This is a genomic window from Micromonospora sp. WMMD964, from assembly GCF_029581455.1.
In the GTDB taxonomy this organism is placed as follows: Bacteria; Actinomycetota; Actinomycetes; order Mycobacteriales; family Micromonosporaceae; genus Micromonospora.
The window spans coordinates 6,691,286-6,748,611 of record NZ_CP120860.1 but is presented as its reverse complement, the minus strand read 5'-3'; the positions used below and the strand labels follow the sequence as shown (position 1 = coordinate 6,748,611).

The 57,326-nt window shown below is 70.6% G+C and carries 52 protein-coding genes (2 of these 52 running past the window's edge); 34 read left to right on the top strand and 18 right to left on the bottom strand.

Features of this window, described 5'->3' with window-relative positions:
- From glyA to O7616_RS30715, 13 genes are all read left to right on the top strand, one after another.
- Positions 1–395 carry the 3' portion of a serine hydroxymethyltransferase gene (gene glyA / locus O7616_RS30775; RefSeq protein ID WP_282305092.1) on the top strand. 895 nt of this gene lie to the left of the window's left edge, so 395 of the gene's 1,290 nt are visible here — the last part of the coding sequence; its start codon lies beyond the left edge, outside the window; it ends in the stop codon at positions 393–395.
- Positions 388–813 (top strand): hypothetical protein, encoded by a 426-nt coding sequence (locus tag O7616_RS30770; protein WP_282305091.1) that lies wholly within the window; start codon positions 388–390, stop codon positions 811–813. Before glyA ends, O7616_RS30770 begins: the two co-directional genes overlap by 8 nt.
- A gap of 182 nt (positions 814–995) precedes the next feature.
- Positions 996–1,232, top strand: a complete 237-nt coding sequence (locus O7616_RS30765; protein ID WP_282256918.1) for an AtpZ/AtpI family protein — start codon at positions 996–998, stop codon at positions 1,230–1,232.
- Between the two features lie 11 nt (positions 1,233–1,243).
- A complete protein-coding gene (atpB, locus tag O7616_RS30760; protein ID WP_282305090.1) occupies positions 1,244–2,041 on the top strand; it encodes a F0F1 ATP synthase subunit A in 798 nt (265 codons plus the stop codon).
- 66 nt (positions 2,042–2,107) lie between these two features.
- Complete coding sequence (locus O7616_RS30755) at positions 2,108–2,341, top strand: ATP synthase F0 subunit C (RefSeq protein WP_030488047.1); 234 nt, start codon at positions 2,108–2,110, stop codon at positions 2,339–2,341.
- A gap of 26 nt (positions 2,342–2,367) precedes the next feature.
- Entirely contained in the window at positions 2,368–2,907 is a 540-nt protein-coding gene (locus O7616_RS30750; RefSeq protein ID WP_139582689.1) for a F0F1 ATP synthase subunit B, read from the top strand.
- The gene (locus O7616_RS30745) at positions 2,907–3,728 is read left to right on the top strand and encodes a F0F1 ATP synthase subunit delta (RefSeq protein WP_282305089.1); all 822 of its coding nucleotides are present in this window, start codon (positions 2,907–2,909) and stop codon (positions 3,726–3,728) included. The genes O7616_RS30750 and O7616_RS30745 overlap by 1 nt, the downstream gene beginning before the upstream one ends.
- A gap of 167 nt (positions 3,729–3,895) precedes the next feature.
- Positions 3,896–5,548 carry a F0F1 ATP synthase subunit alpha gene (atpA, locus tag O7616_RS30740; RefSeq protein WP_282305088.1) on the top strand — a complete coding sequence of 551 codons (1,653 nt, stop codon included), beginning with the start codon at positions 3,896–3,898 and terminating at the stop codon, positions 5,546–5,548.
- Positions 5,549–5,552: 4 nt separating this feature from the next.
- On the top strand, positions 5,553–6,482 hold the full coding sequence (locus tag O7616_RS30735) for a F0F1 ATP synthase subunit gamma (protein WP_282305086.1): 930 nt from the start codon (positions 5,553–5,555) through the stop codon (positions 6,480–6,482).
- A complete protein-coding gene (atpD, locus tag O7616_RS30730; protein ID WP_282256924.1) occupies positions 6,482–7,918 on the top strand; it encodes a F0F1 ATP synthase subunit beta in 1,437 nt (478 codons plus the stop codon). The genes O7616_RS30735 and atpD overlap by 1 nt, the downstream gene beginning before the upstream one ends.
- A gap of 221 nt (positions 7,919–8,139) precedes the next feature.
- Entirely contained in the window at positions 8,140–9,282 is a 1,143-nt protein-coding gene (locus O7616_RS30725) for an LCP family protein (RefSeq protein WP_282305085.1), read from the top strand.
- A gap of 88 nt (positions 9,283–9,370) precedes the next feature.
- Positions 9,371–9,652 carry a F0F1 ATP synthase subunit epsilon gene (locus O7616_RS30720; RefSeq protein WP_278141402.1) on the top strand — a complete coding sequence of 94 codons (282 nt, stop codon included), beginning with the start codon at positions 9,371–9,373 and terminating at the stop codon, positions 9,650–9,652.
- Between the two features lie 12 nt (positions 9,653–9,664).
- Positions 9,665–10,120: a DUF2550 domain-containing protein gene (locus O7616_RS30715; RefSeq protein WP_282256926.1), complete on the top strand. Its 456-nt coding sequence runs from the start codon at positions 9,665–9,667 to the stop codon at positions 10,118–10,120.
- 247 nt (positions 10,121–10,367) lie between these two features.
- Here the strand turns inward: O7616_RS30715 and O7616_RS30710 are convergent, their stop codons facing one another.
- Positions 10,368–10,940, bottom strand: coding sequence for a cob(I)yrinic acid a,c-diamide adenosyltransferase (locus tag O7616_RS30710; protein WP_282256927.1), 573 nt, complete (start codon positions 10,938–10,940; stop codon positions 10,368–10,370).
- Here O7616_RS30710 and murA point away from each other — a divergent pair.
- Together murA and O7616_RS30700 are read left to right on the top strand one after the other, a co-directional pair.
- A complete protein-coding gene (murA, locus tag O7616_RS30705; RefSeq protein ID WP_282305083.1) occupies positions 10,939–12,381 on the top strand; it encodes a UDP-N-acetylglucosamine 1-carboxyvinyltransferase in 1,443 nt (480 codons plus the stop codon). The two genes, O7616_RS30710 and murA, sit on opposite strands and share 2 nt — an antisense overlap.
- A 115-nt stretch (positions 12,382–12,496) precedes the next feature.
- Entirely contained in the window at positions 12,497–13,345 is an 849-nt protein-coding gene (locus tag O7616_RS30700; RefSeq protein ID WP_282305081.1) for a 3-hydroxyacyl-CoA dehydrogenase family protein, read from the top strand.
- Positions 13,346–13,385: 40 nt separating this feature from the next.
- Here O7616_RS30700 and O7616_RS30695 read toward each other — a convergent pair whose 3' ends face one another.
- On the bottom strand, positions 13,386–14,231 hold the full coding sequence (locus tag O7616_RS30695; protein WP_282305080.1) for an ABC transporter permease: 846 nt from the start codon (positions 14,229–14,231) through the stop codon (positions 13,386–13,388).
- Positions 14,228–15,079: an ABC transporter ATP-binding protein gene (locus tag O7616_RS30690; protein ID WP_282305078.1), complete on the bottom strand. Its 852-nt coding sequence runs from the start codon at positions 15,077–15,079 to the stop codon at positions 14,228–14,230. Before O7616_RS30690 ends, O7616_RS30695 begins: the two co-directional genes overlap by 4 nt.
- 151 nt (positions 15,080–15,230) lie before the next feature.
- Between O7616_RS30690 and O7616_RS30685 the strand changes: the two genes are divergently transcribed.
- Complete coding sequence (locus O7616_RS30685) at positions 15,231–17,237, top strand: protein meaA (RefSeq protein ID WP_282305077.1); 2,007 nt, start codon at positions 15,231–15,233, stop codon at positions 17,235–17,237.
- 98 nt (positions 17,238–17,335) lie between these two features.
- Here the strand turns inward: O7616_RS30685 and O7616_RS30680 are convergent, their stop codons facing one another.
- Positions 17,336–17,953 (bottom strand): DUF4126 domain-containing protein, encoded by a 618-nt coding sequence (locus O7616_RS30680; RefSeq protein ID WP_282305076.1) that lies wholly within the window; start codon positions 17,951–17,953, stop codon positions 17,336–17,338.
- A gap of 71 nt (positions 17,954–18,024) precedes the next feature.
- Between O7616_RS30680 and nucS the strand changes: the two genes are divergently transcribed.
- Complete coding sequence (gene nucS, locus O7616_RS30675) at positions 18,025–18,684, top strand: endonuclease NucS (protein ID WP_282256934.1); 660 nt, start codon at positions 18,025–18,027, stop codon at positions 18,682–18,684.
- A gap of 8 nt (positions 18,685–18,692) precedes the next feature.
- Here the strand turns inward: nucS and O7616_RS30670 are convergent, their stop codons facing one another.
- Both O7616_RS30670 and O7616_RS30665 read right to left on the bottom strand, forming a co-directional pair.
- Entirely contained in the window at positions 18,693–19,352 is a 660-nt protein-coding gene (locus O7616_RS30670) for a class I SAM-dependent methyltransferase (RefSeq protein ID WP_282256935.1), read from the bottom strand.
- Positions 19,353–19,432: 80 nt separating this feature from the next.
- Positions 19,433–20,929, bottom strand: a complete 1,497-nt coding sequence (locus tag O7616_RS30665) for an aldehyde dehydrogenase family protein (protein WP_282305075.1) — start codon at positions 20,927–20,929, stop codon at positions 19,433–19,435.
- Between the two features lie 255 nt (positions 20,930–21,184).
- Between O7616_RS30665 and O7616_RS30660 the strand changes: the two genes are divergently transcribed.
- From O7616_RS30660 to O7616_RS30630, 7 genes are all read left to right on the top strand, one after another.
- Positions 21,185–21,601: an FHA domain-containing protein gene (locus O7616_RS30660; RefSeq protein WP_282305074.1), complete on the top strand. Its 417-nt coding sequence runs from the start codon at positions 21,185–21,187 to the stop codon at positions 21,599–21,601.
- Positions 21,602–21,682: 81 nt separating this feature from the next.
- Positions 21,683–22,744: an alpha/beta hydrolase gene (locus O7616_RS30655; RefSeq protein ID WP_282305073.1), complete on the top strand. Its 1,062-nt coding sequence runs from the start codon at positions 21,683–21,685 to the stop codon at positions 22,742–22,744.
- A 147-nt stretch (positions 22,745–22,891) separates the two neighbouring features.
- Positions 22,892–24,739: a 3-hydroxybutyryl-CoA dehydrogenase gene (locus O7616_RS30650; RefSeq protein ID WP_282305072.1), complete on the top strand. Its 1,848-nt coding sequence runs from the start codon at positions 22,892–22,894 to the stop codon at positions 24,737–24,739.
- Positions 24,740–24,778: 39 nt separating this feature from the next.
- Positions 24,779–25,273 carry a SigE family RNA polymerase sigma factor gene (locus tag O7616_RS30645; RefSeq protein ID WP_282305071.1) on the top strand — a complete coding sequence of 165 codons (495 nt, stop codon included), beginning with the start codon at positions 24,779–24,781 and terminating at the stop codon, positions 25,271–25,273.
- Positions 25,270–26,322 carry a hypothetical protein gene (locus O7616_RS30640; RefSeq protein WP_282305070.1) on the top strand — a complete coding sequence of 351 codons (1,053 nt, stop codon included), beginning with the start codon at positions 25,270–25,272 and terminating at the stop codon, positions 26,320–26,322. Before O7616_RS30645 ends, O7616_RS30640 begins: the two co-directional genes overlap by 4 nt.
- Before the next feature lie 38 nt (positions 26,323–26,360).
- Positions 26,361–26,690, top strand: coding sequence for a hypothetical protein (locus O7616_RS30635; RefSeq protein ID WP_282256941.1), 330 nt, complete (start codon positions 26,361–26,363; stop codon positions 26,688–26,690).
- Between the two features lie 78 nt (positions 26,691–26,768).
- Complete coding sequence (locus tag O7616_RS30630; RefSeq protein ID WP_282305069.1) at positions 26,769–27,566, top strand: alpha/beta hydrolase; 798 nt, start codon at positions 26,769–26,771, stop codon at positions 27,564–27,566.
- A gap of 4 nt (positions 27,567–27,570) precedes the next feature.
- Here the strand turns inward: O7616_RS30630 and O7616_RS30625 are convergent, their stop codons facing one another.
- The 3 genes from O7616_RS30625 to O7616_RS30615 all read right to left on the bottom strand — a co-directional run bounded on the left by O7616_RS30625 (position 27,571) and on the right by O7616_RS30615 (position 29,773).
- Positions 27,571–28,650, bottom strand: a complete 1,080-nt coding sequence (locus O7616_RS30625) for an AI-2E family transporter (protein WP_282307787.1) — start codon at positions 28,648–28,650, stop codon at positions 27,571–27,573.
- A 134-nt stretch (positions 28,651–28,784) separates the two neighbouring features.
- Positions 28,785–28,973: a DUF397 domain-containing protein gene (locus O7616_RS30620; protein WP_282305068.1), complete on the bottom strand. Its 189-nt coding sequence runs from the start codon at positions 28,971–28,973 to the stop codon at positions 28,785–28,787.
- Positions 28,964–29,773, bottom strand: a complete 810-nt coding sequence (locus tag O7616_RS30615; RefSeq protein WP_282305067.1) for a helix-turn-helix transcriptional regulator — start codon at positions 29,771–29,773, stop codon at positions 28,964–28,966. Before O7616_RS30615 ends, O7616_RS30620 begins: the two co-directional genes overlap by 10 nt.
- A gap of 406 nt (positions 29,774–30,179) precedes the next feature.
- Here O7616_RS30615 and O7616_RS30610 point away from each other — a divergent pair, with 406 nt between their 5' ends.
- Complete coding sequence (locus O7616_RS30610) at positions 30,180–30,521, top strand: hypothetical protein (RefSeq protein WP_282307786.1); 342 nt, start codon at positions 30,180–30,182, stop codon at positions 30,519–30,521.
- A gap of 96 nt (positions 30,522–30,617) precedes the next feature.
- Here O7616_RS30610 and O7616_RS30605 read toward each other — a convergent pair whose 3' ends face one another.
- From O7616_RS30605 to mce, 4 genes are all read right to left on the bottom strand, one after another.
- Positions 30,618–32,735, bottom strand: coding sequence for a hypothetical protein (locus tag O7616_RS30605; RefSeq protein WP_282305065.1), 2,118 nt, complete (start codon positions 32,733–32,735; stop codon positions 30,618–30,620).
- Between the two features lie 176 nt (positions 32,736–32,911).
- Entirely contained in the window at positions 32,912–34,177 is a 1,266-nt protein-coding gene (locus O7616_RS30600; protein WP_282256945.1) for a DivIVA domain-containing protein, read from the bottom strand.
- 337 nt (positions 34,178–34,514) lie between these two features.
- Positions 34,515–35,870, bottom strand: coding sequence for a crotonyl-CoA carboxylase/reductase (gene ccrA, locus O7616_RS30595; RefSeq protein ID WP_282307785.1), 1,356 nt, complete (start codon positions 35,868–35,870; stop codon positions 34,515–34,517).
- 471 nt (positions 35,871–36,341) lie between these two features.
- The gene (gene mce / locus O7616_RS30590) at positions 36,342–36,818 is read right to left on the bottom strand and encodes a methylmalonyl-CoA epimerase (RefSeq protein WP_282256946.1); all 477 of its coding nucleotides are present in this window, start codon (positions 36,816–36,818) and stop codon (positions 36,342–36,344) included.
- A 62-nt stretch (positions 36,819–36,880) separates the two neighbouring features.
- Here mce and O7616_RS30585 point away from each other — a divergent pair, with 62 nt between their 5' ends.
- Both O7616_RS30585 and meaB read left to right on the top strand, forming a co-directional pair.
- Positions 36,881–38,065, top strand: coding sequence for an acetyl-CoA C-acetyltransferase (locus O7616_RS30585; RefSeq protein ID WP_282256947.1), 1,185 nt, complete (start codon positions 36,881–36,883; stop codon positions 38,063–38,065).
- Positions 38,062–39,063 (top strand): methylmalonyl Co-A mutase-associated GTPase MeaB, encoded by a 1,002-nt coding sequence (gene meaB, locus O7616_RS30580; RefSeq protein ID WP_282305064.1) that lies wholly within the window; start codon positions 38,062–38,064, stop codon positions 39,061–39,063. Before O7616_RS30585 ends, meaB begins: the two co-directional genes overlap by 4 nt.
- Before the next feature lie 103 nt (positions 39,064–39,166).
- Here meaB and O7616_RS30575 read toward each other — a convergent pair whose 3' ends face one another.
- Positions 39,167–39,565 carry a hypothetical protein gene (locus O7616_RS30575; protein WP_282256949.1) on the bottom strand — a complete coding sequence of 133 codons (399 nt, stop codon included), beginning with the start codon at positions 39,563–39,565 and terminating at the stop codon, positions 39,167–39,169.
- A 231-nt stretch (positions 39,566–39,796) separates the two neighbouring features.
- Between O7616_RS30575 and O7616_RS30570 the strand changes: the two genes are divergently transcribed.
- The 5 genes from O7616_RS30570 to O7616_RS30550 all read left to right on the top strand — a co-directional run bounded on the left by O7616_RS30570 (position 39,797) and on the right by O7616_RS30550 (position 45,042).
- On the top strand, positions 39,797–40,213 hold the full coding sequence (locus tag O7616_RS30570) for an Asp23/Gls24 family envelope stress response protein (protein ID WP_282256950.1): 417 nt from the start codon (positions 39,797–39,799) through the stop codon (positions 40,211–40,213).
- Between the two features lie 149 nt (positions 40,214–40,362).
- Positions 40,363–40,764 carry an Asp23/Gls24 family envelope stress response protein gene (locus O7616_RS30565; protein ID WP_282305063.1) on the top strand — a complete coding sequence of 134 codons (402 nt, stop codon included), beginning with the start codon at positions 40,363–40,365 and terminating at the stop codon, positions 40,762–40,764.
- A gap of 101 nt (positions 40,765–40,865) precedes the next feature.
- Positions 40,866–42,554, top strand: a complete 1,689-nt coding sequence (locus tag O7616_RS30560; protein ID WP_282305062.1) for a methylmalonyl-CoA mutase family protein — start codon at positions 40,866–40,868, stop codon at positions 42,552–42,554.
- Positions 42,555–42,723: 169 nt separating this feature from the next.
- Positions 42,724–43,638 (top strand): tetratricopeptide repeat protein, encoded by a 915-nt coding sequence (locus tag O7616_RS30555; RefSeq protein WP_282305061.1) that lies wholly within the window; start codon positions 42,724–42,726, stop codon positions 43,636–43,638.
- A 66-nt stretch (positions 43,639–43,704) separates the two neighbouring features.
- The gene (locus tag O7616_RS30550; RefSeq protein WP_282305060.1) at positions 43,705–45,042 is read left to right on the top strand and encodes an arginase family protein; all 1,338 of its coding nucleotides are present in this window, start codon (positions 43,705–43,707) and stop codon (positions 45,040–45,042) included.
- A 142-nt stretch (positions 45,043–45,184) separates the two neighbouring features.
- Here O7616_RS30550 and O7616_RS30545 read toward each other — a convergent pair whose 3' ends face one another.
- Entirely contained in the window at positions 45,185–47,149 is a 1,965-nt protein-coding gene (locus tag O7616_RS30545; RefSeq protein WP_282305059.1) for a penicillin-binding transpeptidase domain-containing protein, read from the bottom strand.
- 289 nt (positions 47,150–47,438) lie between these two features.
- On the opposite strand from O7616_RS30545, the gene O7616_RS30540 reads away from it, so the two are divergent.
- Positions 47,439–52,520 (top strand): NAD-glutamate dehydrogenase, encoded by a 5,082-nt coding sequence (locus O7616_RS30540; protein ID WP_282305058.1) that lies wholly within the window; start codon positions 47,439–47,441, stop codon positions 52,518–52,520.
- Positions 52,521–52,593: 73 nt separating this feature from the next.
- Here O7616_RS30540 and O7616_RS30535 read toward each other — a convergent pair whose 3' ends face one another.
- Both O7616_RS30535 and O7616_RS30530 read right to left on the bottom strand, forming a co-directional pair.
- Entirely contained in the window at positions 52,594–53,283 is a 690-nt protein-coding gene (locus O7616_RS30535) for a class F sortase (RefSeq protein WP_282305057.1), read from the bottom strand.
- A gap of 1 nt (position 53,284) precedes the next feature.
- Entirely contained in the window at positions 53,285–54,559 is a 1,275-nt protein-coding gene (locus O7616_RS30530; RefSeq protein WP_282305056.1) for a hypothetical protein, read from the bottom strand.
- A gap of 619 nt (positions 54,560–55,178) precedes the next feature.
- Between O7616_RS30530 and O7616_RS30525 the strand changes: the two genes are divergently transcribed.
- Positions 55,179–56,960 carry a glycoside hydrolase family 6 protein gene (locus tag O7616_RS30525; RefSeq protein ID WP_282256958.1) on the top strand — a complete coding sequence of 594 codons (1,782 nt, stop codon included), beginning with the start codon at positions 55,179–55,181 and terminating at the stop codon, positions 56,958–56,960.
- Positions 56,961–57,109: 149 nt separating this feature from the next.
- Here O7616_RS30525 and O7616_RS30520 read toward each other — a convergent pair whose 3' ends face one another.
- Positions 57,110–57,326 carry the 3' portion of a hypothetical protein gene (locus tag O7616_RS30520; protein ID WP_282305055.1) on the bottom strand. It continues 170 nt past the right edge of the window, so only the last 217 of its 387 coding nucleotides appear in the window; its start codon lies off the right edge, out of view; the stop codon is at positions 57,110–57,112.

Here is a 57,326-nt window from a genome sequence, read left to right as displayed (position 1 = left end):
GCAACGCCCAGGCGCTCGCCGCCGGGCTGGCCGACGAGGGGATGCGCCCCGTGTCCGGTGGCACCGACACCCATCTCGCGCTCATCGACCTGCGGGAGCTGGGCGTGACCGGCGCGGACGCCGAGCGACGCTGCGACGCCGCGTCGATCACCCTGAACAAGAACGCCGTCCCGTACGATCCGCAGCCGCCGATGGTGGCCTCCGGCATCCGGGTGGGCACGCCGAGCGTCACCACCCAGGGGATGCGCGAGGGGGAGCTGCGGCAGGTGGCCACGTTGATCGCCCGTGCGGTACGCACCGATCCCGGTGCGCCCGGTGGCACCGACGAGTTGACTCGGCTGGGCGCCGAGGTGGCCGACCTGGTCGCGGCGTTTCCGGCGTACCCCCGTGGCTGAGCCCGGGGTGGTCGAGCCGGACAGCGACCGGCGCTGGCGGCTGCGGCACCTGCCGGTGTTGTTGGCCGCGTCGGTGGCGCTCGCCGTGGTCGCGGCCGTCGTCGGCGCGGTGACCGGCGGCCCGACGGCGGCGGTCGGCGCGGCGGCCGGGGTGGGCGTCACGGTGCTCAGCTACACGCTGACCACGGTGGTGCTGGCCCGGGCCGACCAGGTCAACCCTCAGCTGCTGCTCCCGCTCGGCGTGGGCCTGTATGTGCTGAAGTTCAGCCTGCTGGGTGGGGTGCTGGTGGCGGTGGCGTCCACCGGTTGGGCGGGGTTGATCCCGCTCTGCCTCGGCATCGTCGCCGGGGTGGCAGTGTGGACGGCGGTGCACATCTGGTGGCTGACCACGGTGCACGCTCGCCGGGCGCACCGCTGACCCGGCGGGTCGTCCCACTTTCTGGACGCGCGGCAATGTGTCGGCCTCCGGTCATTTTCCGACGGGCGGAAGGGGAGTAGCGTGCCCACAGACGACGGCGCCCACGAGAAGCCCACACAACGACGGTTGTGCGGGGGGTGAGGCACAGCCTCGTCTTCCCGGCTGATATCGTTCGCCCCGTCATGGCTGGTGACCAAACCCCCCGTCCCGCCGGTGAACCGGACGACCTTCCGTCCGGTGCCGGTCAGGGTTGGACCGCGCTCAGCTACCTCATCGGAGGCATGCTCGTGTGGGGTTTCATCGGTTGGCTGATTGACCAGTGGCTCGACACCGGCGGCGTCGCCACCGGGATCGGCGTCGTGCTCGGTATGGCCGGGGGCATCATCCTGGTCGTCCGCCGACTCGGCACGCCTACTTAGGAAGGGACGCGGTGTTCGGACAGGCGAACGTTCTGGCAGCGGGCCAGGCGGGATTCCCCCCCACGGTGGACGACTTCTACCTGCCCGCCATCCTGCCCTGGGGTGCGGAGAACTCGTACTGGTTCACCAAGATCACGGCGATGGTCTGGATCGCGGTCGGCGTCCTGATCATCTTCTTCCTGGCGACCTACCGGAACCCGCAGCTGGTGCCGACGAAGAAGCAGTGGTTCGCCGAGTCGATCTACGGCTTCGTGCGCAACAACATCGCCGTCGACATGATCGGCCACGCGGGCGTGCGGTTCGCGCCCTACTTCACCACGCTGTTCTGCTTCGTGCTGCTGACGAACGCGTTCGCGATCATCCCGTTCTTCCAGATCTCGCCGAACTCGCACATCGCCTTCCCGGCGATCCTCGCGGTGATCAGCTACGTGCTGTTCAACTACGTCGGCATCAAGAAGCACGGCTTCGTCAAGTACTTCAAGAACTCGCTGATCCCGCCGGCACCGTGGTACATCCTGCCGCTGCTGATCCCGATCGAGCTCTTCTCGACCTTCATCGTCCGGCCGTTCTCGCTCGCGGTTCGTCTCTTCGCGAACATGTTCGCCGGTCACATGCTCCTGCTGGTCTTCACGCTCGGCGGTTTCGCGATGCTGAGCGCCAACGCCTGGCTGGCCCCGGTCTCGGTGCTCTCCTGGGTGATGACCATCGCGCTCACCTTCCTCGAGTTCCTGGTGATCTGCCTGCAGGCATACGTCTTCACCGTCCTCACCGCCAGCTACGTGCAGGGCGCGCTCGCCGACGAGCACTGATCCACCGCACCAACCGTTGTCGTCCCGCGTGAGAGTCACGCGTGATAACCAGGAGGAACCACACCAATGGACGCTAGCGTTCTCGCCGCGGTAGAGGGCAGCACCGCCGCCATCGGCTACGGCCTCGCGGCCATCGGCCCGGGCATCGGCGTCGGCCTGGTCTTCGCCGCCTACATCCAGTCGACCGCCCGCCAGCCGGAGTCGTCCCGGATGACCCTGCCGTACGTCTGGATCGGCTTCGCCGTCATCGAGGCGCTGGCGCTGCTGGGCATCGCCTTCGGCTTCATCTGGGCCGGCTGATCCCGCCCCTAGACCGGGAGGTAACCATGTACTTCCTCGCCGCTGAGGGTGGTGAGTCCACCCACAACCCGATCATCCCGCTCTGGCAGGAGATCGTCGTCGGGTCGGTGGCCTTCGCCGTGCTCTGCTTCGTGCTGATGAAGTTCGTCTTCCCGCGCATGGAGCAGACGTTCCAGGCTCGGGTCGACGCGATCGAGGGCGGCATCAAGCGCGCCGAGGCCGCCCAGGCCGAGGCGAACCAGCTGCTCGAGCAGTACCGTGCCCAGCTCGCCGAGGCCCGGACCGACGCCGCCAAGATCCGTGACGACGCTCGGGCCGACGCCGAGGGCATCCGGCAGGACATCCTCGCCAAGGCGCGGGAGGAGTCCGACCGGGTCATCCAGGCCGGCAAGGACGCGCTCGCCGCCGAGCGGGCCACCATCGTGCGCGAGCTGCGCGCCGAGGTCGGCACCATCGCGGTGGACCTGGCCAGCAAGATCGTCGGCGAGTCGCTGGCCGACGAGGCACGGCGCAAGGGCACCGTCGACCGGTTCCTGAGCGGTCTCGAGAGCACGGGGGCCCGCTGATGCAGGCCGCCAGCCGGGAGTCGTACAAGGTCGCGGCCGAGCGCCTCGACGCGTACGTCCGCGGCGCGGAGCCGTCGGCGGTGACCTCCACCGCCGACGCCATCCTCTCCGTGGCGGGGCTGCTGCGGCGTGAGCCGCGGCTGCGCCGGGCGCTGTCCGAGCCGGCCCGGTCCGGCGAGGATCGCGGGGCGCTGCTCGGCGACATGCTGGGTGGGCGGATCGGCGCGGACGCGCTCGACCTGCTCGTCTCGCTGGTCTCCGGCCGCTGGTCGGCACCGTCGGAGTTGCTCGACGGCGCCGAGCGCCTCGGCGTGGAGGCGCTGCTGGCCAGCGCCGACAAGGCCGGCGAGCTGGGCGAGGTCGAGGACGAGCTGTTCCGCTTCGGCCAGGTGGTGACCGGTCAGCCGGCGCTCAGCAACGCGCTCGCCGACCCGGTGGCTCCGGTCGAGCAGCGGGCCACCCTGGCCCGCGAGCTGCTCGCCGACAAGGCCCGCCCGGTCACCGTCCGCCTCGTCGAGGCGGCGATCGGCGGGTTCGGGGGACGCTCCTTCAGCGGGGCGCTCACCCGGCTGGTCGAGCTGGCCGCCGACCGGCGCGACCGGCAGGTGGCGTACGTGACCGTCGCGGCCCCGTTGAGTGACGAGGACGAGCGTCGGCTGGGTGCGAGCCTCACCGCGATATACGGTCGAGAGGTGTCCGTCAAGCAGACGGTCGACCCCGCCGTTCTCGGTGGCGTGAGCGTCCGGGTCGGTTCCGACCTGTACGACGGCACCATCCTGCGCCGCCTCAACGAGACCCGCAACGCGCTCGCGAAGCGCTGAGCGGCTCCGCCGCCCAGCGGCTGAGCGGTTCAGCCGCCCAGTGTCGGGGCGGTTGTGCCGCCCAGCGCATCCGGGCGGCACCGCCGCCCAGCGCCCGGATTGACAGACGCCATTCGGACCGGTTGGTACTAGGTATCCCGGGCCCCTGAATTTTAAGGAAGCAGAGGATGGCCGAGCTGACCATCTCGACGGAGGAGATCCGCGGCGCCCTGGAGCGCTACGTCTCCTCCTACTCGTCCGACGTCTCCCGCGAGGAGGTCGGCACCGTCGCCGACACCGGTGACGGTATCGCCCACGTCGAGGGCCTGCCCTCGACCAAGACCAACGAGCTCCTGGAGTTCGAGGACGGCACGCTCGGCGTGGCGTTGAACCTCGACGTGCGGGAGATCGGCGTCGTCGTCCTCGGTGACTCCGCCAAGCTGGAGGAGGGGCAGCGGGTCAAGCGCACCGACCGGGTGCTCTCGGTTCCGGTTGGTGACGCCTTCCTCGGCCGCGTGGTCAACGCGCTCGGCCAGCCGATCGACGGCCTCGGCGACATCGCCGAAGAGGGGTACCGCGAGCTGGAGCTGCAGGCTCCGAACGTGATGGCCCGGCAGTCGGTGTTCGAGCCGCTGCAGACCGGCATCAAGGCCATCGACGCGATGACCCCGATCGGTCGGGGCCAGCGGCAGCTGATCATCGGTGACCGGAAGACCGGCAAGACCACGGTCGCCCTGGACGCCATCCTCAACCAGCGGGACAACTGGCGCACCGGCGACCCGAAGAAGCAGGTTCGCTGCATCTACGTCGCCATCGGCCAGAAGGCCTCCACCATCGCCTCGATCAAGGGGCAGCTGGAGGAGGCGGGCGCGATGGAGTACACGACCATCGTCGCCTCGCCGGCGTCCGACCCGGCCGGCTTCAAGTACCTGGCCCCGTACACCGGCTCGTCCATCGGGCAGCACTGGATGTACGGCGGCAAGCACGTCCTGATCGTCTTCGACGACCTGAGCAAGCAGGCCGAGGCGTACCGGGCCGTGTCGCTCCTGCTGCGTCGCCCGCCGGGCCGTGAGGCGTACCCGGGTGACGTCTTCTACCTGCACTCGCGTCTGCTGGAGCGCTGCGCGAAGCTCTCCGACGAGCTGGGTGGCGGCTCGATGACCGGTCTGCCGATCATCGAGACGAAGGCCAACGACATCTCGGCCTTCATCCCGACCAACGTCATCTCGATCACCGACGGTCAGATCTTCCTGGAGACCGACCTGTTCAACCAGGGCGTTCGTCCGGCGATCAACGTCGGCACCTCGGTCTCCCGGGTCGGCGGCGCCGCTCAGGTGAAGCCGATGAAGAAGGTCTCCGGGTCGCTGCGGCTCAACCTGGCCCAGTACCGCGAGCTGGAGGCGTTCGCCGCCTTCGCCTCCGACCTGGACAAGGCGTCGCAGAACCAGCTCAACCGTGGCGTCCGGCTGGTCGAGCTGCTCAAGCAGGCTAACTACTCGCCGTTCCCGGTGCAGGAGGAGGTCGTCTCGGTCTGGGCCGGCACCGAGGGCAAGCTGGACGACGTCCCGGTGGGTGACATCCGGCGCTTCGAGGCGGAGTTCCTCCAGTACCTGCGGCACAAGCACGAGGGTGTGCTGGCCGGCATCGCCGACAACCAGTGGAACGACGACATCACCAACTCGCTCGACTCGGCGATCGCCGAGTTCAAGCAGGTCTTCCTCAACAAGGAGGACGAGCGCACTGTCAACGACGCGCCCGCCGCTCCGCTCGAGGGCGACGAGAACCGCGAGACGGTGACCCGCTTCCGCGACGGCGCGACCGACCGCCCGGCCGAGAGCTGATCTGATGGCGGCCCAGGTACGCGTTCTTCGTCAACGGATCCGCTCGGCGAAGTCGATGAAGAAGATCACCAAGGCGATGGAGCTCGTGGCGACGAGCCGGATCGCCAAGGCTCAGGCCCGGGTGCAGGCGTCCCTGCCGTACGCCCAGGCCATCACCGGTGTGCTCACGGCGCTGGCGTCCAACGCCCGGATCGACCACCCGCTGCTCACCCCGCGCGAGCGGGTGCGGCGGGCCGGCGTCCTGTTGGTCACCAGCGACCGTGGCCTGGCCGGCGGCTACAGCTCCAACGCGATCAGGATGGCCGAGTCGCTGATCGCGCGGCTCAAGGCGGACGGCAAGGAGCCGGTGCTCTACGTCATCGGGCGTAAGGGCGTCGGGTTCTACCGGTTCCGCAACCGGCCGATCGAGGCGAACTGGACCGGCTTCAGCGAGCAGCCGTCGTTCGAGGACGCCCGCGCCGTGGGGGAGACGCTGATCAAGGCGTTCACCGCCGGTGCGGACGACGTCGACGGCGGTGCCGGCGCGGACGGCGTGCTGGGCGTGGACGAGTTGCACATCGTCTACACCGAGTTCCACTCGCTGATGACGCAGAACCCGGTCACCAAGGTCATCGGTCCGATGCAGGTGGAGGACCGGCCGCGCTCCGAGGGGCTGCTGCCGGCGTACGAGTTCGAGCCGGAGGCGGAGGCGCTGCTCGACGCGCTCCTGCCGAGGTACATCAACACGCGGATCTACGCGGCGTTGATCGAGTCGGCGGCGAGTGAGTCGGCGGCGAGGCGGCGGGCGATGAAGAGCGCCACCGACAACGCCGAAGAGATGATCGAGAAGTACACGCGTGAGATGAACTCGGCCCGCCAGGCCGGGATCACCCAGGAGATCAGCGAGATCGTCGGCGGCGCCAACGCGCTGGCCGCGTCGGGAAGTGAAGTGTGATGACTGCACCAGTGGAGACCAAGACGGCCACGGGTCGCGTGGTCCGGGTCATCGGCCCGGTCGTCGACGCCGAGTTCCCGCGCGACGCCATGCCGGCCCTGTTCAACGCCCTGAACGTCACCGTGAACCTGTCCGGCGGTGAGAAGACGCTGACCCTGGAGGTCGCCCAGCACCTGGGTGACAACCTGGTCCGTGCCATCTCGATGCAGCCGACCGACGGTCTGGTTCGCGGCGCGGAGGTTCGTGACACCGGTTCGCCGATCACCGTTCCGGTGGGCGACGCGGTCAAGGGCCACGTGTTCAACGCGATCGGCGAGGTGCTCAACCTCACCGAGGGCGAGACCCTCACCCCGGACGACCACTGGGGTATCCACCGCAAGGCCCCGGCCTTCGCGGACCTGGAGCCGAAGACCGAGATGCTGGAGACCGGCATCAAGGTCATCGACCTGCTCGCCCCGTACGTCAAGGGCGGCAAGATCGGCCTGTTCGGCGGCGCGGGCGTGGGCAAGACGGTGCTCATCCAGGAGATGATCACCCGTGTCGCCCGTAACTTCGGTGGTACCTCGGTCTTCGCCGGCGTGGGTGAGCGCACCCGTGAGGGCAACGACCTCATCGCCGAGATGACCGAGTCGGGCGTCATCGACAAGACCGCGCTGGTCTACGGCCAGATGGACGAGCCGCCGGGCACGCGTCTGCGGGTGGCGCTCTCCGCGCTGACCATGGCGGAGTACTTCCGCGACGTGAAGAAGCAGGAGGTGCTGCTCTTCATCGACAACATCTTCCGCTTCACCCAGGCCGGTTCGGAGGTCTCCACCCTGCTCGGCCGGATGCCGAGCGCCGTGGGTTACCAGCCGACCCTGGCCGACGAGATGGGCGAACTCCAGGAGCGGATCACCTCCGTCCGGGGTCAGGCCATCACCTCGATGCAGGCGATCTACGTGCCGGCGGACGACTACACCGACCCCGCCCCGGCCACCACGTTCGCCCACCTGGACGCGACCACCAACCTGGAGCGGTCGATCTCCGACAAGGGCATCTACCCGGCCGTGGACCCGCTGGCGTCCTCGTCCCGGATCCTCGCCCCGGAGTTCGTCGGCCAGGATCACTTCCAGGTCGCCACCGAGGTGAAGCGGATCCTGCAGCGCTACAAGGACCTGCAGGACATCATCGCCATCCTCGGTATCGAGGAGCTCTCCGAGGAAGACAAGATCACCGTGGCCCGGGCCCGGCGGATCGAGCGCTTCCTGTCGCAGAACACGTACGCGGCGGAGCAGTTCACCGGCGTGCCGGGCTCGACGGTCCCGATCAAGGAGACCATCGAGGCGTTCCGCAAGATCAGCGAGGGTGAGTACGACCACTTCCCCGAGCAGGCGTTCTTCATGTGCGGCGGCCTCGAGGACCTTGAGAAGAAGGCTGAGGAGCTGATGAAGGGCTGACCAGCCCGATCGGATCCGTAACAAAAAGACTGCCCCGGCAATGCCGGGGCAGTCTTTTGTTCATGTTCGCGTCCTATCATCGTCGCGGTCCGTTACTGGTGCTCGTCGCTTCCGAGCAATCCGAGATACGGTCGGTTCCGCGCTCACCCGAACGAGCGTTGATCCTTGCAACCTTTCGACGACGTGCGCCCGTCTTTCCCCCGTGGGCGTAACGAACGGAGATGCTCGTGGGTAAGGCCGGCAAGAGTGGCCGCAGGTCGTCCGTCTGGCGAGGTGTGCCGCGTTGGGCCAAGATCTGCACGGTGTTCGGCACCGTGCTGACAGTGCTCAGTGGGGCCGTCCTGGTCGGCACCGAGGTGCTGATGGCTCGCTACGAGGGTGCCGTCGGAAAGGCGGACCTGTTCGGCGACCAGGCCGCGGGTGCCCAGGCGAAGAAGAGCGAGATCAAGGGGCCGCTCAACATCCTGCTGGTCGGCATCGACCCGCGTACGCCGACGGCGGCGCCCCTGGCAGACTCGATCATGGTGCTGCACGTGCCGGCGTCGATGGACCGCGCCTACCTGTTCTCGATGCCTCGGGACCTCTACGTGCGCATCCCGCCGTTCAAGAAGGCCGAGTTCCTGGGCGAGACCACGAAGATCAACGCTGCCATGTCGCACGGCAGCAAGGTCCCCGGGGCGAACCCCGACGCGGCCCGGGGCTTCGAGCTGCTGGCGACCACCGTGCAGAACGTGACGGGCATCAAGCGCTTCGACGCCGGCGCGATCATCAACTTCAGCGGTTTCCAGAAGATCGTCGACGCCATGGGTGGCGTCGACATGTACATCGAGCGGGACGTGCGGTCCGAGCACAAGCAGCCGGACGGCAAGGCTCGCCCGGGCAACCCCCGCGGTGAGGGCTACATCGGCCCGCAGGCGGTGTACAAGAAGGGCAACCAGCACCTGAGTGGGTGGCAGGCACTGGACTACGTGCGGCAGCGTTACCCGAAGAACGGCGTTCCCGACTCGGACTACGGCCGGCAGCGTCACCAGCAGCAGTTCGTCAAGGCGATGGTCGGCCAGGCGTTCAGCGCCGACGTGGTGTCCAACCCGGTCAAGCTCGACAAGGTGCTCCGCGCCGCCGGTCAGTCGTTGATCTTCAACGGTCGGGGCAACAGTGTTGTCGACTTCGGGCTCGCCCTGAAGGACATCCGCCCGAACACGATCGAGATGATCAAGCTTCCGGGTGGCGGGGTGTACGACGGCAAGAGGTACCTGGGTGAGCAGTTCCAGGAGGGGGTCTCGGACTTCTTCACCGCCCTGCACAACGAGCAACTCGACCCGTTCCTGCTGGAGCACCCGGAATTCGTGAACAAGTCCAAGTAGCCGCGGCGCCGTTGTCGCCACCCGCGTCAGGCGCGCCTCGGCGTCAGGCTAGACTTTCGGCAATCCGTAGCCGCAGCAAGGAGACAGCGTGGCACAGCAGCTTCACGTCGAGCTCGTCGCCGTCGAGGAGAAGGTCTGGTCGGGTGAGGCCGAGATGGTCGTCGCCCGGACGACCGAGGGCGAGCTCGGTGTCCTGCCGGGTCACGCGCCGCTGCTCGGCCAGCTCGCCGAGCCCGGCCAGGTCCGCATCAAGCTCGCCGGTGGCGAGCAGGTCTCCTACGAGGTGGCTGGCGGCTTCCTCTCGGTGAGCGCCGACGGCGTCACCGTGCTGGCCGAGAGCGCAACCCCGGTTTCCGCGCCGAGCCGCTGAGTCACACCGGGGATGGAGATCGTCGAAGGTTTCGGGATCGGCGTAGGCCTCATCCTCGTCGCGCTCCTCATCCTCTTCGTCCGGCGAGCCCTGGTCACTCGTAGCGGTGGCATCATCCGGCTCAGTGTCCGGGTCTCCACCATGCTCGACGGACGTGGCTGGTCGCCCGGCTTCGGCCGGTTCGCCGACGACGAGCTGCGCTGGTATCGGATGTTCAGCTTCGCGATCCGGCCCAAGCGGGTGCTGTCGCGCAAGGGGCTGGCGGTGGAACGCCGTCGGTTGCCGGAGGGTCAGGAACGGCTCTCCATGCCGGCCGACTGGGTGATCCTCCGCTGTACCAGTCACCACGCACCGGTGGAGATCGCCATGGCGCGATCGACGGTCACCGGCTTTCTCTCCTGGCTCGAGGCCGCCCCTCCGGGGGCGGTCTCGCCACGTGTGGCCTCCCAGGACTGGCCGGCCGCCTGAGGGCGGCCCAAGCAGCGCACGGCCAGCTTGATCGACACCGTATCGCCGATGTGGCGGTGTCCGAGTCAGTAGGTCGCCACCACATCGCCGAACTGGTGTCGATCACCCGGCCGCGACGAGCGTCCGCCGAGAAGCCAGCGTTTTCAGGCGTGGCGGCGGCGGAACGGGGAACCCACCCCTGCCCGAGATGACAAGCCATCCCGCCAGGGGCGGGAACCCGCCTACACGTGGTGCGCAGCGCCGACGGTCAGCGCTTGCCGCCCGGCACCCATAGCACGTCTCCAGCCGGATTTGCCGTTCTTGACAGGATAAAGAGCAGATCGGAGAGCCGGTTGAGATACTTTGCCGGGAGCGTGCTGGTTCGTTCCGGATCGTGGCTGACCAACGCCCAGGCCGCCCGTTCGGCTCGCCGGGCGATGGTCCGTGCCACGTGCAGCAACGCCGCGCCAGCGGTGCCGCCCGGGAGGATGAAGGAGTCGAGCTTGCTCAGGCGCGCGTTGTACTCGTCGCACCAACCCTCCAGGCGCTCGACGTACTCCTCGGTCACCCGCAGCGGTGGGTACTTCGGCTCCGGCTCGACCGGGGTGGACAGGTCGGCGCCGACGTCGAACAGGTCGTTCTGCACCGACGCCAGCACGGACCGCAGTTCCTCGTCGAGGTGGCCCAGCGCGATCGCGACGCCGATCGCCGCGTTGCACTCGTCGACATCCGCGTACGCGGCGATGCGCGGATCGGTCTTCGGCACCTGTTCGTTGTTGCTCAGCCTGGTCATGCCGGCGTCGCCGGCCTTGGTGTAGATGCGCGTGAGGTGGACGGCCATGACGCACAGCCTACGGATTCCCGACCTGACGATCCCGACGCGGCCGGACAGCGGCGCCGGTTGGCCGGTGGTGGTGGGCCCCGGCGACGCGGGCGACCCGGCGGTCAACGACGTCGACGTCATCAGGGTGCACGGTGACGCCCGGTTGGCCGGCACCGTGCACGTGGTCGGTGCCAAGAACTCGGCGTTGAAGCTGATGGCCGCCGCGCTGCTCGCGCCCGGCCGCAGCGTGATCACGAACGTCCCGCGGATCACCGACATCGCGATCATGGGGGAGGTGCTGCGCCGGCTGGGCTGTGACGTCCGGTTCGACGCGGACGACCCGGTCGACCCGATGGTCGCCCAGGGCGGGGTCGCCCGGTCCCGCTCGGTGACCATCGACGTGCCCGAACAGCCGGGTGCCGACGCCGACTACGACCTGGTCCGCCGGTTGCGCGCGTCGATCTGCGTGCTCGGCCCACTGCTGGCCCGCCGGGGGTACGTGCGGGTGGCGCACCCCGGCGGGGACGCCATCGGTTCGCGTGGGCTGGACATGCACATCTCCGGGCTGACCCGGATGGGTGCGGAGATCTCCGGTGAGCACGGGTTCGTCATCGCCTCGGCCCCGCACGGGCTGCGCGGCGCGGACATCGTGTTGGACTTCCCCAGCGTCGGCGCGACCGAGAACCTGGTGATGGCGGCGGTGCTCGCCCAGGGCACCACGACCATCGACAACGCGGCCCGGGAGCCGGAGATCGTCGACATCTGCACGATGCTCAGCCAGATGGGCGCGCGGATCGTCGGCGCGGGCACGTCCACGTTGCGGATCACCGGGGTTCCCGGTCTGCATCCGGTGCGGCACGCCACGGTGGGGGACCGGATCGTCGCCGGCACCTGGGCGTTCGGGGCCGCGATGACCCGGGGGGACGTGACGGTGACCGGGCTGGACCCGGGGTACCTGGAGGTCGCGCTGGACAAGGTGGTCGCGGCCGGCGGCCTGGTCGAGACGCGGGGGAACGGCTTCCGGGTACGGATGGACGACCGGCCCCGGGCGGTGGACGTCGTGACGCTGCCGTACCCCGGCTTCGCCACCGACCTGTTGCCGATGGCGATCGGGTTGGCGGCGGTCAGCGACGGCGCCTCCCTGATCACCGAGAACATCTTCGATGGCCGGTTCATGTTCGCCAACGAGATGATGCGGCTCGGTGCGGACATCAAGACCGACGGGCACCACGCGGTGGTCCGTGGGCGGGACCGTCTCTCCGGTGCGCCGGTACGGGCCACCGACATCCGCGCCGGCGCCGGGCTGATCATCGCCGGGCTCTGCGCGGAGGGGGTCACCGAGGTCTCCCACGTGCACCACGTCGACAGGGGTTACCCGGACTTCGTCGCAGACCTGCGGGCGCTCGGGGTGGCGGTCGAGCGGGGCACCACGCCGGAGGAACCGTCGCTGGAGATCTGACGACCGAGGACGACCGAGGACGGCCGAGGGGCCGCCCCACGACGCCACTTAGCCATCGTTCAGGCTCGCGGACTAGGGTGCAGTCAGGCACTCAATCGCAGCGAGGGAGAAGTAGATGGCGGGTCGACTCGCGGTCGTCGGGGCCGGGCTGATGGGCTCCGGCATCGCCCAGGTGGCGGCGCAGGCGGGCTGGCAGGTGACGCTGCGCGACCTGGACGAAGCGGCCACCACCCGAGGGCTCGGCGGCATCCGGAAGTCGCTGGAGAAGTTCGCCGAGAAGGGCAGGATCGAGGCGTCCGACGTCGAGGCGACCCTGGCCCGGATCACGCCGACCACCGACCTGGAGGCGGCGGCCGACGCGGACATCGTGGTCGAGGCGGTCTTCGAACGGCTGGAGATCAAGCACGAGGTGTTCCGGGCGCTGGACAAGATCTGCAAGGCGGACGCGGTGCTCGCCACCAACACGTCGGCCATCCCGGTCACCCAGATCGCGGCGGTCACCGAGCGTCCCGAGGCGGTCGTCGGCACCCACTTCTTCTCCCCGGTGCCGATGATGCAGCTCTGCGAGCTGGTTCGCGGTTACAAGACCAGCGATGCCACGCTGGACACCGCACGGACCTTCGCCGAGGAGGTCGGCAAGACGGTGGTGGTGGTCAACCGGGACATCGCCGGTTTCGTCACGACCCGGCTGATCTCCGCCCTGGTGATGGAGGCGGTCAAGCTGGTGGAGTCCGGCGTGGTGTCCGCCGAGGACCTGGACACGGCCTGCCGCCTGGGCTTCGGGCACGCGATGGGCCCGCTGGCCACCACCGACCTGACCGGCGTGGACGTACTGCTGAACGCCTCGAAGAACATCTACACCGATACCGCCGACGAGAAGTTCTTCCCGCCGGAGCTGCTCCAGCGGATGGTCACGGCCGGTGACCTGGGCCGCAAGACCGGCAAGGGCTTCTACACGTACTGACCGGTGGCGACCGGGGCGGAGGCCCGCCCCGGTCGGCCGCTCAGCCGTCGCGCTTGGTGGTCCAGCGGAAGGTGGTCAGGCAGAGCACCACGCCGATCACGCACCACAGGACCAGCACCAACGCGACCCGTCCCAGCTCGAACGAGCCGCCCGGCTCCTGCGCACCGAAGCTCTCCGGCAGGAAGACCGCGCGCAGCCCCTGGCACATCCACTTCAGCGGGAACAGCGCCGCCACCTGCTGCATCCAGGTGGGCAGGTCGGTGAAGACGAAGAACACCCCGGAGATGAACTGGAGCACCAGGGCGACCGGGGTGACCACCGCCGAGCCGCTGCGGGCGGTGCGGGCCAGCGACGAGATGGCGATGCCGCAGAGGGTGCACGCGGTCACGCCGAGCACGGCGACCCAGCCGAAGGTGAACCACTTGGCGGCGGTGCCCGGCAGGTCGAGGTCGAACAGCGCCACCGCGACGGCCAGCAGCAGCACGGTCTCGGCGATGCCGATCGCCACCACCATGATCACCTTGCCGGCGAACCAGACCCACTTCGGCATCGGCGTGCCCCGGTAGCGCTTGAGCACGCCCCGGTCCCGCTCGATCGGGATCCAGATGCCGAGGTTCTGGAAGCTCACCGTCATCAGGCCGGTCGCGATCATGCCGGTGATGAAGTACTGGGTGAACTTGACCCCGCCGCCGATCGTCCCGTCGAAGATCGACGCGAAGATCAGAATCATGATGATGGGGAAGCCCATCGTGAAGACCACGGACTCCCGGCTGCGCAGGAACTGGGTGATCTCCAGCCGGCCCTGGCGCACCGCGAGCGCGCCGGCCCCCAGCCGGCGGCGGGGGGTCGCGTCGACCGGCGTCGCCGGCTTCGTCGTGGTCGTCATCGTCCGTGTCCGATCATGGTGAGGTAGACGTCCTCCAGGGTCGGCCGGGTCACGGTGAGCCCCGGGACCTCGCCGCCGTGGCGCGCGGCCAGATCGGCGACCAGGGCCGTCGGCGTCGCGCTCTGCACGCTCTCCAGCGCCCCGTCCGGGGTACGCCAGGAGACCGTCGCCAGGGCCTCCTGCCGGTTGCCGAGCTGGTTCGGCGCGGCCACCTCGACCAGCCGGCCGCCGGCGATCACGCCGACCCGGTCGGCGAGGGCCTCCGCCTCGTCCAGGTAGTGGGTGGTCAGCACGATCGTGGTGCCGGCGGCGGCGAGGTCGCGGATCAGGTCCCAGAACTCGCGCCGGGCCTCCGGGTCGAAGCCGGTCGTCGGCTCGTCGAGGAAGAGCAGCTCGGGGCGACCGATGATGCCGAGCGCCACGTCCAACCGGCGCTTCTGCCCCCCGGAGAGGGTGTGCGTACGGGCGGTGGCCTTGCCGGCCAGCCCGACCCGCTCGATCACCTTGTCCGGGTCGTCCGCGTCCGGGTAGAAGCCGGAGAAGTGCCGGACCACCTCGGCCACGGTCAGCTCGTCGAACTCGCCGGTGCCCTGGAGCACGATGCCGACCCGGGAACGCCAACCGGCGTCCGGGTTCGCCGGGTCCGCTCCGAGCACGGAGACCTCGCCGGCGTCCCGCCGTCGGTAACCTTCCAGGATCTCCACGGTGGTGGTCTTGCCGGCGCCGTTCGGACCGAGCAACGCGAACACCTCGCCGCGCCGCACGTCGAGATCCACGCCCGCCACCGCCACGTTGTCGCCGTACGCCTTGCGCAGCCCACGGACGGAGATGGCCAGCTCGTCATCCATGCCGTCCAGTGTGCGTCCTGACCCGGCCGAGGTCGTGCCCGGGGTGTGGCGGTGCGCGCCACAGCGGGTGCTTCGCACCCGGACGTCCTCGACATGGACCTGTGTGGTTTTCCACAGCTCTTTTTACTGGCCGGTAACTTAAACTCCGGCCATGGACGAGACGGCACTTCCGGGGCGGCTGCCCGAGCGGGACCGCCCGTGGGTGATGCGCACCTACGCCGGCCACTCGTCGGCGACCGCGACCAACGCCCTCTTCCGCCGCAACCTGGCGAAGGGGCAGACCGGCCTCTCGGTCGCCTTCGACCTGCCCACCCAGACCGGGTACGACCCGGACCACGAGTTGGCAGCCGGTGAGGTCGGCCGGGTCGGGGTGCCGGTGGCCCACCTCGACGACATGCGGGCGCTGTTCGGCGGCATTCCACTCGCCGAGACGAACACCTCGATGACCATCAACGCGCCGGCGATGTGGCTGCTCGCCCTCTACGGGACCGTCGGGCTGGAACAGGGCGCCGAGCTGGCCCGCTGCGCGGGCACCACCCAGAACGACATCATCAAGGAGTACCTCTCCCGGGGGACGTACATCTTCCCGCCGGCGGCCTCCCTGCGGCTGACCGCGGACGTCATCGCCTACACGCTGAGGGCGATGCCGAAGTGGAACCCGGTCAACATCTGCTCGTACCACCTGCAGGAGGCCGGTGCCACGCCCGTGCAGGAGGTCGGCTTCGCGTTGGCCACCGCGGTCGCCGTGCTCGACGCCGTCCGCGACTCCGGTCAGGTGCCCGCCGAGCGGATGGGCGACGTCGTGCAGCGAGTGTCGTTCTTCGTCAACGCCGGGGTGCGTTTCGTCGAGGAGATCGCCAAGATGCGCGCGTTCGGCGTGCTCTGGGACGAGATCACCCGGGACCGGTACGGGGTCGCGGAGGCCCGGCAACGGCGGTTCCGTTACGGGGTTCAGGTCAACTCGCTCGGTCTCACCGAGGCGCAGCCGGAGAACAACATCCAGCGCATCGTGCTGGAGATGCTCGGCGTCACGATGTCCCGCGACGCGCGGGCCCGGGCCGTGCAACTGCCCGCCTGGAACGAGGCGCTCGGTCTGCCCCGCCCCTGGGACCAGCAGTGGTCGCTGCGGATGCAGCAGGTCCTGGCGTACGAGTCGGACCTGCTCGAATACCCCGACCTGTTCGCCGGCTCGCACGTGATGACCGCACTCGTCGACGAGATCGTCACCGGGGCGCGGGTCGAGCTGGACAAGGTCCTCGAACTGGGCGGCGTGGTCGCCGCCGTGGAGACCGGTTACCTCAAGAGCGCGCTCGTCGCCTCGCTGGCCGAGCGCCGCCGCCGGATGGAGTCCGGCGCCGACGTGGTGGTCGGGGTCAACCGCTACGCCGAGACCGAACCCTCCCCGCTCACCGCCGCCGGAGCCGACGCCGTCGAGCAGGTCGATCCGGCGGTCGGGGCCGCCGCCGTCGACCGCGTACACCGATGGCGTGCCGATCGGGACGGGGCGGCCGTGGACGCGGCCCTCGCCCGGCTCCGCGCGGACGCCGCGACCACCACCAACCTGATGCCGGCGACCCTGGAGTGCGTGCGGGCCGGGGTGACCACCGGCGAGTGGGCCGGCGCGCTGCGCCAGGTCTTCGGCGAGTATCGCGCGCCGACCGGCCTGGCCGGCGCCACCGGCAGCGGCGGCGACCCGGGGCTCGCGGCGGTCCGGGAGCGGGTCACCGCCACAGCCCGTGAGCTGGGCAGCGGTCGGCTGCGGCTGCTGGTCGGCAAACCCGGCCTGGACGGGCACTCCAACGGCGCGGAGCAGATCGCGGTACGTGCCCGTGACGCCGGCTTCGAGGTCGTCTACCAGGGCATCCGGCTGACCGCCGGGCAGATCGTCGCCGCCGCCGTCGAGGAGGACGTCGACCTGGTCGGGCTGTCCGTGCTCTCCGGGTCGCACCTGGCCGCCGTGCCCGCGGTGCTCGACGGTCTGCGCGCCGCCGGCCGGGCGGACCTGCCCGTCGTCGTGGGTGGCATCATCCCGGCCGCCGACGCGGACACCCTCCGGGCCGCCGGGGTGGCCCGGGTGTTCACCCCGAAGGACTTCGCCCTCACCGACATCATCGACGACCTGGTCACGGTCATCCGGCGCGCCAACGACCTCCCCTGACCCACCCAGACCCGGGCTGATCGACTCGACTTTCAGGAAACCGCGGTGTCCCGAGGTCGGGGACACCGCGGTTTACACGAACCCGAGTCGATCAGGGGTCAGACGCGGAACCCGGCGGCGCGGGCCGCCTCTCGTTCACGGCGTCGCTCGGAGCGGCGACGGAAGAACCAGTAGACGAAGAACAGCAGGCCGACCAGGAAGACGAGCACCAGCACCGGCAGGATGACCGCGACGAGGGAGACCACCACGCTCGTCGCGTCCTCGGCGGTGCTGGCGACCGGAGCGCCGAAACCGGCGGTGGTCGCGTTGATGACCGGCCGCGCCGCGGACTTGAGCAGGTGCACGCCCAACGCCAGCAGCACACCGGTGACGACCGGCACCCACTGGTGGGTCGAGAAGAAACTTCCCGGGTCGCTGACCGTCACCGTCTCGGACGAGGAACCGGCACCGAAGGCCAGGCCACCCGCCGTCGGTCGGACCACCGTCTGCACCACGTCGTTGATGTGGTCGACGACGGGCACCTTGTCCGCCACCATCTCGACGGCGAGCAGGGCGGCCATGATGACGATGACCCAGCCGTTGCCGAGCCAGGTCCAGCCGCTGGGCAGGTCGATCAGGTCGGTGTAGCGGCCGAGGAGACCGAGGACGAGCAGGGGTATGTAGGCGTTCAGCCCTGCCGAGGCGGCGAGGCCGGTGCCGGTGAGAACTTCGAACACGGACTCAGCATCGCATCGACGCGCCAGTGCCGCTCGCTGGCGGCCGGCGGGTGCTCGGCTACCCTCGTCGGGTGCGGTTGGTCATTGCGAAGTGCTCGGTGGACTACGTCGGACGGCTCTCGGCTCACCTGCCGCCGGCCACCCGGTTGCTGATGGTGAAGGCGGACGGGTCGGTGTCGATCCATGCCGACGACCGGGCGTACAAGCCGTTGAACTGGATGAGCCCGCCGTGCCGGTTGGAGGAGGCCCCCGGTGTGTGGCGGGTGGTCAACAAGGCCGGTGAGGAGTTGCGGATCACCCTGGAGGAGATCTTCCAGGACACCTCGTACGAGCTGGGTGTGGACCCGGGGCTGCGCAAGGACGGGGTGGAGGCGCACCTGCAGGAGTTGTTGGCCGCCAACCCGGAGGTGCTGGGGGAGGGGTTCACGCTGGTCCGCCGGGAGTACATGACGGCGATCGGCCCGGTCGACCTGCTGTGCCGGGACGCCGACTCCGGCTCGGTCGCCGTCGAGGTCAAGCGGCGCGGCGACATCGACGGCGTGGAGCAGTTGACCCGCTATCTCGAGTTGATGAACCGTGACCCGCTGCTCAGCCCGGTCGCCGGGGTCTTCGCCGCCCAGGAGATCAAGCCGCAGGCCCGGGTGCTCGCCACCGACCGGGGAATCCGGTGCGTGGTCGTGGACTACGACAAGCTGCGGGGCATCGAGAAGGACGAGCTGACGCTCTTCTGAGCCGCCGCTCAGCTTCCGGTACGCACCGCGATCAGCGACTTGGGCAGGCCGAAGACCCGCTCGACGAGCATCGTCGAGTCGGGGAAGTAGTGGCGCATCTGCGAGCGGTCCAGCAACTCGGTCCAGAGCACCTGGTGGATGGCGGCGTCGTGGCTGCGGGTCGGCTTGTGCCCCAGGGGCCAACGGCGGGCGAGGGCGGTGCGCAGTCGGACCGGCAGGAACTGCATCCCCGGCGCGATCCAGTGTGGCTCGATGGGGAAGTAGCGGTACGGCGTCTGCACCCAGTGCCGGTCGGCCAGCGAGCGGACGGCGGCGGCGAAGCGCAACCGGCGTTCGTGCCCGCCCACGTGCTCCAGCACCGAGTTCGAGAAGACCAGGTCGAAGGCACCCTTGGCGAGGTGCTCCGGCAGGTCGCAGGCGTCGGCCTGCTCGACGTGGGCCCATTCCGGGACGACCGACGGGGGTTGTTCCAGGTTGACGACCGTCACCCGGGCCGGGCGGACGGTGGCGCGGTGCCAGGTGCCGAGCCGGCCGCCGAGATCGACGACGTGCATGTCGCCGAGGTCGGGGAAGGTGCGGGCCAGCCAGTCCGAGCGGTGCCGACGCCGACGGGCGCTCCACGACTGGTCACTGTCGACAAGGCGGTAGCGCAATCGATTGGGGCCCATTTAACGTAATGTACCGCTGCGACCACGGCTCATAAACATGTGGATACGCCGATCTTTGGTGAAGATCGGTTATCCGACACTCACCTGCCGTACATCACCTTGATCGCCTTGACGAGCCGGGTCATGTCGGTGGGCGTCCGTTCGAAGGTCATCGACGGCAGCAGTGACCGGGCGCGACGCCGCGTGATCGCCTTGGCCCGGCCGAACTCGCGCAGCCCGTCCTCACCGTGGATCCGCCCGAAGCCGGAGTCACCCACCCCACCGAACGGCAGTGTGGACATGCCGGCGAAGGTGAGGGTGGAGTTGACCGAGGCCATTCCGGAGCGCAGCCGCCGCGCGATGGCCACCGCGCGCCGTCGGCCGAAGACCGAACCGCCAAGGCCGTACGGCAGGGCGTTGGCCCGCGTGACGGCCTCGTCGGCGTCACGGACCCGGCTGATGGTCACTGTGGGGCCGAACGTCTCCTCCTGGACGGCGGCCGACTCCTCCGGGACGTCCACCAGCACGGTCGGGTGGACGTACGGCGGCTGCACCGCGGTCGGCCCGCCGAGCACGGCCCGCCCGCCGGAGGCGACCGCGGCGTCGATGTGCCGGCGGATCACGTCGATCTGTCTCGGCATGGTGATCGGGCCGATGTCGGCACCCTCCGGGCCGACGGTCAGCCGACCGGCACGGGCCACCACCTTGTCGACGAAGGCGTCGAAGACGGAGTCGACCGCGTACACCCGCTCGATGCCGATGCAGGTCTGCCCCGCGTTGGTCATGCCGCCCCAGACGCACGCCTCGGCGGCGGCGTCCAGGTCGGCGTCGCTGTCGACGATCATGGCGTCCTTGCCGCCGCCCTCGATCAGCACCGGGGTCAGCGTCTCGGCGCAGGCGGCCATGACCTTCCGGGCGGTGGCGGTGGACCCGGTGAAGGCCAGCTTGTCGACCCCGGAGCGGCACAGCGCGGCGCCGACGTCGCCCAGGCCGTGTACGGCGGTGAACACCTGATGCTCGGGCACCACCTCGGCGAAGCCGTCCACCAGCCACTGGCCGACGGCGGGCGTGTACTCGCTCGGCTTGAGCACCACGGCGTTGCCGGCCGCCAGGGCGTACGCGGCGGAGCCGATCGGCGTGAAGACCGGATAGTTCCACGGCCCGATGACGCCGACCACGCCGTGCGGCTGGTATTCGAGGTGCCCGGAGAACTCGGCGAGGATGAGCCGGGAGCGCACCCGGCGTGGGCCGAGCACGCGCCCGGCGTTGCGGGCTGCCCAGTCGATGTGCTCGATCGCGGTGACGATCTCGACGATCGCGTCGTCGACCGGCTTGCCGCCCTCGGTGTGCACCAATTCGGCCAACTGCTCGATCCGTTTCGCGAGCAGGGCACGCCACCGCAGCAGCCGATCGCGGCGGCCGGTGAAGCCGAGCCCGGCCCACCACTCGCCGGCGACGCGGGCGCGGGCGACGGCCTCGCGCACGTCGGCGTCGGTGGCGACGGGGAGGCGGCCGGCCTCGACGCCGGTGGCCGGGCTGGTCGACACCAGTCGGCCCGCCTCGATGATCGGGATGCCGGGGACATGCACAGCCGTCATGGCGGAAGTCTAGACCCGAAAATTACTCGCGGGTAGCTCGGTGATCCGGGGTGCCGTGCCGGGCGTCCCACCACCCCGGCCGATCGTTGATCAGTGCAGGTCAGGACAGTGATGTCGAAAGCCCCCGCCCGAATCGTCGAACGGCAGGTGGCCAGGAGGTGACGAGAGGCTGACCGGCCGGTCGGTATTGACGATTACCGTCTGGTGGCAGGCTGACGCGCGGAGTGACGGTGTGGGGTGGAGGGCTGACTGTCCATGGAGGAACATCCGGAACTGATGCCGCTGTTGACGGTTGCCGGTGGGCCGATGCGCGGAGCGAGCTTTCGAGTGCGAACCGAACCGCAGGTGATCGGCCGGGCGCCGACCGGGCAGGTGGTCATCAACGATCCGCACCTGAGCCGCCGCCACGCCGAGGTGTGGCTGACGCCGGAGGGCCTGTCCCTGCGGGACCTCGGCTCGACCAACGGCACCTGGCTCAACGATCGCCGGATCACAGAGGTGGAGCTGCTCGCCGACGGCGACGTGATCCGGCTCGGCCGGACCGAGCTGCGGCTGTTCGATCCCGGGGTGGCGCTCACCGATCCGGTGGGCCTCAGCTTCGGCCCGTCCCGCCGCGACGTCCGACCGACACTGCCGCTGCCGTTGGCGACGCCGCCCGGCACGCGACGGTGAGGGCGGCCCACACTCGGGCCGCTCCCCGGATGGTGACCGGGCACCTGGACCGTCGCGGTCGGGCGTGGCAGCATGCCGCGGATGGAGACCGAGCACCGGACCGTCACGGCGAACGGCATCACCCAGTCGGTACGCGTGGCCGGCCCGGCCGACGGCACCCCGGTGCTGCTGATCCACGGCAACTGCTCGTCCGCGCTGTTCTGGGAGCCGCTGGTCCGGCGTCTGCCGCCGACGCTGCGGGTGGTCGCCCCCGACCTGCGCGGGTACGGCGACACCGAGACGGCCCCGGTGGACGCCACCCGAGGGCTTGCTGACTTCGCCGACGACGTGGCGGCCCTGCTGGACGACCCGACGCTCTTCGAGGCCGACGCCCGCCCGGTGGTGATCGGGCACTCCCTCGGGGGCGGGGTCGCGATGCGCCTGCTGGTCGACCACCCGCACCGGGTGAGCGCCCTGCTCCTCGCGGCGCCGGTCTCCCCGTACGGCTTCGGCGGCACCCGTGACCTGACCGGCACACCGACCACCCCGGACTTCGCCGGCACCGGCGCCGGCACCGCGAACCCCGATTTCGTCGCCCGGCTCGCGTCCGGCGACCGGAGCGCGGACGCCCCGGCCAGCCCGCGCGCCGTGCTGCGAGCCACCTATGTGGCCGATCCCGCCTCCCTCGGCACCGACGAGGACCTCCTGCTGGACACCGTGCTCTCCACCGCCACCGGGGACGACAACTACCCGGGCACGGCGGTGCCCTCGGAGAACTGGCCCGGCACCGCACCGGGGGAGCGCGGCGTGCTCAACGCGCTCGCGCCGACCTGGTTCCAGCTCGCCGACGAGCTGGTGGCCGTCGCCGAGAAACCCCCGGTCACCTGGGTACGCGGGGACGCCGACGTCATCGTCTCGGACACCTCGCTGTTCGACCTGGCGTACCTGGGTTCGCTGGGTGTGGTGCCCGGCTGGCCGGGCGAGGAGGTGTGTCCACCCCAGCCGATGATCGGCCAGACCCGTGCGGTGCTGGACCGGTACGCGGCGGCCGGCGGCGCGTACCACGAGGTGGTGTTGCCCGGCTGTGGTCACAGCCCGCACCTGGAGCGTCCGACGGAGTTCGTCGCGGAGCTGCTGGCCCTGACCACGGTGCCCGCCGCCTAGCGGCCACGGTGCCCGCTCCCCGACGGTCGCGGCGTCGTGGGTGAAATATGCCACGGCGTCTCGACAACCGAGCGTCACGTGGCAGACTCGCGCGCAGAACCTTAGCGGCCGTTCAGTGGCCGTGCGGAGTCTCCGGGGAGGCCGGTCGTGGCGCGCGATTTCAGCACCGTGGGCGTGGTGGGGCTGGGCACCATGGGTGCCGGCATCGTGGAGGTCTTCGCCCGCAACGGCATCGACGTCGTGGCCGTGGAGATCTCCGAGCCCGCGCTGGAACGCGGTCGGGCCACCCTCACCGGCTCCACCGACCGTGCCGTCGCCAAGGGCAAGCTCGCCGCGGCGGACCGCGACGCCCTGCACGAGCGGGTGCACTTCGCGGTCGGGCTGGACGCGCTGCACTCCGTCGACCTGGTCATCGAGGCGGTGCCCGAGCACCTGGACCTCAAGCAGCGGATCTTCGCGGAGCTGGACCGGGTCTGCCGACCGGAGGCCATCCTCGCCACCAACACCTCGTCGCTGAGCGTCACCGAGATCTCGGTGGCCACCAGCCGGCCCAACCAGGTCATCGGCATCCACTTCTTCAACCCGGCGCCGGTGATGAAGCTGGTCGAGGTGGTCCGCACGGTCGTCACCTCGCCCGAGGTGGTCGCCGACGTCGAGGCGCTCTGCACCCGGCTCGGCAAGGTCGACGTCACCATCAACGACCGGGCCGGCTTCATCGCCAACGCCTTGCTCTTCGGCTACCTCAACCACGCGGTGGGCATGTTCGAGTCGCACTACGCGACGCGGGAGGACATCGACGCCGCCATGAAGCTCGGCTGCGGCCTGCCGATGGGCCCGCTGGCGCTGATGGACCTGATCGGCCTGGACACCGCGTACGAGATCCTGGACACCATGTACCGGCGCGGTGGGCGCGACCGCCGGCACGCCCCGGTGCCGCTGCTGAAGCAGATGGTCACGGCGGGACTGCTCGGCCGTAAGTCGGGTCGGGGCTTCTACACCTACGAGCGGCCCGGTTCGCCGAAGGTCGTACCCGACGGGACGACGCCGCCGGCCACGGACACCGCGCTCGCCGACGGCGCACGCGCCATCGACGCGGAGGTCGGCTTCGGGGGCGCGAGGAGTGGGCTCGCGAGCCCCGCAGTCGTGACCAAGGTCGGCATTGTGGGTTCCGGGACGATGGCCACCGGGATCATCGAGGTGTTCGCGAAGGCCGGCTACGAGGTCGTCTCGGTGACCCGGGGCGCGGAGAAGTCCGCGACGGTGTGCGAGGCGGTGAAGACCTCGCTGAACAAGGGAGTGGTCCGGGGCAGGCTCGCCGAGGCCGACCGGGACGCCGCGCTCGGCCGGATCACCTGGTCGGCCACCCTCGACCACCTCGCCGACGTCGACCTGGTGGTCGAGGCGGTCGTCGAGGAGCTGAGCGTCAAGAAGGCCCTCTTCGCCACCCTCGACGAGGTCTGCAAGCCGGGCGTGGTGCTGGCCACCACCACCTCGTCGCTGCCGGTGATCGACGTGGCGATGGCCACCCACCGGCCGGCCGACGTGGTGGGGCTGCACTTCTTCAACCCGGCGCCGGTCATGCCGCTGGTCGAGGTGGTCCGCACCATCCGTACCTCGCCGGAGGCCACCGCCACCGCCCGCGCGGTGTGTGCCACCCTCGGCAAGACCGGCGTGGTCTGCGGCGACCGGTCCGGGTTCATCGTCAACGCGCTGCTCTTCCCGTACCTGAACGACGCGGTGAAGATGCTGGAGGCCAGCTACTCGACGGCCGACGACATCGACCACGCGATGAAGCTCGGTTGCGGCTACCCGATGGGCCCGTTCGAGCTGCTCGACGTGGTCGGCCTGGACGTCTCGCTGGCCATCCAGCGGGAGCTGTACCTGGAGTTGCGCGAGCCCGGCTTCGCGCCCGCGCCGCTGCTGGAACACCTGGTCACCGCCGGCTACCTGGGCCGCAAGACCCGCCGCGGCTTCCGCGACCACTCGCACCGCTGACGGGTCAACGCCGGAGGGTGCCGACGGCGTCTGCAAGGTGTGACCTTCGAGGAGTACGTCAGCAGCCGGGGTCCGGCGCTGGTCCGGCTCGCCCGGTTGTTGACCGGTGACCCGCACCGGGCCGAGGACCTCACCCAGGACGTGCTGTCCCAGGCGTACGTGCAGTGGCGGCGGATCGCCCGCGCCGACCGCCCCGACGTGTACGTGCGGCGGATGCTGGTCAACGCCAACATCTCCTGGTGGCGTCGTCGGTCGAGCCGGGAGCTGGTCGTCGACACCTTCGCGGAGCTGCCGCACCGGGGCGACCTCGGCGGCGAGGCGGCGGACCGTGACGAGATGTGGCGGCTGATCCTCGGCCTGCCCGACCGCCAGCGGGCGGTGCTGGTGCTGCGCTACTACGAGGACCTCGACGACACGACGATCGCCCAGATCCTGGACTGCTCGCCGGTCACCGTCCGCACCCACGCGATGCGGGCGCTCGCCAACCTCCGGGAGCGCTGCGGTGCCCCGACCACGAACGGGAGCCGACCGTGACAGACCTCGACGAGCGGATCGTCCTGACGCTGCGGGAGCACGCGGAGGGGCCGGTGGACGGCGGCCGGCTACTGGTCGGCGCGGTGCGCCGGGGGCGTACCCGGGTACGTCGGCGACGTGTCGCCACCGGTTGCACCCTGGGTGTGGTCGCGCTGCTCGGTGCCGGGGTGGTCGCCGGGTCGATGGGGCGCCTGCCCGGCGGGCCAACTGCTCCTCCCGGCTGGGCGGAGACCAGCGTCCCCTTCCTGCCGCCGCCGGTCGACGGTGCCGCGGGCGCGGCGGCCCGGCCCGATGAGATCGGCATGGACCCGAGCCTGCTGCACATCGGCCTCGCTCCGGGCGGCCCCCGGTACCTGGAGTGGTTCGTCGGCGGCGGCAAGGAGACCGCGAAGATCGACATTGGTGGCCGGACGGTCACCGTCGAGCTGACCTCGGCCGACGTGCTGCGGTCCATCGGTGCCTGGAACATGCCGTCGTTGGAGGGCCCCACCGCCAACCTTTACGACGGCTCGGTGGTCCGTGCCGTCGGGCCGGACGGTGTGCCGATCTGGCGACGCTACTGGCAGCCGGCCCCCGGGGTGTACGCCGGAGCCAGCGTGCCCGGCCCGGACGAGGGGCCCCTGCACGAGGCCGCCGCCGCGTTGCGGCTCGACCGGGCGTACGAGTGCGCCGGTCCGGTGCGGTTGACCGACCTGCCGCCCGGTACCGAGACGGCCACCTGTTCGAGTTACGTGGGCGCCTTCCCGGCGGCGTACGCGGTGGTGCTGCGCGTGAGCGACGACCAGGGCAGAGGGGTGTCCGTCGAACTCCAGTACGCGAGCACCACACTGATGGCCAAGGCGTCGGCGAACCGGACGATCGGCGGCAGACCCGCCTACTTCGACCCCTCCTACAGCCCCATCGCCGCACGGCTGGAACTCCTGGACATCCCGCAGGCCCAACTGTTCGCCGCGCTCGACCACGAGCAGAGCTTCAGCGAGGCGGAGGCGACGCGGGTGCTGCTCGGGGTGCGGGTCGCCGAGCACCTGGACCGGCCCGACACCTGGTGACCGCCCCGGGCCGTTCCACCGAACGGACCGTACGCTTGGTGACTGTGAGCCCCCGTCGCAACCGCCCCCGCCGGGACGAGAACGCCGACCTGGACGCCGACCGGGTCCGGCAGGGCGTCGCCTCGGTGCAGCAGTGGACCGACGGCGCCTGGCAGGTACGCGGAATCGGCGCGGGGGCGTCGGTCAAGACGTACCGCTGCCCCGGCTGTGACCAGGAGATCCGACCCGGGGTGGCGCACCTGGTGGCCTGGCCGGCCGACGGCCTGGGTGACCTGACCGACCGGCGGCACTGGCACAGCGGCTGCTGGCGCGCCCGGGACCGGCGTGGCCCGGCGGTGCAGCGCGGCCGGGGCGCCCCGCGTTACTGACCGGTCCACTGAGCGACCTGGATCACCCTGTTCCTGCCTGGGTGGGCGGCGGCGGCGGTTTCGCGACAGACTTGGGCGGTGAGCACAGCGATCCGCGCGTCGTCGATCCTGCCCGGCCGCCGGGAGGACATCGAGCTGCACACCGCAGACGGTCTGCGACTGGTCGGCGAGTTGGCGGTGCCGGCCGACCGGCCGCCGGTGGCCACCCTGGTCTGCCTGCATCCGCTGCCCACCCATGGCGGAATGATGGACAGCCATGTCTTCCGCAAGGCGGCCTGGCGGCTGCCCGCGCTGGCCGACCTGGCGGTGCTGCGGTTCAACACCCGGGGCACCAGCAGCCTGCGCGGCACCAGCGAGGGCGCGTTCGACGGTGCCGTGGGCGAACGTTACGACGTGGCCGCCGCCATCGAGTACGCGGAGTTCGCCGAGCTGCCCGACATCTGGCTGGTCGGCTGGTCGTTCGGCACCGACCTGGCCCTGAAGTACGGCTGTGACCCGACGATCGCGGGGGCGATCCTGCTCTCCCCGCCGCTGCGCTTCTCGGCCCCGGAGGACCTGGCCACCTGGGCCGCCTCCGGTCGGCCGTTGACGGCGCTCGTGCCGGAGTTCGACGACTACCTGCGACCGACCGAGGCGCGGGAGCGGTTCTCCGCGGTCCCGCAGGCCGAGGTGGTCGGGGTGTCCGGTGCCAAGCACCTCTGGGTGGGTGACGCGGAGAGGGTGCTCGACGAGATCGTCCGTCGGGTCAACCCGGCCGTCGAGGTGCCACTGCCGACGACCTGGGACGGCCCGATGGAGTCCGGTGACGTCAGCGCGTACGCCGACCGGACGGTGGCCTCGTTCGCGGACACGCCCGTGCCGCAGCCGGGCGACTGACCGGTCACCCCCTCTCCTGGCGGGGCAGCACCACCTCGCGCAGGATCAGTTGCAGCGCGGCCACCGTGGGGATGGCGATCAGCGCGCCCACCACGCCCAGCAACGCCACTCCGAGCAGCGCGGCGAGCAGGGCCGCCACCTCGTTGACCTCGACCGAGCGCCGCATCACCTTCGGGTAGATCAGGTAGTTCTCCACCTGCTGGTAGACGAGGAAGAACACCGCGCAGGCGATGCCGGTGGGCAGGTCGGCGGCGAAGCCGACCAGGCTCACGATCACCGCGCCCAGGGTCGCGCCGATCTGCGGGATCAGGTCGGTAACCGCGACCACCACCGCCAACGCGAAGGGGTACGGCAATCCGACGATCAGCGCGAACACGAAGGTCGTCGCCCCGGCCAGCACCGCGATGCTCAACGCGCCGACCATGTACGCGCCCACCTTGGCCAGGATCTCGTCGCCGATCAGCTGCACCCGCTCCCGCCGCGAGCGGGGCACCAGCGAGTAGCCCAGTGAACGCAGCTTGTTGAAGTAGGCCAGGAAGTAGATGGTCAGCACCAGCACGGTCAACGTCCGGAACACCGTGCCGAAGATCAGTTGGGCGCCGCCCAACACCCCGCCCAGCGCCCGGCCGACGGTCTCCGCGTTGGCCGCGCCCTGCACGCGCTCCACCACGTCGTACCGCTCCACCAGGTCGTTGACCGTCGGATTGCGGCGCAGCTCGTCGAGCAGACTCGGGATCTGGTCGATGAACTGACCCGACTGGGTGACGATCGGCGGGACCAGCGCGACCACGCCGCCGCAGAGCAGCAGCACCACGGTCAACGCCACCAACGCCACCGCCAGGCCGTGCGGCACACCCCACCGGCGTAGTCGGACCACCGCCGGGTTGAGGCCGACCGCGAGGAAGAGCGCGATCACCACCAGCACCAGGATGCCGCCGGCATTGCGAATCCCCAGATAGAGGGTGTACGCCAGCAGCACGCCCAGCGCACCGGTGAACCCGATCAGGAAGCTGCTACGGCGCAACGGCCGCCCCGGCGTGCCGAACTTCCCGGACGGGACGGCCGGCGGCTCGTCCGGGTCGATCCCCGGCGCGGGAACCGGCACCGGGGGCGGCACCTCGGCGGGCGCGGTCGGCGGGGGATCGGCCGACGGAAGCCCGGCTGGCTTGTCCGGGTCACCAGCCGACGGGCCTCGCTGCGGCACCAGGACCTCCCGGGTCAGGCGGTGGGTCGGCCGGCGACGGCGACGAACGCCCGCCAGGCGGCTGGCGCGAAGACCAGGACCGGACCGTCCGGGTCCTTGCTGTCCCGCACGCCCACCACCCCAGGCAGATTGTCCGCCACCTCGACGCACTCCCCGTTGCCGCTTCGACTCGACGTGCGCCAGTGTGCGCCGGTCAGGTCCATTCCGTCACAACTTCCTTCATCAGGTCGATCGACTGTCGGCGCGAGAGAGCGCGGTTTCTGATCATCTCCCAGCGCGCCAGCAGCGTAGCTACCTCATGGTCGCCATCGACCACGAGACCGTCAATCTGGTGCTCCATGTGCCCCACCCAACCACCGTCCGCGCCTCGGGCCAGGTTGAACGGTCCCGACAGGCCGACGTGCAGCCCCGTCTCTGCCGGGATGACGTGCAGGCTGATGTGTGGGCGTTCCAGGCTGGCGATGAGGTGGGTGATCTGCTCGGCCATCAGCGCTCGGACGTCCTCACCGTCGCGTCGGAGCAGCAGCTCGTCGACGACCGCGACGAACTGCGGAGGTTCCGGTTCGACCAGCAGCGACTGGCGGTCGAGGCGGGCGTGGACGCGTCGTTCCACCTCGTCGTCGCTGAGGAGATCATCGCAGCGGATCACCGCGCGAGCGTAGTTCTCGGTCTGTAGGAGGCCGGGGATCAGCGTGGGTTGAAAGCAGCGCAGTTGGCGGGCGCTGCGCTCGGCGTCCAGCCAGGGTCGGAACCAGCTCGGCTGGCCGTCGCGCTCGGCGAGTTTGAGCAGGTAGACGAGCAAGCCACCGGTGGTCAGCACCTCGTCGGCGCGGGCCAGGAAAAGTCGGTCCAGTGGACGCTGCCCCAGTTCCAGCGCGGACACCATCGAGCCGGAGTAGTGCACCAGCCGACCGAAGTCCTCCTGGCTCATCCCGGCGGCGGTCCGCAGTCGACGCAGCTGCGCACGGATCATGTCGGCCGTCGGCGCGGCGTCGTCTTCCACAGTGCCTCCGCAGGTCGAGGGTCGTCTCCACCGGTCGACCCGGCGGGCCACGTCGTCGCCGCAGTCACCCCACCGGAGCCGTCGATGCCTTCCGACCGTAGCGGTGTCTTCAGCAGACTGTCACGTACCGGGTCGTCCCGGACCACTCCGCTTCCCACCGCGCGGGTCTGCCGTCTCCACGTCGGCGCGACCACGCCCCAGTCGAGGAGACAACCCCATGCCCACTCCCACGTCTCGTCCCGTCGGCCGGTCACTGCCCGTCACCGTCACCTCGCCATCGCGGCCGCCCACCGGTTGCGCACCGTCCGGCCCGTACGTGAGCGGGCCGCGTACCCCGGTGTGGCGGTTGTCCACCGGCTGCACGCCGCCGGGTCCGCACCCGGGCGGCGGCAGGGCGCGTACCCCCGTGTCGGGGCTGCCCCAGCCGCGGCTCGGGCCGTACCCCACCTTTCCCCGACCCTGCGGCGCGCGGACGCCGCACACCCCGTTGCGACCCATGTGGTGCTGCCGGGCCGATGGCCTGCCGTGGCCCTGCGCGGACGCCCGGCTGCTACTCAAGGCGGAGTTCGACAGCGATCCGGCCGCGCTGACCATCTACCTCGCCGGGCTCTACCACGAGGCGGCACACGACCTGTACCAGCTCAATCCCTACGACGGGCCGGCGCCCCGGGAGCTGTTCGAACGCTTCGTGGCGTGGGGCCCGTTCCGCCGTCCGATCATCGATGCGCCACCCGACCACCCGTCCTGATCTACTCGCCATTCATGAAACCGGGGTGTCCGAGTGATCCGGACAGCCCGGTTTTCGTGATGTCGTGTCGATCATGTAGCTGCGCCCGCAGCGGGGTCAGTCCTTCTCGATGGTGACCTTGCTGGGCTTGGCGCTGCGCTCGTCGGTGGTCGGCTTGGTGGGACGTTTGCCGTTCTCACCGGTACTGGTGATCTTGGTTGGTTTGGCGTCCCGGCCGCCTACCCCCGGCACCGCGGCGACAGTCGGCTCGCCGTCCACCCCGGCGCTCGCCGCGCCACCGTCGACGGTGGTCACCGGCTCGGCCACGGGTCGCGTCGTCGGCTGCCCGGCGTCCTCCGCGTTGGCGTTCGCCGGCTGCCTGGTGTCGGTGGGCTCGGACTTGAGACCGGTGGCCGGACCCGACCCGGGTGCCGAGCCGGAGACGGTCACGCCGTCGTCGCCACCGCCGGTCGCGCTGCTCGCGGCGTCATCGGCCGTCGGTGCGGTCGGACCGTCGATCGGACCCGCGACACTCTGCAACCGCAGCTCGTTCATCTGCCGCTGGAGCTCGTCGGACTCCTGCCGGGCCTTCCAGGTCTCCTGCCGCAGGTCCGCGAGCTGCTGCTGGGCCTGGGCGATCTCCAACATCACCTGGGCGAGCTGCTGCCGCCCCGCCGCCGCCTCCTGCTGGGTGGCTGCCAGGTGCTGCTGCGTGGTGGCGAGGTGCTGCTGCGTGGTGGCCGCGTACTCCTCGAACTGCCGCCGGGAGGACGCGACATGCTCGTCGGCCTCGCGGCGCTTCTCGCCGGCCTCGGCCTTGGCCCGGGTCAGCAGCTCGGTGGCCTCCGTCTCGGCCCGCTGGCGCAGAGCCGCCGCGTCCTGTTCGGCCGCCTGGAGGATCCCGGCCGCGCCCTGTTCGATCTCGTTCTTGCGGGCCGTGTACTCGGTCTCCAACTCGTCCCGACGCGCCGTGTACGCGGTCTCCAGCTCGTTCTTGCGGCCGGTGTACTCGGCTTCCAGCTCGTCGCGGCGGCTGGTGAAGCCCGTCTCCAACTCCTGCTGACGGCTGGTGAACCCGGTCTCCAGCTCCTGCTGGCGGGACTTGTGCTGCTTGTCCAGGTCGTCGCGGCGCTTGGCGTACTCCTGCTCGGCTGCGGACCGCCGCTGCGCCAGCTCGCGGTCGGCCGCCTCCCGCCGGGAGTTGACCTCCTGCTCCACCCCGGCCCGCCACGCGCCCAGCTCCTGCTGGGTCTGCTCCCGGGTGTGCTTGACGTACGCCTCGGTCTCGGTGCGCATCCGCTGCACGTACGCCTCGGTCTCGGCGCGGTTGCGCTTGGCCGACTCGGACGCCTGCGTGATCAGCCGCTCCGCCTCCTGCTGTGCCTTGGCGCGGGTGGCTCGGCCCGCCATCGACGCGTCGTCGATGATCTGCTTGGCCTCCTGCTGCGCCTTGGCGTGCGTGGCCCGGCCCGCCTCGGTCGCGGTGTCGGTGAGCCGCTTGGCCTCCTGGAGGGCCTTGGCGTGCACCTCCTTGGCCGCGTCGCGCAGGTCGCTGGCCTCCTGCCGGGCATTGGCCAACGTCTCGCGCGCCGTCTCGCGCAGCTTGGTCGACTCCTGCTGGGCCCGGGTGTGGATCTCCTTGGCGGTGTCGCGTAGCTGGGTGGCCTCCTGCTGGGCCTTCGCCAGCGCGTCCTGCGCAGCCTTACGCAGCTGCTCCGACTCCGCCCGGGCCGACCGCAGGGTCTGCTCCGCCTCGGCCCGCTGGGCGGCGCTGTGCCGCTCCTCCTCCGCGCGCCGCGCGGCGAGGGCGATCTCGAAGTCCTTCAGTGCCCGGTCGGCCTGCTCACGGGCCTCCTCGATGATGTGCTCGGCGGCGGCGCGACGGGCCTCGATCTCCACGTTGGCGTCGGCGATGATCTGCTCGGCCAACTCCTCGGACTGGGTGAGGATCGAGTCGACGAGCGGCCCGAGGTGCTTGAACGAAGCCCGGTCCACCACGTTCATCTGCTTGCGCACCTGGGTCAGGTCGCGTTGGAGCACCTCGACCTGGCCGGCGAGCTTGTGGATCTGTGTGTACGCCTGTTCCCGTTCGGCGGCGAGGGTCGCGATCTCGTGCTCGGCACGTGCGACATACCGGTCGACCTGTTTCTTCTCGTACCCCCGCAGAGCGGACTCGAAGCTGGGCTCCGTCGTCACGTCCCCGCCGAGAGCGAACAGTTCCTCGCCGTGCGACATGCCCCCATCCTCACACGCATCGGGCCCGGCTGGGGCGATACGGACGGGCCTTGTGCGAGCTACTTCACTCGGTTTCGGACCGGGCATTCCACGAGCTGGGAAACGCATACGGCGCGAGGTGGAACCGGTCACCCGGTGTCACCTCGCGCCGTCGATGCCCCGACCTACGCCACGCGTCAGCCAGCGGTCTCCGCGGGAACCCGGTCCTGACCGCCGTCGGTCTTCTTGGCCTCCGGCTTGCCCGTCGCCGGAGCCGCCGCGGCCGGCACCCCCGGTACGATGCCGGCGAGCCCGGAGAGCATCTGGCCCAGCTGCGAGGTGACAGCGTCCTTCTGCCGGGTGAGGTCCTCGACCTCGCGGCGGGCGGCCTGCGTGGTCAGCTCCGCCTCCGTGCGGGCCTCGGTGAGCAGGCGCTGCGACTCTGCCTTGGCCTCGTTGAGGGTCTTCTCGGAGTGCGCCTTGGCCTTGTCCACAGTCTCGGCGGCGTTGCGCTCCGACTCGACCCGCCGAGCCTCGGCGCGCTGCTCGATCTCCTTGGCGCGCTCCTGCGCCGCCCGGGCACGCTGCTCGGCCTCGCTGACCAGCTTCTGGGTCTGCGCGACCTGGGCGGCGTGGCGCTCGGACTCCTCGCGCTCGGCCTTCTCCCGCCGCTCGGCGAGCTGGAGCTCCAGCGCCTGGAGGTCCTTGTCGCGCTTGTCCCGTGCGTCGGTCAGCAGCTTGGTCGCCTCGGCACGCTTCTCCTCAGCCTCGCGGGCGGCCTTCGCCCGCTGCTGGGTGATCTCACGCTCGGCGGTCGCCCGGAGGGTCGCCACCTCCCGCTCGACAGTCGACTTCAGCTCGGCCACCTCGTGCGCGGTGACGGTGCGCAGCTGCTTGGTCTCGCGGTCGGCGTCCGCGCGAAGCGTGTCCGCCTCGCGGCGGGCCTGCACCCGGACCTCGGCGGCCTCCCGCTCGGCGGCGGTACGCAGGTTGCCCGCCTCGCGCTCCGCGCTGGCCTTCATGGCGGCGGCCTCGGCGCGGGCCTTGTCGGTGATCTCGCGGGCCTCGAGACGAGCGGCGGAGAGGATGCCCTCGGACTCGCGCTTGGCCTCGTTGCGGTGGTCGTTGGCCTGCTCCTCGGCGAGCCGGAGGATCTGCTCGACGCGGGTGCCGAGCCCGGAGAGGGTGGGCCGGTTGTTCTCTTCGAGCTGCTTGTTCGTGTCGGTGAGCTTCTGCTCCAACGCGCTCATGCGCTGCTCGGCTTGGCGGAGGCGGCGCTGGGCGTCGTTCATCCGCTGCTCGGCCTCGGCACGGGCCTGCTCGGACTGGGTGAGCGCGGCGGTCATCCGGCCGAGGAAGTCGTCGACCTGGTGAGTGTTGTATCCGCGCAGACCCACGGTGAAATCTGGCTGCGAGTTCGCGTTATCGAAGAACGCGAGAGGGGAGGACTGCTGCTGGGGCATTGGGACATACTGGCAGACGCCCCAGGGTGGTTCGCAAGAGCGGTGCGGAGCTTTCGTGCCCTGTTTACATGGTCAACTTCGGCGATCGGCGGAGCCGGACCAATCGGCGATCTTGGCAGCTCCCGGGCGGGGCGCACGCCGTGCGGCGTGATCCGGAAAAGGGCCCCGAGGTCACCCCGAGGCCCTTTGTCGGATCCCAGGGCGGCCTTGCGCTAATCAGATGGAAGAACAATGCCGAGCACCACAATGGCCACCGGGTGCTCGTCCGTCCGGCCGGTGGCCGGCTCGGTGCCAGCCGGTCGGGCCCGCTCGGTGCCGACCAGCCGGACGGGCCCGCTCAGTGTCCGCGGAACCGGTTGATCGCGTCCTCGTGCTGGGCGCGCAGTTCCCCGTCGCGTACACCCAGCCCGTCGGTGGGGGCGAGGCACCGCACGCCGACCTTGCCCTGGTGGGCGTTGCGGTGCACCTCGTACGCGGCCTGGCCGGTGCGCTCCAGCGGGTAGGTGCGGGAGACCGTCGGGTGCACCTTGCCGAGCGCGACCAGCCGGTTGGCCTGCCACGCCTCGTGGTAGTTGGCGAAGTGGCTGCCGACGATCCGCTTCAGGTGCATCCACAGGTAACGGTTGTCGTACTGGTGCTGGAAGCCGCTCGTGGACGCGCAGGTGACGATGGTGCCGCCACGCCGGGCCACGAAGACGCTGGCGCCGAACGTCTCCCGACCCGGGTGCTCGAAGACGATGTCCGGGTCCTCGCCGCCGGTCAGCTCGCGGATCCGCTCGCCGAAGCGTCGCCACTCGTCCGGGTCCTGGGTCTCCTCGTCCTTCCAGAAGCGGAAGCCCTCCGCGGCGCGGTCGATGACCAGCTCCGCGCCCATCCGGCGGCACAGCTCGGCCTTCTCCGGCGAGGACACGACACAGACCGGAATCGCGCCGCCGTTCAACGCCATCTGGGTGGCGTACCCGCCGAGGCCGCCGGAGGCGCCCCAGATCAGCACCACGTCACCCTGCTTCATGTTGGCCCCGTGGTGCGAGACGAGCTGCCGGTACGCGGTGGAGTTGACCAGCCCGGGGCTGGCCGCCTCCTCCCAGCTCAGGTGCCGTGGCTTCGGCATGAGCTGGTTGGCCTTGACCACCGCCAGCTCGGCCAGCCCGCCGAAGTTGGTCTCGAAACCCCAGATCCGCTGCTGCGGGTCGAGCATGGTGTCGTCGTGTCCGGCCGCGTCCTCCAACTCGACGGAGAGGCAGTGCGCGACCACCTCGTCGCCGGGTGCCCAGCGGGTCACCCCGGGACCGACGCGCAGCACCACGCCCGCCGCGTCCGAGCCGACCACGTGGTACGGCAGGTCGTGCCGACGGGTCAGCTCGGAGATCCGGCCGTAGCGCTGGAGGAACTTGAAGGTGGGCAGCGGCTCGAAGATGCTGGTCCACACGGTGTTGTAGTTGATCGCACTGGCCATGACGGCGACCAGCGCCTCGCCCGCCGCCAGCTCCGGCGTCGGCACCTCCTGTACGTGCAGCGCCTTGCGGGGGTCCTTGTCGCGGGTGGCCATCCCGTCGAACATCCGGGACTCCTCGGCGCGGACCACCACGCCCCGGTAGCTCTGCGGTACGGGCAGCGCGGCGACGCCGGCGAGTTCGCGGTCCGGATCGTTCGAGTCCTCCGCCGCCATGATCGCTTCGAGGATGTCCTGCACGGTGACCTCCGGTTCGTCCGCACCCGCACGGGCCCGGGTGCTGCCATCGTCGGCGCCGGTGGGCACGACCACCATGTCGGCATTCGACACATCCGGCACCGGTCGCGCTCCGGTGGGGCCGGACGTTACTGAACGGTAGCTAGGCCCGGAAGTCCTCTGTGAAAAACTGCATCCGCCGATGCGTGAAGGTGTCCGACCAGCCCGCCAACCGCGCACTGACGTGCGCGCAGGCAGGCCCGCCGTCCCACGCCTTGCCTGCGTGCGCAGGTGGAGGCAGCAACTTCGGGGATGTTGCTGCCACCATCGCGTCTGAGGCAGCAACATCCCCGCAGTTGCGCGGATCTTGGGGGCGGGGCGGCGGGGGGCGGCGCGTGTGGCCACGGCGGGGCCGTGCGCGGGCGGCGCGGAGGCGGCACGGCCCGTGTGGCCCCGGCCCGGGGGCGGGGTGGCCCGGCGCGGGGCGGGGTGGGGTCAGTGGGGGGTGCGGGCGGGTTCCACCAGTTCCACGAGGACGCCGCCGGCGTCCTTCGGGTGGACGAAGTTGATCCGGCTGTCCGCGGTGCCGCGTCGCGGGGTGTCGAAGAGGAGTCGCATCCCCCGCTCGCGCAGTGCGGCGCAGGCCGCGTCGACGTCCACCACGGTGTACGCGACCTGCTGCACGCCCGGCCCGTTGCGGTCCAGGAACTTGGCGATCGTCGACTCCGGGGTCAGCGGTGCGAGCAACTGCACGCAGCCGCCCTCGGTGGTCGGTCCGACGGACAGCATCGCCTCGCGGACGCCCTGTTCCTCGTTCGTCTCGACGTGCACGCAGCGCATGCCGAACGTCCGTTGGTAGAAGTCGATCGCGGCGTCCAGGTCGGCGACGGCGATCCCGACATGGTCGATCTTGCGAAGCCCGATGTCTGTGACGTAGTCCGCACCGGGCTCGGCGGGGGAGTTCTCAGCCATGGCGTTAGTCTGACCGAACAATCGTTAAGGCGTACAGCTAGGCACCCCCTTCGGAGGCAGGCATGGCTTCGGTGATCGTCAGCGGCGCGCGGACCCCGATGGGGCGGCTGCTGGGCAACCTCAAGGACCTCCCGGCCACGAAGCTCGGCGGTATCGCCATCAAGGCGGCGCTGGAGCGTGCCGGCGTCAGCCCGGACCAGGTCCAGTACGTGATCATGGGGCAGGTGTTGCAGGCCGGCGCCGGTCAGATCCCGGCGCGACAGGCGGCGGTCGAGGCCGGCGTGCCGATGTCGGTGCCGGCGCTGACCATCAACAAGGTCTGCCTCTCCGGCCTGGACGCCATCGCCCTGGCCGACCAGTTGATCCGCGCCGGTGAGTTCGACATCGTGGTGGCCGGCGGCATGGAGTCGATGACCAACGCCCCGCACCTGCTGATGGGCCAGCGCACCGGCTACAAGTACGGCGACGTGGTGGTCAAGGACCACATGGCGCACGACGGGCTGAGTGACGCCTGGGACTGCTGCTCGATGGGCGAGTCGACCGAGCGGCTCGGCGTCAAGCACGACATCTCCCGCACGGAGCAGGACGCCTTCGCCGCCGCCAGCCACCAGCGGGCCGCCGCCGCGCAGAAGAACGGCCACTTCGCCGACGAGATCACCCCGGTGGTCATCCCGCAGCGCAAGGGTGACCCGCTGGTGATCAGCGAGGACGAGGGCATCCGCCCGGACACCACCGTCGAGTCGCTGGCCAAGCTGCGCCCGGCCTTCACCAAGGACGGCACCATCACCGCCGGTAGCTCGTCGCCGATCTCCGACGGCGCGGCCGCGGTGCTCGTGATGAGCAAGGCCAAGGCCACCGAGCTGGGGCTGACCTGGTTGGCCGAGGTCGGCGCGCACGGCAACGTGGCGGGCCCGGACAACTCCCTGCACTCGCAGCCGTCCAACGCGATCAACCACGCCCTGAAGAAGGGCGGCCTGAGCGTCGCGGACCTGGACCTCATCGAGATCAACGAGGCGTTCGCCCAGGTCGGCATCCAGTCCACCCGTGACCTCGGGGTCAGCCCGGACAAGGTCAACGTCAACGGCGGCGCGATCGCGCTCGGGCACCCGATCGGCATGTCCGGCGCTCGTCTCGTACTCACCCTCGCCCTTGAGTTGAAGCGGCGCGGTGGCGGCACCGGCGCGGCGGCCCTCTGCGGCGGCGGTGGCCAGGGTGACGCGCTGATCATCCACGTGCCGGGCCAGTGAGCGGAGCGGCCGAGGTGCCGGCGCCGGGCGCCACGTCGGTGCGCCGCAGTCGGGACGTACCGCTGCTGGTGGAACGGGCCCGCGCGGGTGACCCCCGCGCGGTGGCCCGGCTGATCACGTTGGTGGAGAACGGCGACACGCTGCTGCCGGAGATCGCCGCGGCACTGGCCCCGTACGCCGGGCAGGCCCAGGTGGTCGGGTTGACCGGCTCGCCCGGGGTGGGCAAGTCGACCACCACGAACGAGTTGGTACGCGCCCTGCGGGCACGCGGGCACCGGGTCGGCGTGCTGGCGGTCGACCCGTCCAGCCCGTTCACCGGCGGCGCGATCCTCGGCGACCGGGTGCGCATGCAGGACCACGCCACCGATCCGGGCGTCTACATCCGGTCCATGTCCAGCCGGGGGCACCTCGGCGGGCTGGCGGCGGCGACGCCCCAGGCGGTCCGGGTGCTGGAGGGCGCCGGTTGTGACGTGGTGCTGGTGGAGACCGTCGGCGTCGGGCAGGCCGAGGTGGAGGTCGCCTCGCTCGCCGACACGACGCTGGTGCTGCTCGCGCCGGGGATGGGCGACGCGATCCAGGCGGTCAAGGCGGGCATCCTGGAGATCGCCGACGTCTTCGTGGTCAACAAGGCCGACCGGGACGGCGCCGACGCCACGGTGCGCGACATCCAGGGCATGATCGCCCTCGGTGAACGCGGTCCGGGGCAGTGGCGACCGCAGGTGGTCCGCTCGATCGCGGCCCGTGGCGAGGGCATCGACGACATCGCGGCCGCGATCGACAAGCACCGCGGCTGGCTGGTCGAGCACGGCGAGCTGCGCCGCCGCCAGGAGGCGCGGGCCGCCGCCGAGATCGAGGCCATCGCGCTCGGCGCCCTCCGCGCCCGGATCGGCTCACTGCGCGACGGTACGGAGTTGGCCACGCTCGCGACCAAGGTCGCCGAGGGCGCGACGGACCCGTACACGGCGGCGGACGACCTGCTCGCCCAGCTCGCCCGCTGAGCCGGTGACGCGACGGGGCCGACGCCGATCACCGGCGACGGCCCCGCGTCAGCTGGGTCTGAGGCCTGTTTCATAAGGCCGGCTAGTTCTTGTCGAACAGGCTTCAGCCGCAGTGGCCCCAGGGGCTGGTCCACACGGTGCCCCGGCTGAGTCCGCCGAACTGGACGCACTTCCCGGCGGCCGCGGCCCGCACCGGCCCCGCGTAGTACTTGTAGGGGTCCTCGTCGAAGGCGCCGAGATCGTTCGACAGGATCAGGTATGCGCCGACCATGGTGGCCTTGCCCCGGTCCGCGGTCTTGATGGTGACCACGCAGTTGTAGCCGTTGGACTTGTAGAGCAGGTACACCGTCGCGCCGGGCAGCCCGTGACTGTCGATGACGTAGTACCCGGAGCCGCAGAGGGCGCTGGGCGACTCGGCCGCCTGGGCCGGGCTGGCCGCGCCGAGCAGCGCGCCGACCGACAGGGTGACTGCCGTGGCGAAACTCAACAACTTCCTGCGCATTAAACAGACCTCAATCATGGCGCCTAGGGGCGTCCAACGTGGACGCATCGGGATCGCAGCGTAGTCGCCAAGATCAGCCTGCGTGGTCCCTCGGCGGCGCGCCGCGCGCCCGGAGGCGAAGGTCGCTCCGGTTTTAGTAGGCTCGCGGCGCGTGGCCGGCGGCGAGGCCGGCGCGCGGCGGGCTGACAAGACGGTTGGTCCACAATGGGTCGCACCAGGGGAGATGTGATCATGACGGACGCGGTGGAGAACGCCGGTACGGTGCCGCCCGCGACGGGTGCGGCGCGGGGCGTCACGTCGGTTTCCGACGAGGTCGTGGAGAAGATCGCCGGAACCGCCGCCCGTGCGGTGCCCGGTGTCGCCGATCTCGGTGGTGACGTGGCCCGGTTCTTCAACAGTGTGCTGGACAAGGTCGGCCTGGACGAGGTGGGCGACGCCAGCCGGGGTGTCTCGGCCGAGGTGAAGGGTGGATCCGCCGTCATCAACGTGGTCCTGGTGATCGACGCCGGGCACGTCGTCGCGGACGTGACCGAGGCCGTGCGGGTCGCCGTGATCGAGGCGGTGGAGAAGTACGGCCTGACGGTCACCCAGGTCAACGTCACTGTCGACGACATCGAGCTGAACCCGCCCGGGGCGGCCGGGGCCTGAGGCGTAGCGGTTGGGCGGCGCATCCCGAGCCGCCCGTAACCGGTCCACCGAAGACACTCCGACGGCACGTCGGGCTTGTAGGCTCGCACCGCCCCACCGAGGTGGAGGCCGGGTGTCTCGGCGCGGTGATGCGAGGAAGGGGAGCGGTGGTGGACCACGAGGCGACGCAGGAGCTGACCGTGGCGTCGATGACGGTCGGCGGGACGACGAAGGTCGCGGACGAGGTGGTCGAGAAGATCGCCGTCGCGGCGGCGAGGGCGGTGCCCGGCGTGGTCGAGCTGGGCGGGGACGTCGCCCGGTTCTTCAACGCGGTGTTCGATCGGGTCGGGCTGGACCAGTTGGGCGACGCCCGGCGGGGCTGCTCCGCCTATGTGACCGGGGACGCCGTCGTGATCAACCTGGTGCTGGTGATCGAGGGCGGTCGCCCGGTGCCGGAGATCACCGGCGAGGTGCGCGCCCAGGTGACGGCGGCGGTCGAGGCGTACGGGTTGCGGGTCGACGAGGTCAACATCCGGGTCGACGACGTGGCGATGGGCGACTCCACCGCGTAGGCGGCGGCCGATTACCCGCCGGTAGGCGGTGACTTAGCGATCGTTCAGGTGAGGGCTCTACACTCGACGTGCAGTCGAGGACCCGAGGAGGAGCCCTGCTCATGGACGCCGACGAGATCGACGCCGGACGGGCGCGCTGGCAGGCCCGTTACGACGCCGCGCGCAAGCGGGACGCCGACTTCACCACGCTCTCCGGGATGCCGGTCGACCCGGTCTACGGGCCGCCGGAGGGTGCCACGTACCCGGGCTTCGAGCGGATCGGCTGGCCGGGCGAGTACCCGTACACCCGAGGTCTGTATCCGACCGGCTACCGCGGGCGGACCTGGACGATCAGGCAGTTCGCCGGCTTCGGCAACGCCCGGCAGACCAACGAGCGCTACAAGATGATCCTCGGCGCGGGCGGGGGTGGCCTCTCGGTCGCGTTCGACATGCCCACGCTGATGGGCCGCGACTCGGACGACCCGCAGGCACTCGGTGAGGTCGGGCACTGTGGCGTCGCCATCGACAGCGCCAGCGACATGGAAGCGCTCTTCGACGGCATCGACCTGGCCGGTGTCACCACCTCGATGACCATCTCCGGTCCGGCCGTGCCGGTGTTCTGCATGTACCTGGTCGCCGCCGAGCGGCAGGGCGCCGACCTGTCCGCGCTGGACGGCACGCTGCAGACCGACATCTTCAAGGAGTACATCGCGCAGAAGGAGTGGCTCTTCGACCCAGAGCCGCACCTGCGCCTGATCGGCGACCTGATGGAATACTGCGCCGCCGAGATCCCGCGCTACAAGCCGCTGTCGGTCTCCGGCTACCACATCCGCGAGGCCGGTTCGACCGCCGCGCAGGAGTTGGCGTACACCCTGGCCGACGGTTTCGGCTACGTGGAGCTGGGCCTCTCGCGCGGGCTGGACGTCAACGTGTTCGCACCGGGGCTGAGCTTCTTCTTCGACTCGCACGTCGACTTCTTCGAGGAGATCGCCAAGTTCCGTGCCGCCCGCCGGATCTGGGCCCGCTGGCTGCGCGACGTCTACGGCGCGACCAGTGAGAAGGCGCTCTGGCTGCGGTTCCACACGCAGACCGCAGGCGTGTCGCTGACCGCCCAGCAGCCGGTCAACAACGTCGTACGGACGGCTGTCGAGGCCCTCGCCGCGGTGCTCGGTGGCACCAACTCGCTGCACACCAACGCGTTGGACGAGACGCTGGCGCTGCCCACCGACGAGTCCGCGGAGATCGCCCTGCGGACGCAGCAGGTGCTGATGGAGGAGACGGGTGTGGTCAACGTGGCCGACCCGCTCGGCGGCTCCTGGTACGTCGAGGCGCTGACCGACAAGATCGAGGCCGAGGCGGAGGAGATCTTCGCCCGGATCCGGCAGCTCGGCGGGGAGGGGCCGCACCAGATCGGCCCGATGACCTCGGGCATCCTGCGGGGCATCGAGGACGGCTGGTTCACCGGGCACATCGCCGAGTCGGCCTTCGTCTACCAGCAGGCGCTGGAGAAGGGTGACAAGAAGATCGTCGGGGTCAACTGTCACACCGGCACCGTCGCCAAGGAGCTGGAGATCCTGCGCATCTCGCACGAGGTGGAGCTGGAGCAGCGCCGGGTGCTCGCCGAACGGAAGAGCGCGCGGAACGAGGACGCGGTCCGCGCGGCGGTGGCCCGGATGGTCGAGGTCAGCCGGACCGACGGGAACATGATCCCCGCGATGCTGGACGCGGTCCGCGCCGAGGCGACCCTGGGCGAGATCTGCGACGCGCTGCGCGCCGAGTGGGGCACCTACCGCGAGCCGGCGCGCTTCTGACCGACACCCTCCGTCGATCGGGCGTTCGGGTGGGATGAATACGGCGAACGGTGCGTATTCCCCTTCCTGAGACGCACGATCGAGGGGGTGTGCGGCAGGGCGTGAGAGTTGCAACGTCGGGGTTGCGGGTGAGCTGAGAATCCGGGCTCACGTGCGAGACTAGGTAACCATGAGCGACCCACGGATCACCTCGTCGATCTTCACCCGCGGCGCGGTCGACCTCAGCACACTGCGCGGCCCCGCACCAACCAGCTCCCGCCCCGGCACGCCCCCGCAGGGCGGTCCGTCCACCGGCGCACCCGCCGCCGGCGGTGACACCGCCATCGTCGACGTCACCGAGGCGACCATCCAGTCCGACGTCCTCGAACGGTCGATGGCCATGCCCGTCGTCGTGTTCTTCGGCGCCGCCGGCTTCCCGGAGAGCGACGAGTTCGCCCCGGTGTTGGAGCGACTGAACGCCGAGGGCGGCGGCAGCTGGGTGCTGGCACGTGTCGATGTGCAGGAAAATCCGCGAATCGCCCAGATGTTCCGGGTCCAGGGCATCCCCATGGTCTACGCGGTCGTCGGCGGGCAGCCGGTCGACGCCTTCTCCGGAGTGGTGCCCGAGCCGCAGTTGCGGCAGTGGCTCCAGGCCGTGCTCAAGGCCGGCGGAGTGACAGTCGCCGAACCGGAGGATCCCCGCCTCGACGAGGCGGACGACGCGCTGATGAGCGGTGATCTGGACGCGGCCGAGCAGGCGTACCGCAAGATCCTGGCCGATGCCCCGGCGGACGCGGCGGCGACGGCGGGGCTGGCCCAGGTCGGGGTCGCCCGCCGGGTGGCCGGAGCGGACCCGACCACCGCGTTGGCCGCCGCCGAGAGTGCCCCCGACGACGTGGCCGCGCAACTGCTGGCCGCCGACATCGAGGTGCTCAGCGGCCTGGCCGAGCAGGCATACTCCCGGCTCGTCGGTCTGGTCCGGCGCACCGCCGGTGAAGACCGCGAGACGGTACGCCAGCACCTGGTCTCGCTCTTCTCCATCGCCGGCCCGGACGATCCGGCGGTCGCCACGGCGCGTCGGGCCCTGGCCAGCGCCCTGTTCTGAGTTCGTAGCACGCCAGCGCGGGCCGGCGTTCCGGCCGGCCCGCCCGACCACCGAGGACGGGAGCTCATGATGCGCCGGATCGCCGTCCTCGACGCGCCGACGAACCTGGGTCTGCGACCGCCGACGCCCACGTCGGTGCCAGGTTGCGCGAAGGCCCCCGGTGCACTGCGCGACCACGACCTGCTGGCCCGGCTACGCGCCCGCGACGCCGGCTGTGTCACCCCGCCCCGGTACGACCCCGGTGACTGGCGGCCCGGCGACGGGGTGTGCCACGCCCGGGAGATCGCCGACTACTCACTGGCGCTCGCCGAGCGGCTCGGCTCGATCATCGACCGGGGCGAGTTCCCGGTGGTGCTGGGCGGCGACTGTTCGGTGCTGCTCGGCTCGGCGTTGGCCATGCACCGCCTCGGCGAGGCCGTCGGCGGACGGATCGGGCTGGTCTTCGTGGACGGGCACTCCGATTTCCGGCACCCCGGCAACGCCTCCTACGTCGGTGCTGCCGCCGGTGAGGACCTGGCCCTGGTCACCGGGCGGGGGCAGGCCGACCTGGCCGCACTGGAGGGACGCCGCCCGTACTTCCGGGACATCGACGTGGTGGTGCTCGGCATCCGTGCCCAGGACGAGTACCGGCTCGACCTGCAGGCCGCCGGGATCACCACCCGCCCGGTCCCCGCGCTGCGGGCCGAAGGTGCCGCCCGGACGGCGCAGTGGGCGCACGAGCAACTCGCCGACTGCGCGGGCTACTGGGTGCACATCGACGTGGACGTGCTCGACCCGGCGGTGATGCCCGCCGTGGACGCCCCCGACCCGGGTGGGATCGCCTTCGCCGAGTTGGAGATCCTGCTCGCCGGTCTGGTCGACACCCCGCACTGCCTCGGCGTCGAGCTGACCGTCTTCGACCCCGACTACGACCCGGACGGCTCGTACGCGGCTGAGATCGTCAACACCGTCGTCGCCGGCCTGGCCCCGGTCACCGCACCGGAGGCGGTCCCGCCCCGACTGCTGTCACCCCGGCCGACCCCCGCCCCTCGGCGCGCCGCTCCCGCCGACCGTGTGGAGCGGTCCGCCGGGGTGGAGCGGCTCGACGCGGGGCGTCCCGGTGGGGTGAACGGGCTCGACGCTGTGGGCCTCGTCGGCGTGGACGGTTCCGGTGGCGGGATGGCTGATGCCGGCCGGGACGGCGAGGTCGAGGCGGAGCAGTCGGGCATTCCCGGACCCGCCTACGCCGAGCCGTCGGGGGTGGCGGCCGTGATTGCGGTTGCGGTCGAGCGCGAACCGGTCGGCCCGCCCGCTTCGGCCGGCCCGGGCCTGCTCCGGCGAACCTCGCCGCCGGCCGAGGACTCTTCGGGGTCGAACTCCGCCAGCGAAAAAGGCGTAGATCTGCACAAAGCAGACACCGCCTGAGTCGCTCGCGAGCCACCGGACGTTGATCGACACGACATCGGCGAGGTGGGGGTGTCCGGGTCGTCGGAAACCGCCAGATCGCCGATCTCGTGTCGATCATCGCCCCGGAGGCCACCGCGCGGCGGCGGCGTCGCGGTCGTGGTCAGGTGGCCGGGAGGGCGCGGAGGAAGCGCTCGGCGATCGGGACGGCCGAAGCCGTGCTGGCGCCACCCTTCTCCACGAACACGGCGAACGCCACGTCGCCCCGCCAACCGACGAACCAGGCGTGGGTGTGGGCGGGGTTGTCGTCGTACTCGGCGGTGCCGGTCTTGCCGTAGACCTCACCCGGCACATCCTTGAGGGCGCTGCCGGTGCCGGACGTGACCACCTCGCGCATCATCGACTTCAGCGCGGTGACCGATTCCGGCTTGAGCTGCTCGCCGGCCGGGGCAGGCTTGGCCGGTGCCGGGTCGAGCACCAGCTTCGGCTGTTCGAAGCGGCCTCGGGCGACGGCCGCGGTGGCACCGGCCATGGCCAGCGGACTGACCAGCGTGGTGCCCTGCCCGAACGAGGCGGCGGCCTGCTCGGCCAGGCTTCCGCCGGTCGACACCTTGCCGGTGAAGGCGTCCGTGCCGAGGTCCCACTGGCCCTCCAGGCCCAGCGAGCGGCCGGCGGCGGCCAGCCCGTCGCCGCCCAACTTCGGTGCCAGGGCCGCGAACGCCGTGTTGCAGGACTTGGCGAAGTCGGTGCGGAACGGCACCGAGCCGAGCTCGAAGTCGTCGGAGTTCTTGAAGGACCGACCGTCCACGGTGAAGGTCTTCGGGCACGCCACCGGCCCGTCCAGGGTGACCGCGCCCCGGTCCAGCAGGCCGAGTGTGCTGACCATCTTGAACGTGGAGCCCGGCGGCACCTGGGCGTTGAAGGCGAGGTTCTCACCGGCCGGACCGGGGCCGTTGGCCGCGGCGAGCACCGCACCGTCGCTGATCCGCAGCGCCACCAGGGAGGACCGGCGGGACTCGGCACGCAGAGCCCCGTCGGCCGCGTTCTGGACGGCGATGTCGAGCGTGGTCTTCAGCGGCTGGCCGGGCTGCGGCTCCCGACGGAACAGCTCCGTGCCGGTCGGCTCCAGCTTGCCGCCCTCGACGGGACGCTCGACCACCACGGTCAGCCCGGGGCCGCCGCGCAGCCGCTCGTCGTAGCGGCCCTGCAACCCGCCGTGCCCGACCAGGTCACCGGCGACGTACCGGTCCGGGTGGGCGGCGAGGTCGTCCGCCTGCGCCGGGTCGACGGTGCCGAGCACCGCCCGGGCGAACTCCCGGGTCGGCGCCAGGTCGACCTTGCCGGAGATGAACTTGGTCCCGGGCAGGTCGTAGATCCGGGGCTTGATCTGCCGGTACGCCTCCTCGCGCAGCGACACCACCTCGACGAAGGCCCCCGGCTCGGCCTCGGCCACCCGCTTGGGCAGGTCGCCCAGGTCGACGGCGGGGACCAGCGCAGGACGGATCGCCTTGAACGCGGCGTCGAGATCCTTGACGAGGTCCTCGATGTCGGCGACCCCGTTGGGCTGCACACCGACCCGCACCACCGGGCGGGCAGTCACGATCGGGTTCCCGGCGCTGTCCAGCACACCGGCCCGGACACCGGCGTCGCGGCGCAACGCCATCCGGTCACCCTTGGTGAGCTGCTCGTGCACCACCCGTGGCTCCCAGATCACCTGCCACTGGTCGCCGTCGCCCTGGGCGAGGCGTACCTCCCGGTCGTACGTCCAACGGGTCTCACCCGGCAGGGTCCACTCCACCTGGACCGTCGTGGTCGCGATGTCCGCCGTGACCTTCGGCTCGCCCCGACGCGTCAGTTTCGGGGGAGTGGCCGCCAGCTCACCGGACAGCTCCTTGATCTCGCGTGACACGTCGGCCGACGGCAGCTTGCTGCCGGTCGGGTCGATCAGGCCGACCGCCTGTAGGTCACCGCTGCGCCAACCGGACAGGAACGCGTCGACGGTGCGCTCCGGCCCGTCGTCACCCGAGCAGCCGGCCAGAACGCCGGCCGTGAGCACCGCCGCGGTGAGGGCGGCGGTCCGACGGCGGGCGTGGTTCGGCCGGTGGGGCCGAGGGTACGACAACGGCATGGAGCTGGTCCTTCCGATCTCAGAGTGCCCCCGCACGGTAATACGCGAACGCCGTCCCCAACGTCCCCCGCGAGCGCGAGCGCGGCCAAAGACGGGCCGAGCCCGTGTGATGAACATCGCGTGGCGGGGTATCCCGCAGCCGGCCAACCTCGGACCCGCAACGGGTGAAAGGACAAAGTCCCGATCCGGACGTCTGGCCAGTGGTCCGCCGACGAAGGCGCAGAACGGCAGGGCCTAGGCTGGGCGGCAGAGTGACCCACAACGCGGTGGGTCGAGGGGAGTGGCACCGATGGACCGGCGTCCGGCGATCAAACCGGAACCCGACCTCCGGCAGGATGACTCCGGCCGGGACGACGACAACTTCGATTCGGCGACCGACGGAGACGGCTACGGCCGGCTCGACACGGGCGTCACCGGGCTGACCGGGTCGAGCATCGACACCCTTTACGATCTGGGCCTGCCGACTGAGGCGTTGGCCGACGACGTGGAGGACGCCGAGCTCGACGAGCCCGTTCCCAACGCGGAGCGCCTGGTGGCCCAGGCCGTCGCGCTCGCGGGGGACGACCACGACGCGGCGACACTTGTCGGCCGTTTCTGGCGGTTCGCGCCGGACGAGGAGTTGGTCGGCTTCACGGCCGAGGAGATGCTCGACGCGGCCCGGGCGCACCGGGATCTCGCCCAGCAGCGGGTTCCGGGCGAGTTGAAGCTGCGGATCCACGAACCGCACGCCGACCAGCACCACACCGTCGTCGAGATCGTCACCGACGACATGCCGTTCCTGGTCGACTCGGTCACCGCGCTGCTCAACTCGTACCACCTCGACGTGCACCTGCTGGTGCACCCGCTCGTGGTGGTCCGGCGGGAGCCGCTGGGCCGACTCACCGAGGTCTCCGCGGACGTGGAGCCGGACGACGCGATCAGCGGCGACATCGTCGAGAGCTGGATGCGGATCGAGATCGACCCGGTCCGGGACGTGGCCGAGCGGGACCGGCTGCGCCGCGAGTTGCAGCGGGTGCTCACCGACGTGCGGGAGGCGGTCGAGGACTGGCCGAAGATGCGTCAGCGTGCCCTCGCGCTCGCCGACGAACTGGCCTCGACCCGCACCTCCGACAACCGCCCACCGGTGCCGGAGAAGGACATCACCGACTCGGTGGAGTTGCTGCGCTGGCTCGCCCACGACCACTTCACCTTCCTCGGCTACCGGGAGTACCGGTTGGTGGACGCCCCCGGGGGCGACGCGGCCGACCCGGTCGACGGCAAGGCCCTCGAAGCGGTGCTCGGCACCGGCCTCGGCATCCTGCGCTCGGATTCGCCGGACGCGCGGTCGCTGTCGTCGATGACGCCCGAGGCGCACGAGAAGGTGCTGGAGAAGCGCCTGCTGATCATCACCAAGGCCAACTCACGGGCCACGGTGCACCGGTCGGCCTACCTCGACTACATCGGCTTCAAGGTCTTCGACTCGTCCGGTGAGGTGATCGGCGAGCGGCGCTTCCTGGGCCTGTTCTCCACGGCCGCGTACCGGACCAGCGTCCGTGAGCTGCCGGTGGTACGCCGCAAGGTGGCCGAGGTGCTGGACCGCTCCGGCCTGAGCCAGCGCAGCCACTCCGGCAAGGATCTGATCCAGATCCTGGAGACGTACCCGCGCGACGAGCTGTTCCAGATCAAGACCGACGACCTGTACCACGCGGTGATCGGCGTGCTGCGGATGGCCGGTCGGCGACAGTTGCGGGTGTTCCTGCGCCGGGACGCGTACGGGCGGTTCATCTCCTGCCTGATCTACCTGCCCCGGGACCGGTTCACCACGCAGAATCGCCTGCGCATGCAGGACATCCTGTTGCGCGAGCTGAACGGTGTCGGGGTGGACTACACCACCCGGGTCACCGAGTCGATGCTCGCGCGGGTGCACTTCATCGTCCGCACCGACCCGACCCGGCCGCCCGGCGACATCGACGCCGACCTGCTGGCCGAGGAGCTGGCCGACGCGACCCGGCTCTGGGACGACGACTACCGGCTGGTGCTGGAGCGCAAGCTCGGCGACGAGCAGGCAAAGCACCTGTTCACCAGGTACGCCGACGCGTTCCCGGAGGGCTACAAGGACGGGCACACGCCGTACGAGGCGATGAAGGACCTGGCGAAGCTGGAGCTGCTGGAGGAGCCCGGCCAGCTGGAGATGCATCTGTTCCGCAAGCAGCTCGCGCCCCGGCCGGGCACCCGGGTGCCCGGTGCGGACCTGGCCGAGGCGATGGACGTCCGGTTCAAGGTCTACCGGTACGGCGAGCCGATGATGCTCTCCGCCGTGCTGCCGGTGCTGCACTCGCTCGGTGTGCGGGTGGTCGACGAGCACCCGTACGAGGTGGACCGGATCGACGGTCGGGTCTACCTGTACGACTTCGGCCTCATGCTGCCCGAGGGGCACCACGAGCTGGCCGAGGTACGCCCGCACGTGGAGAACGCGTTCGCGGCGGCCTGGCGGGGCGAGGCCGAGGTGGACCGGTTCAACGAGCTGGTGCTGCGCGGCGGTCTGACCTGGCGACAGGTGGTGGTGCTGCGGGCGTACGCGAAGTACCTGCGGCAGGCCGGCACGGTCTTCTCGCAGGACTACATGGAGCAGACCTTCGTCGCGTACCCGAAGATCGCCGCTCTGCTGGTGGAGCTGTTCGAGACCCGGTTCGCGCCGGGCGAGCAGACGAACGAGCAGCGCCGGAAGCGCAGCGGTGAGCTGGTGGAGACGATCCGGGGCGCGCTGGACGACGTGGCCAGCCTCGACCAGGATCGGATCCTGCGCTCGTACCTGACGCTGATCGAGGCGACCCTGCGGACCAGCTTCTACCAGAAGCGCGCCGACGGGCGACCGAAGGCGTACGTGGCGTTCAAGCTCGACCCGCAGGCCATTCCGGACCTGCCGGCGCCGCGACCGAAGTTCGAGATCTTCGTCTACTCGCCCCGGTTCGAGGGTGTGCACCTGCGGTTCGGGCCGGTGGCCCGGGGCGGGTTGCGCTGGTCCGACCGTCGGGAGGACTTCCGGACCGAGGTGCTCGGCCTGGTCAAGGCGCAGATGGTGAAGAACACCGTGATCGTGCCGGTGGGCGCCAAGGGCGGCTTCGTGTTGAAGCAGAAGCCGGGCGACCGGGACGAGGCGGTCGCCTGCTACCAGGAGTTCGTCGGCGCGATGCTCGACGTCACCGACAACATCGTCAGCGGGCAGATCGTGCCGCCCGAGGACGTGGTCCGGCACGACGGCGACGACCCGTACCTGGTGGTGGCGGCCGACAAGGGCACCGCGACGTTCTCCGACATCGCCAACGAGATCTCCAAGGCCCACAACTTCTGGATGGGCGACGCGTTCGCCTCCGGCGGGTCGGCCGGCTACGACCACAAGAAGATGGGCATCACCGCCCGGGGCGCCTGGGAGTCGGTCAAGCGGCACTTCCGGGAGCTGGGCCTGGACACGCAGACCCAGGACTTCACCGTGGTCGGCGTCGGCGACATGTCGGGCGACGTGTTCGGAAACGGGATGCTGCTGTCCGAGCACATCCGGTTGGTGGCCGCCTTCGACCACCGGCACATCTTCCTCGACCCGGAGCCGGACGCGGCCACCTCCTACGCGGAGCGTCGGCGGCTGTTCGACCTGCCCCGTTCCTCCTGGGAGGACTACAACCCGGAGCTGATCTCGGCCGGTGGTGGCATCTTCCCGCGTACCGCGAAGTCGATCCCGATCACGCCGCAGGTCCGGGCGGCGATCGGCCTCGGCGACGACGTCACGCAGATGTCGCCGCAGGACCTGATGAAGGCGATCGTCACCGCTCCGGTGGACCTCTTCTGGAACGGCGGCATCGGCACCTACGTCAAGGCGTCCAGCCAGACCAACGCGGAGGTGGGTGACAAGTCCAACGACGCGATCCGGGTGGACGGGCGCGACCTGCGGTGTCGGGTGGCGGGCGAGGGCGGCAACCTGGGCTGGACCCAGCTCGGCCGGATCGAGTACGCGTTGACGGGTGGCCGGATCTACACGGACTTCATCGACAACGCGGCCGGGGTGGACACCTCCGACCACGAGGTGAACATCAAGATCCTGCTGAACACCGCGGTGGCCGACGGTGAGTTGACCATGGCCGACCGGGACGAGCTGCTCGCCGGGATGACCGACGAGGTCGCGGAGCTGGTGCTGCGGGACAACTACGACCAGGCTCGGGCGATCAACAACGCCCAGGCCCAGGCCGCTTCGCTGCTCCCGGTGCACCGTCGGATGATCAACGAGTTGGAGCGTTCGGGCGGGTTGGACCGGGCGTTGGAGGCCCTGCCGCCGGACGAGGAGCTGGCGGTACGCAGCGAGTCCGGGCTGACCGCGCCGGAGTTCGCGGTGCTGCTCGCGTACGTGAAGATCGTCCTGGAGCGGGAGATCCTCACCGAAGGGCTGGCGGACGAGGAGTGGACGACCGACGTCCTGGTCAACTACTTCCCGACGCCGATGCGCGAGCGGTTCGCCGACCGGATGGGCCGGCATCGGCTGCGCCGGGACATCGTCACCACGGTCCTCGTCAACGAGGCGATCAACCGGGGCGGCATCTCGTTCATCTTCCGGGTGGTCGAGGAGACCGCGGCCAGCGCCGCCGACGTGATCCGGGCCTACGTGGTGGTCAGCGAGGTGTTCGGCCTGCGTGAGCTGTGGGACGCGGTCGAGGCGCTGGACAACAAGGTCGCTCCCGAGTTGCAGACGAGCGTCTACCTGGACACCCGTCGGTTGCTCGACCGGGCGGTGCGGTGGCTGGTCTCCAACCGGCGCTCGCCGATCGACGTGCCGGCCGAGATCGCCCGGCTGCGCGACGGTGTCGCTCGGCTGTTGCCGGGGCTGGAGGAGCTGTTCTACGGCAACGAGCGGCAGAGCATCGCCGCGCACATGGACTCGATGACCGAGCGTGGGCTGCCCCGCGAGCTGGCCGAGCAGGCGACCCGCCTGATGTACAGCTTCGGTCTGATGGACGTGGTGGAGACCGCCAACGCCACCGGGCGGGACGTCAGCGAGGTGGCCTCGGTCTATTTCGTGCTGTCCGACCTGTTCCGGGTGGACTCGCTGCTGTCGAAGATCTCCCTGCTGCCTCGGGAGGACCGCTGGCAGACCCTTGCCCGGATGGCGCTGCGCTACGACCTGTACGCCGCGCTGGCCGCGCTCACCGCCGAGGTGCTCGACTCCACCCCTGACGACCTGCCGCCGCACGAGCGGGTGCAGCAGTGGGAGCAGTCGAACGCGACCTCCATCCACCGCGCTCGGCGCGCGATGGGTGAGTTCGACGAGTCGCGGGCGGATCTCGCCGCCCTGTCGGTGCTGCTGCGCCAGATCCGTACCCTGGTGCGGACCTCCGCAGCCGCCTGAGTCGGGTACGCCGGACGCGGTCCGGCCGATCGGGGATGACCCGATCGGCCGGACCGCTCTCGTTCGTCGCCGGTCACGCCGCCAGGGTGGCGAAGACGACGATGTTGTCCGGGTAGCTCTTGGCGGCCTCGTCGAACTGGCCGCCGCAGGTGACCACGCGCAGGCCGGGCCGGTCGCTGGGTCCGTACACCAATTCGGTGGGGAAGGCCGTCTTCGGGTACGACTTCACCGAGTCGACGGTGAAGGTGGCGGCCACCCCGTCGGTCCGTCGCACGGTGATGGTGTCGCCCGGGACGAGGGCGCCCAGGTCGAAGAAGACGGCCGGGCCGAGCACCGCCGAGTCGACGTGCCCGACGATCACCGCGTTGCCCGTCTCGCCGGGGCTCGCGCCCGGCTCGTACCAACCGGCCTTGTCGGCCTGGTCCAACGGGGGGACCTGGACGGTGCCGTCCGGGTTGGTGCCCAGCGACATGATCGTCGCGGCGACACCGATCCGGGGGATCTCGATGCTCGTCGGCGCGGAACGAGCCAGGCCGGCCGGCGCTTCCCCGACCTGCTGACCATCGATCGGGCGGGTGTCGTCGGGGGTGCGGGTGGCCTCGGGCCCGGCCTGGGCCAACGGCTGCGGCGGTCGGGGAGCGGGCGCGGTCTTCAGCGAGGCGCCGATCATGCCGGCGCCGATCATGGCCATGGTGACGACGACGGCCGCGCCGGCGGCACGCCACGGTTTCCCGTGACGGCCGCCGGCCCGTGTCGTCGACACGTCAGACGAGCGAACCATCGGTCCGCCGACGACGCATCAGCACGATCCCGCCCAGCGCCGCAGCGCCGAGCAGGCCCGCCCCGCCGGTGGCCAGGCCCCGGTCGGTGCCGGCGCCGACGCCACCGTCACCACCGTCGACACCGCCGTGCGGCAGCACGACGAGCTCGCCCTCGCCGCACGAGCCCTTGAGCTCGTAGCGACCCGGCTTCGCGTCCTTGTCGACCTTGGCCTCGCCGTAGTAGACGAACTCGCGCTCCTTCTCCCAGTCGCGCTCGTCCGAGCCGCGGTCCTCGGACTCCCAGCCCTTGTCCGAGCCGTACTCGTCGGAGCCGCGCTCGTCCGAGCCGTAGCCGCCGCGCTCGTCGGAGCCGTAGCCGCCGCGCTCGTCGGAGCCGTAGCCGCCGCGCTCGTCGGAGCCGTACTCGTCGGAGCCGTGGCCCTTGTTCTCCCAGCCCTTGTCCGAGCCGTACTCGTCGGAGCCGCGCTCGTCCGAGCCGTAGCCGCCGCGCTCGTCCGAGCCGTACTCGTCGGAGCCGTAGCTGTCACGCTCGTCGGAGCCGTACTCGTCGGAGCCGTGGCCCTTGTTCTCCCAGCCCTTGTCCGACTCGCGCTCGTCCGAGCCACGGCCGTGGGACTCCCAGTCCTTCTTGCCTTCGTCCTTGGACTCCCAGTCCTTCTTGTCGCGGCTGTCGTCCGCGTCCTGGCCGTGCTCCTCGCCCTTCCAGTCCTTGCCACCCTCGTCGGCGGCGGCGTCGGCGGCAGCGCCGCCACCCTGGCCGCCCTTGTCGTCCTTGCCGTGCTCGTCCTTGCCCTTGTCGTCCTTGCCCTTGTCGTCCTTGCCCTTGTCGTCCTTGCCGTGCTCGTCCTTGCCGTTCTCGTCCTTGCCCTCGTGGTCCTTGCCCTTGTCGTCCTTGCCGTGCTCGTCCTTGCCCTTGTCGTCCTTGCCGTTCTCGTCCTTGCCGTTCTCGTGGTCGCCGGAGTTCTCCTCCTCGCCCCACTTGCGGTCGTCACCCCGGTCGTCACGCACGGGCTTGAGATCGACCTTGCCGGTGACCTTGGACCACACGTACGCGTGCTCCTGGCGATCCGGGCAGATCTCGAGGAGCTTGACCTCTTCGCCGGCCTTGACCACGTGCGGCTTGGCGTAGACCTTGCCGTCACGGTCCTTGCCGTCGTGGTGACCGTCAGCGAAAGCGATCCCCGGCGCGAACACCAGGAGCGACGCGCCGCCGAGCGCGGCGCCCGCTACGACCTTCCCGAGCATCTTCTTAGCCATGACCTGCGTCACTCCATCCCTGTTGTCCTGTGCCCGGTGACAACCGAGCTAAGACCGACGTTAGACGGTTTCATGACTTATGAAGTGAAAGATTCGCGTTTTGACCTTTACTCCGGCTCGGCACTGAAGGTGAGCTAAGCGGCTTTCGCCGCTCTGAGTGTCGGCGCAGGCATCCGGCCGCCCGTTCGGGTGCTCCGCGGCGGTCTCGGCCTCCGCGTGTTCGGCCTCGGTGGATCGTCCGCTAGTGCCGCTCCTCGTCCGGCTGGGTGCCCATGAGCGCATGCGGGGGTATCGTCCGAAACGGGGACAGGGTTGATCTCCGCCGCCCCCGGCGCATCGAGCCATTGCCATGGAAGCGCTCCCATGCAAGAATCGGCGAACGCGGTTCGGGGAGCCATACCGCGCAGGCTGGGAGTCGAGGGCACCGGTTCACCGGGCGACGTTCCGCCGATCGATCGACCGCTGCACCGGTCGGTCACGCACCACCACCACCCTCGCCCGTCCGGGCCGGGCACCCCCGAAATCCCGTTGGCGCCGGCGGCCGTCCGTCACAGGACGCTCACCGGGCCGTCTCGCCGGGCCGTACGCGAGCCCGGTCTCGCCCAAGGAGATCAGTGGCATGAATGTGTGGAGAAGGCTTACCGGCCCACGCCGGGCCCTAGCGCTCGCCGGCGCGGGTGCCCTGGTCGCCGGTGGGCTGGTGACGATTCCGGTTAGCGCGGCGCAGGCCGCGACGCAGTGCGACATCGCCTACACGACCAACGACTGGCAGGGCGGCTTCACCGCGAACATCACCATCAAGAACCTCGGCGACCCGGTCAACGGCTGGACGTTGGGCTGGACCTTCCCCAACTCCAGCCAGCGGGTGCAGCAGGGCTGGTCGGCCACGTACACCCAGTCCGGCAGCCAGGTCACCGCCCGGAGCATGTCCTACAACGGCACCCTCGGCACCGGTGCGTCGACGACCCTCGGCTTCAACGGCGCGTGGAGCGGCAGCAACCCGAAGCCGACCTCGTTCACCCTGAACGGCGTCGTCTGCAACGGCGGCACCCCGCCCACCACCACGCCCCCGCCGACCGACCCGCCGCCCACCACCACGCCTCCGCCGACCGACCCGCCACCCACGACCAACCCGCCGCCCGGCACCAAGGTCGACAACCCGTACGCCGGGGTGCGCGGCTACGTGAACCCGGAGTGGAAGGCCAAGGCGGACGCCGAGGCCGGCGGCAGCCGGATCTCCAACAACCCGACGGCCGTCTGGCTGGACCGGATCGCCGCGATCAACGGCACGCCGGACAGCAGCTCCAACGGCGCCTTCGGGGTGAAGGACCACCTGGACGAGGCGCTGCGCCAGGGCGCCGGCTACATCCAGTTCGTGATCTACAACCTGCCCGGCCGGGACTGCTCGGCGCTCGCCTCCAACGGTGAGCTGGGCCCGGACGAGCTGCCGAAGTACAAGGCCGAGTACATCGACCCGATCGCCGCGATCCAGGGCGACCCGAAGTACAGCAGCATCCGGATCATCAACATCATCGAGATCGACTCGCTGCCGAACCTGGTGACCAACACCTCCGGCCAGCCCGGCGGCACGGTCATGTGCGACACGGTCAAGGCCAACGGCGCCTACGTCAACGGCGTCGGCTACGCCCTGGCCAAGCTGGGCTCGATCGGCAACGTCTACAACTACATCGACGCCGGGCACCACGGCTGGCTCGGGTGGGACAGCAACTTCAACCCCTCCGCCGAGATCCTGAAGACCGCCGCGGTCGCCTCCGGCAGCACGGTCAACAACGTGCACGGCTTCATCACCAACACCGCCAACTACTCGGCGCTGCAGGAGCCGTACTTCAAGGTCACCGACAACGTGAACGGCCAGACGGTGCGGCAGTCCAAGTGGATCGACTGGAACTACTACGTCGACGAGCTGTCGTTCGCCCAGGCGTTCCGGAGCAAGCTGGTCTCGTTGGGCTTCAACTCCAACATCGGCATGCTGATCGACACCTCCCGCAACGGTTGGGGCGGCTCCGCCCGGCCCACCGGCCCGGGCGCGACGACCAGCGTCGACACGTACGTCAACGGTGGCCGCGTCGACCGACGGCTGCACCTCGGCAACTGGTGCAACCAGGCCGGTGCCGGTCTCGGTGAGCGGCCTCGGGTGGCCCCGGCGACGGGTATCGACGCCTACGTCTGGGTGAAGCCTCCGGGCGAGTCGGACGGCTCCAGCAAGGAGATCCCGAACAACGAGGGTAAGGGCTTCGACCGGATGTGCGACCCGACCTACGGCGGTAACGCCCGCAACGGCAACAACCCGTCGGGCGCCCTGGCCGACGCGCCGATCTCCGGTGCGTGGTTCTCCGCCCAGTTCCAGGAGCTCATGCGCAACGCGTACCCGGCGCTCTGACCGGAACGCTCCCGCACCAACCCGCTTCCGGCAGTAGGTGAGGCACTGCCGGCGGCAGGTTCCCCCCGGGTCCCCGACCCGACCGCTCTGGTCGGGTCGGGGACCCCCCTCGTGCTCCGGGCTGGGGCCGCTGGTCGACTCCCACGTCGTCAGGGCACGGTGCGTTCGATCGCCGCCCGGCCCTGCTCGGCCAGGTCGCGGCGTGCCCTGTCCAGGTTCTCCGGGGTGAGGTCCTGGCCGCGGGCCAGCACCAGGTCCTCCGGTTCCCACTGTTGCTCGGCCCCGGTGCGGATGTTGTCCCCGCCGGCGCCGGTGCCGGTCCCGGTCGCTCCGGTGCCGGCGCCGTACGGGTCGCCGATCAGCTCG

What these genes read in the sequence shown, in the direction of transcription:
- O7616_RS30765 (WP_282256918.1), top strand. Translation starts at nt 996, where the DNA reads ATGGCTGGTGACCAAACCCCCCGTCCCGCCGGTGAACCGGACGACCTT.
- O7616_RS30755 (WP_030488047.1), top strand. Translation starts at nt 2,108, where the DNA reads ATGGACGCTAGCGTTCTCGCCGCGGTAGAGGGCAGCACCGCCGCCATC.
- O7616_RS30750 (WP_139582689.1), top strand. Translation starts at nt 2,368, where the DNA reads ATGTACTTCCTCGCCGCTGAGGGTGGTGAGTCCACCCACAACCCGATC.
- O7616_RS30745 (WP_282305089.1), top strand. Translation starts at nt 2,907, where the DNA reads ATGCAGGCCGCCAGCCGGGAGTCGTACAAGGTCGCGGCCGAGCGCCTC.
- atpA (WP_282305088.1), top strand. Translation starts at nt 3,896, where the DNA reads ATGGCCGAGCTGACCATCTCGACGGAGGAGATCCGCGGCGCCCTGGAG.
- O7616_RS30735 (WP_282305086.1), top strand. Translation starts at nt 5,553, where the DNA reads ATGGCGGCCCAGGTACGCGTTCTTCGTCAACGGATCCGCTCGGCGAAG.
- atpD (WP_282256924.1), top strand. Translation starts at nt 6,482, where the DNA reads ATGACTGCACCAGTGGAGACCAAGACGGCCACGGGTCGCGTGGTCCGG.
- O7616_RS30725 (WP_282305085.1), top strand. Translation starts at nt 8,140, where the DNA reads ATGCTCGTGGGTAAGGCCGGCAAGAGTGGCCGCAGGTCGTCCGTCTGG.
- O7616_RS30715 (WP_282256926.1), top strand. Translation starts at nt 9,665, where the DNA reads ATGGAGATCGTCGAAGGTTTCGGGATCGGCGTAGGCCTCATCCTCGTC.
- murA (WP_282305083.1), top strand. Translation starts at nt 10,939, where the DNA reads ATGACGCACAGCCTACGGATTCCCGACCTGACGATCCCGACGCGGCCG.
- O7616_RS30710 (WP_282256927.1), bottom strand. Translation starts at nt 10,940, where the DNA reads ATGGCCGTCCACCTCACGCGCATCTACACCAAGGCCGGCGACGCCGGC.
- O7616_RS30700 (WP_282305081.1), top strand. Translation starts at nt 12,497, where the DNA reads ATGGCGGGTCGACTCGCGGTCGTCGGGGCCGGGCTGATGGGCTCCGGC.
- O7616_RS30695 (WP_282305080.1), bottom strand. Translation starts at nt 14,231, where the DNA reads ATGACGACCACGACGAAGCCGGCGACGCCGGTCGACGCGACCCCCCGC.
- O7616_RS30690 (WP_282305078.1), bottom strand. Translation starts at nt 15,079, where the DNA reads ATGGATGACGAGCTGGCCATCTCCGTCCGTGGGCTGCGCAAGGCGTAC.
- O7616_RS30685 (WP_282305077.1), top strand. Translation starts at nt 15,231, where the DNA reads ATGGACGAGACGGCACTTCCGGGGCGGCTGCCCGAGCGGGACCGCCCG.
- O7616_RS30670 (WP_282256935.1), bottom strand. Translation starts at nt 19,352, where the DNA reads ATGGGCCCCAATCGATTGCGCTACCGCCTTGTCGACAGTGACCAGTCG.
- O7616_RS30665 (WP_282305075.1), bottom strand. Translation starts at nt 20,929, where the DNA reads ATGACGGCTGTGCATGTCCCCGGCATCCCGATCATCGAGGCGGGCCGA.
- O7616_RS30660 (WP_282305074.1), top strand. Translation starts at nt 21,185, where the DNA reads ATGGAGGAACATCCGGAACTGATGCCGCTGTTGACGGTTGCCGGTGGG.
- O7616_RS30655 (WP_282305073.1), top strand. Translation starts at nt 21,683, where the DNA reads ATGGAGACCGAGCACCGGACCGTCACGGCGAACGGCATCACCCAGTCG.
- O7616_RS30620 (WP_282305068.1), bottom strand. Translation starts at nt 28,973, where the DNA reads ATGGACCTGACCGGCGCACACTGGCGCACGTCGAGTCGAAGCGGCAAC.
- O7616_RS30605 (WP_282305065.1), bottom strand. Translation starts at nt 32,735, where the DNA reads ATGTCGCACGGCGAGGAACTGTTCGCTCTCGGCGGGGACGTGACGACG.
- O7616_RS30600 (WP_282256945.1), bottom strand. Translation starts at nt 34,177, where the DNA reads ATGCCCCAGCAGCAGTCCTCCCCTCTCGCGTTCTTCGATAACGCGAAC.
- mce (WP_282256946.1), bottom strand. Translation starts at nt 36,818, where the DNA reads ATGGCTGAGAACTCCCCCGCCGAGCCCGGTGCGGACTACGTCACAGAC.
- O7616_RS30585 (WP_282256947.1), top strand. Translation starts at nt 36,881, where the DNA reads ATGGCTTCGGTGATCGTCAGCGGCGCGCGGACCCCGATGGGGCGGCTG.
- O7616_RS30575 (WP_282256949.1), bottom strand. Translation starts at nt 39,565, where the DNA reads ATGCGCAGGAAGTTGTTGAGTTTCGCCACGGCAGTCACCCTGTCGGTC.
- O7616_RS30570 (WP_282256950.1), top strand. Translation starts at nt 39,797, where the DNA reads ATGACGGACGCGGTGGAGAACGCCGGTACGGTGCCGCCCGCGACGGGT.
- O7616_RS30560 (WP_282305062.1), top strand. Translation starts at nt 40,866, where the DNA reads ATGGACGCCGACGAGATCGACGCCGGACGGGCGCGCTGGCAGGCCCGT.
- O7616_RS30555 (WP_282305061.1), top strand. Translation starts at nt 42,724, where the DNA reads ATGAGCGACCCACGGATCACCTCGTCGATCTTCACCCGCGGCGCGGTC.
- O7616_RS30550 (WP_282305060.1), top strand. Translation starts at nt 43,705, where the DNA reads ATGATGCGCCGGATCGCCGTCCTCGACGCGCCGACGAACCTGGGTCTG.
- O7616_RS30545 (WP_282305059.1), bottom strand. Translation starts at nt 47,149, where the DNA reads ATGCCGTTGTCGTACCCTCGGCCCCACCGGCCGAACCACGCCCGCCGT.
- O7616_RS30540 (WP_282305058.1), top strand. Translation starts at nt 47,439, where the DNA reads ATGGACCGGCGTCCGGCGATCAAACCGGAACCCGACCTCCGGCAGGAT.
- O7616_RS30530 (WP_282305056.1), bottom strand. Translation starts at nt 54,559, where the DNA reads ATGGCTAAGAAGATGCTCGGGAAGGTCGTAGCGGGCGCCGCGCTCGGC.
- O7616_RS30525 (WP_282256958.1), top strand. Translation starts at nt 55,179, where the DNA reads ATGAATGTGTGGAGAAGGCTTACCGGCCCACGCCGGGCCCTAGCGCTC.